The 57,671-nt window shown below is 52.2% G+C and carries 51 protein-coding genes and 1 pseudogene (1 of these 52 running past the window's edge); 30 read left to right on the top strand and 22 right to left on the bottom strand.

Annotated elements, in window-relative coordinates:
- Positions 1–320: 320 nt before the first annotated feature.
- Together EAO80_RS16295 and EAO80_RS16300 are read right to left on the bottom strand one after the other, a co-directional pair.
- Positions 321–563: a hypothetical protein gene (locus EAO80_RS16295; RefSeq protein ID WP_122090998.1), complete on the bottom strand. Its 243-nt coding sequence runs from the start codon at positions 561–563 to the stop codon at positions 321–323.
- Positions 564–653: 90 nt separating this feature from the next.
- Complete coding sequence (locus tag EAO80_RS16300; protein ID WP_162994043.1) at positions 654–929, bottom strand: hypothetical protein; 276 nt, start codon at positions 927–929, stop codon at positions 654–656.
- A gap of 390 nt (positions 930–1,319) precedes the next feature.
- Between EAO80_RS16300 and EAO80_RS20460 the strand changes: the two genes are divergently transcribed.
- The 5 genes from EAO80_RS20460 (at position 1,320) to EAO80_RS16325 (ending at position 11,439) form a co-directional block, all read left to right on the top strand.
- Positions 1,320–1,544 (top strand): hypothetical protein, encoded by a 225-nt coding sequence (locus EAO80_RS20460; RefSeq protein WP_245998670.1) that lies wholly within the window; start codon positions 1,320–1,322, stop codon positions 1,542–1,544.
- 106 nt (positions 1,545–1,650) lie between these two features.
- A complete protein-coding gene (locus EAO80_RS16310; protein WP_245998672.1) occupies positions 1,651–3,189 on the top strand; it encodes a hypothetical protein in 1,539 nt (512 codons plus the stop codon).
- 122 nt (positions 3,190–3,311) lie between these two features.
- Positions 3,312–6,764, top strand: a complete 3,453-nt coding sequence (locus tag EAO80_RS16315; RefSeq protein WP_245998674.1) for a VirB4 family type IV secretion system protein — start codon at positions 3,312–3,314, stop codon at positions 6,762–6,764.
- Positions 6,765–8,141 (top strand): hypothetical protein, encoded by a 1,377-nt coding sequence (locus tag EAO80_RS16320; protein ID WP_122090896.1) that lies wholly within the window; start codon positions 6,765–6,767, stop codon positions 8,139–8,141. It abuts the gene before it with no gap.
- A 265-nt stretch (positions 8,142–8,406) separates the two neighbouring features.
- Positions 8,407–11,439: a type IV secretory system conjugative DNA transfer family protein gene (locus EAO80_RS16325; protein WP_122090897.1), complete on the top strand. Its 3,033-nt coding sequence runs from the start codon at positions 8,407–8,409 to the stop codon at positions 11,437–11,439.
- Positions 11,440–11,452: 13 nt separating this feature from the next.
- Here EAO80_RS16325 and EAO80_RS16330 read toward each other — a convergent pair whose 3' ends face one another.
- The gene (locus tag EAO80_RS16330) at positions 11,453–12,085 is read right to left on the bottom strand and encodes a hypothetical protein (RefSeq protein ID WP_122090898.1); all 633 of its coding nucleotides are present in this window, start codon (positions 12,083–12,085) and stop codon (positions 11,453–11,455) included.
- 1,404 nt (positions 12,086–13,489) lie between these two features.
- Between EAO80_RS16330 and EAO80_RS16335 the strand changes: the two genes are divergently transcribed.
- Both EAO80_RS16335 and EAO80_RS16340 read left to right on the top strand, forming a co-directional pair.
- Positions 13,490–15,079 (top strand): hypothetical protein, encoded by a 1,590-nt coding sequence (locus EAO80_RS16335; RefSeq protein WP_122090899.1) that lies wholly within the window; start codon positions 13,490–13,492, stop codon positions 15,077–15,079.
- A 69-nt stretch (positions 15,080–15,148) separates the two neighbouring features.
- Positions 15,149–15,379 carry a hypothetical protein gene (locus EAO80_RS16340; protein ID WP_122090900.1) on the top strand — a complete coding sequence of 77 codons (231 nt, stop codon included), beginning with the start codon at positions 15,149–15,151 and terminating at the stop codon, positions 15,377–15,379.
- Here the strand turns inward: EAO80_RS16340 and EAO80_RS16345 are convergent.
- Positions 15,323–15,574: a winged helix-turn-helix domain-containing protein gene (locus tag EAO80_RS16345; RefSeq protein ID WP_122090901.1), complete on the bottom strand. Its 252-nt coding sequence runs from the start codon at positions 15,572–15,574 to the stop codon at positions 15,323–15,325. The genes EAO80_RS16340 and EAO80_RS16345 overlap by 57 nt on opposite strands.
- Positions 15,575–15,754: 180 nt before the next feature.
- Between EAO80_RS16345 and EAO80_RS16350 the strand changes: the two genes are divergently transcribed.
- The 3 genes from EAO80_RS16350 to EAO80_RS16360 all read left to right on the top strand — a co-directional run bounded on the left by EAO80_RS16350 (position 15,755) and on the right by EAO80_RS16360 (position 17,447).
- On the top strand, positions 15,755–16,240 hold the full coding sequence (locus tag EAO80_RS16350; protein ID WP_245998676.1) for an SWIM zinc finger family protein: 486 nt from the start codon (positions 15,755–15,757) through the stop codon (positions 16,238–16,240).
- 56 nt (positions 16,241–16,296) lie between these two features.
- Positions 16,297–16,881, top strand: a complete 585-nt coding sequence (locus tag EAO80_RS16355; RefSeq protein WP_122090902.1) for a SprT family zinc-dependent metalloprotease — start codon at positions 16,297–16,299, stop codon at positions 16,879–16,881.
- A gap of 167 nt (positions 16,882–17,048) precedes the next feature.
- Complete coding sequence (locus EAO80_RS16360) at positions 17,049–17,447, top strand: tautomerase (RefSeq protein WP_122090903.1); 399 nt, start codon at positions 17,049–17,051, stop codon at positions 17,445–17,447.
- A 334-nt stretch (positions 17,448–17,781) separates the two neighbouring features.
- Here EAO80_RS16360 and EAO80_RS16365 read toward each other — a convergent pair whose 3' ends face one another.
- The 6 genes from EAO80_RS16365 to EAO80_RS19905 form a co-directional block, all read right to left on the bottom strand.
- Positions 17,782–18,009, bottom strand: coding sequence for a hypothetical protein (locus tag EAO80_RS16365; protein ID WP_122090904.1), 228 nt, complete (start codon positions 18,007–18,009; stop codon positions 17,782–17,784).
- Positions 18,010–18,586: 577 nt separating this feature from the next.
- The gene (locus EAO80_RS16375) at positions 18,587–18,916 is read right to left on the bottom strand and encodes a hypothetical protein (RefSeq protein WP_122090906.1); all 330 of its coding nucleotides are present in this window, start codon (positions 18,914–18,916) and stop codon (positions 18,587–18,589) included.
- Positions 18,917–19,729: 813 nt separating this feature from the next.
- Entirely contained in the window at positions 19,730–20,098 is a 369-nt protein-coding gene (locus tag EAO80_RS16390) for a cupin domain-containing protein (protein ID WP_122090908.1), read from the bottom strand.
- 297 nt (positions 20,099–20,395) lie between these two features.
- Entirely contained in the window at positions 20,396–20,524 is a 129-nt protein-coding gene (locus EAO80_RS20675) for a hypothetical protein (protein WP_281273054.1), read from the bottom strand.
- 546 nt (positions 20,525–21,070) lie between these two features.
- Positions 21,071–21,277, bottom strand: a complete 207-nt coding sequence (locus tag EAO80_RS16405) for a hypothetical protein (protein ID WP_162994057.1) — start codon at positions 21,275–21,277, stop codon at positions 21,071–21,073.
- A gap of 1,034 nt (positions 21,278–22,311) precedes the next feature.
- Complete coding sequence (locus EAO80_RS19905; protein WP_162994050.1) at positions 22,312–22,524, bottom strand: hypothetical protein; 213 nt, start codon at positions 22,522–22,524, stop codon at positions 22,312–22,314.
- 375 nt (positions 22,525–22,899) lie between these two features.
- Between EAO80_RS19905 and EAO80_RS16410 the strand changes: the two genes are divergently transcribed.
- Positions 22,900–24,231 carry a permease gene (locus EAO80_RS16410; protein ID WP_122090910.1) on the top strand — a complete coding sequence of 444 codons (1,332 nt, stop codon included), beginning with the start codon at positions 22,900–22,902 and terminating at the stop codon, positions 24,229–24,231.
- A gap of 199 nt (positions 24,232–24,430) precedes the next feature.
- Complete coding sequence (locus EAO80_RS16415) at positions 24,431–24,718, top strand: helix-turn-helix transcriptional regulator (protein ID WP_122090911.1); 288 nt, start codon at positions 24,431–24,433, stop codon at positions 24,716–24,718.
- Between the two features lie 846 nt (positions 24,719–25,564).
- Here EAO80_RS16415 and EAO80_RS16425 read toward each other — a convergent pair.
- On the bottom strand, positions 25,565–25,801 hold the full coding sequence (locus EAO80_RS16425) for a hypothetical protein (RefSeq protein ID WP_245998678.1): 237 nt from the start codon (positions 25,799–25,801) through the stop codon (positions 25,565–25,567).
- A gap of 1,379 nt (positions 25,802–27,180) precedes the next feature.
- Here EAO80_RS16425 and EAO80_RS16435 point away from each other — a divergent pair.
- From EAO80_RS16435 to EAO80_RS16460, 4 genes are all read left to right on the top strand, one after another.
- The gene (locus tag EAO80_RS16435; RefSeq protein ID WP_122090913.1) at positions 27,181–27,714 is read left to right on the top strand and encodes a DUF7342 family protein; all 534 of its coding nucleotides are present in this window, start codon (positions 27,181–27,183) and stop codon (positions 27,712–27,714) included.
- Between the two features lie 8 nt (positions 27,715–27,722).
- On the top strand, positions 27,723–28,157 hold the full coding sequence (locus tag EAO80_RS20865) for a hypothetical protein (protein ID WP_122090914.1): 435 nt from the start codon (positions 27,723–27,725) through the stop codon (positions 28,155–28,157).
- Positions 28,158–28,755: 598 nt separating this feature from the next.
- On the top strand, positions 28,756–29,523 hold the full coding sequence (locus EAO80_RS16455) for a 2-keto-4-pentenoate hydratase (protein WP_122090915.1): 768 nt from the start codon (positions 28,756–28,758) through the stop codon (positions 29,521–29,523).
- Positions 29,524–30,008: 485 nt separating this feature from the next.
- Complete coding sequence (locus tag EAO80_RS16460) at positions 30,009–31,391, top strand: dihydroorotase (protein ID WP_122090916.1); 1,383 nt, start codon at positions 30,009–30,011, stop codon at positions 31,389–31,391.
- A gap of 166 nt (positions 31,392–31,557) precedes the next feature.
- Here the strand turns inward: EAO80_RS16460 and EAO80_RS16465 are convergent, their stop codons facing one another.
- Positions 31,558–32,919 carry an NCS1 family transporter gene (locus EAO80_RS16465; protein ID WP_122090917.1) on the bottom strand — a complete coding sequence of 454 codons (1,362 nt, stop codon included), beginning with the start codon at positions 32,917–32,919 and terminating at the stop codon, positions 31,558–31,560.
- A gap of 1,250 nt (positions 32,920–34,169) precedes the next feature.
- Here EAO80_RS16465 and EAO80_RS16475 point away from each other — a divergent pair.
- Positions 34,170–35,144 (top strand): ArsR/SmtB family transcription factor, encoded by a 975-nt coding sequence (locus tag EAO80_RS16475; protein ID WP_122090919.1) that lies wholly within the window; start codon positions 34,170–34,172, stop codon positions 35,142–35,144.
- Positions 35,145–35,389: 245 nt separating this feature from the next.
- Here the strand turns inward: EAO80_RS16475 and EAO80_RS16480 are convergent, their stop codons facing one another.
- A complete protein-coding gene (locus EAO80_RS16480) occupies positions 35,390–36,901 on the bottom strand; it encodes an MATE family efflux transporter (RefSeq protein ID WP_122090920.1) in 1,512 nt (503 codons plus the stop codon).
- 987 nt (positions 36,902–37,888) lie between these two features.
- The gene (locus tag EAO80_RS16490) at positions 37,889–38,524 is read right to left on the bottom strand and encodes an NAD(P)-dependent oxidoreductase (protein WP_122090922.1); all 636 of its coding nucleotides are present in this window, start codon (positions 38,522–38,524) and stop codon (positions 37,889–37,891) included.
- A 532-nt stretch (positions 38,525–39,056) separates the two neighbouring features.
- Between EAO80_RS16490 and EAO80_RS16495 the strand changes: the two genes are divergently transcribed.
- From EAO80_RS16495 to EAO80_RS16505, 3 genes are all read left to right on the top strand, one after another.
- Positions 39,057–39,623, top strand: a complete 567-nt coding sequence (locus EAO80_RS16495; RefSeq protein ID WP_162994051.1) for a TetR/AcrR family transcriptional regulator — start codon at positions 39,057–39,059, stop codon at positions 39,621–39,623.
- 311 nt (positions 39,624–39,934) lie between these two features.
- Positions 39,935–40,333 (top strand): (R)-mandelonitrile lyase, encoded by a 399-nt coding sequence (locus tag EAO80_RS16500; RefSeq protein ID WP_122090924.1) that lies wholly within the window; start codon positions 39,935–39,937, stop codon positions 40,331–40,333.
- Between the two features lie 15 nt (positions 40,334–40,348).
- Positions 40,349–40,789, top strand: coding sequence for a DUF2255 family protein (locus tag EAO80_RS16505; RefSeq protein WP_245998679.1), 441 nt, complete (start codon positions 40,349–40,351; stop codon positions 40,787–40,789).
- A 707-nt stretch (positions 40,790–41,496) separates the two neighbouring features.
- Here EAO80_RS16505 and EAO80_RS16510 read toward each other — a convergent pair.
- The 3 genes from EAO80_RS16510 to sod form a co-directional block, all read right to left on the bottom strand.
- The gene (locus EAO80_RS16510; RefSeq protein ID WP_122090925.1) at positions 41,497–42,495 is read right to left on the bottom strand and encodes a WD40/YVTN/BNR-like repeat-containing protein; all 999 of its coding nucleotides are present in this window, start codon (positions 42,493–42,495) and stop codon (positions 41,497–41,499) included.
- Between the two features lie 75 nt (positions 42,496–42,570).
- On the bottom strand, positions 42,571–43,638 hold the full coding sequence (locus EAO80_RS19910) for a WD40/YVTN/BNR-like repeat-containing protein (RefSeq protein ID WP_162994052.1): 1,068 nt from the start codon (positions 43,636–43,638) through the stop codon (positions 42,571–42,573).
- Positions 43,639–43,825: 187 nt separating this feature from the next.
- The gene (sod, locus tag EAO80_RS16520) at positions 43,826–44,428 is read right to left on the bottom strand and encodes a superoxide dismutase (protein WP_122090927.1); all 603 of its coding nucleotides are present in this window, start codon (positions 44,426–44,428) and stop codon (positions 43,826–43,828) included.
- Between the two features lie 280 nt (positions 44,429–44,708).
- Between sod and EAO80_RS16525 the strand changes: the two genes are divergently transcribed.
- Positions 44,709–45,431, top strand: a complete 723-nt coding sequence (locus EAO80_RS16525) for an SDR family NAD(P)-dependent oxidoreductase (RefSeq protein WP_245998680.1) — start codon at positions 44,709–44,711, stop codon at positions 45,429–45,431.
- 736 nt (positions 45,432–46,167) lie between these two features.
- On the opposite strand, the gene EAO80_RS16530 is transcribed toward EAO80_RS16525, so the two are convergent.
- On the bottom strand, positions 46,168–46,473 hold the full coding sequence (locus EAO80_RS16530; RefSeq protein WP_122090929.1) for a hypothetical protein: 306 nt from the start codon (positions 46,471–46,473) through the stop codon (positions 46,168–46,170).
- Between the two features lie 280 nt (positions 46,474–46,753).
- Between EAO80_RS16530 and EAO80_RS16535 the strand changes: the two genes are divergently transcribed.
- Positions 46,754–48,430, top strand: a complete 1,677-nt coding sequence (locus EAO80_RS16535) for a transposase (RefSeq protein WP_122090930.1) — start codon at positions 46,754–46,756, stop codon at positions 48,428–48,430.
- 1,030 nt (positions 48,431–49,460) lie between these two features.
- Here EAO80_RS16535 and EAO80_RS16545 read toward each other — a convergent pair.
- Complete coding sequence (locus EAO80_RS16545; RefSeq protein ID WP_122090931.1) at positions 49,461–50,009, bottom strand: hypothetical protein; 549 nt, start codon at positions 50,007–50,009, stop codon at positions 49,461–49,463.
- Between the two features lie 122 nt (positions 50,010–50,131).
- Here EAO80_RS16545 and EAO80_RS16550 point away from each other — a divergent pair, with 122 nt between their 5' ends.
- The 7 genes from EAO80_RS16550 to EAO80_RS16580 all read left to right on the top strand — a co-directional run bounded on the left by EAO80_RS16550 (position 50,132) and on the right by EAO80_RS16580 (position 56,056).
- Positions 50,132–50,545, top strand: a complete 414-nt coding sequence (locus tag EAO80_RS16550) for a winged helix-turn-helix domain-containing protein (RefSeq protein WP_122091002.1) — start codon at positions 50,132–50,134, stop codon at positions 50,543–50,545.
- A gap of 261 nt (positions 50,546–50,806) precedes the next feature.
- The gene (locus EAO80_RS16555) at positions 50,807–51,736 is read left to right on the top strand and encodes a ParA family protein (protein WP_122090932.1); all 930 of its coding nucleotides are present in this window, start codon (positions 50,807–50,809) and stop codon (positions 51,734–51,736) included.
- Positions 51,729–52,118, top strand: a complete 390-nt coding sequence (locus tag EAO80_RS16560; protein ID WP_122090933.1) for a hypothetical protein — start codon at positions 51,729–51,731, stop codon at positions 52,116–52,118. The genes EAO80_RS16555 and EAO80_RS16560 overlap by 8 nt, the downstream gene beginning before the upstream one ends.
- A gap of 329 nt (positions 52,119–52,447) precedes the next feature.
- Positions 52,448–52,759: a hypothetical protein gene (locus tag EAO80_RS16565; protein WP_122090934.1), complete on the top strand. Its 312-nt coding sequence runs from the start codon at positions 52,448–52,450 to the stop codon at positions 52,757–52,759.
- Between the two features lie 886 nt (positions 52,760–53,645).
- Positions 53,646–55,022, top strand: coding sequence for a Cdc6/Cdc18 family protein (locus EAO80_RS16570; protein ID WP_122090935.1), 1,377 nt, complete (start codon positions 53,646–53,648; stop codon positions 55,020–55,022).
- Positions 55,023–55,240: 218 nt separating this feature from the next.
- Positions 55,241–55,591: a DUF6788 family protein gene (locus EAO80_RS16575; RefSeq protein WP_122090936.1), complete on the top strand. Its 351-nt coding sequence runs from the start codon at positions 55,241–55,243 to the stop codon at positions 55,589–55,591.
- 153 nt (positions 55,592–55,744) lie between these two features.
- Positions 55,745–56,056 carry a hypothetical protein gene (locus tag EAO80_RS16580; RefSeq protein WP_122090937.1) on the top strand — a complete coding sequence of 104 codons (312 nt, stop codon included), beginning with the start codon at positions 55,745–55,747 and terminating at the stop codon, positions 56,054–56,056.
- Positions 56,057–56,110: 54 nt separating this feature from the next.
- Here EAO80_RS16580 and EAO80_RS20870 read toward each other — a convergent pair whose 3' ends face one another.
- Positions 56,111–56,275, bottom strand: a complete 165-nt coding sequence (locus tag EAO80_RS20870; protein ID WP_122090938.1) for a TRAM domain-containing protein — start codon at positions 56,273–56,275, stop codon at positions 56,111–56,113.
- Positions 56,235–56,339, bottom strand: a pseudogene (locus tag EAO80_RS20680) (hypothetical protein); the annotation flags it as partial. The pseudogene EAO80_RS20680 and the gene EAO80_RS20870, both read right to left, overlap by 41 nt.
- Positions 56,340–56,450: 111 nt before the next feature.
- Here EAO80_RS20680 and fer point away from each other — a divergent pair.
- The gene (gene fer / locus EAO80_RS16595; protein ID WP_122091003.1) at positions 56,451–56,912 is read left to right on the top strand and encodes a ferredoxin Fer; all 462 of its coding nucleotides are present in this window, start codon (positions 56,451–56,453) and stop codon (positions 56,910–56,912) included.
- A 176-nt stretch (positions 56,913–57,088) separates the two neighbouring features.
- On the opposite strand, the gene EAO80_RS16600 is transcribed toward fer, so the two are convergent.
- On the bottom strand, positions 57,089–57,671 hold the end of the coding sequence (locus EAO80_RS16600) for a pyrroloquinoline quinone-dependent dehydrogenase (RefSeq protein WP_122090939.1). Its footprint extends 1,136 nt past the window's final position; only the last 583 of its 1,719 coding nucleotides appear in the window; the start codon falls outside the window, past its right edge — the gene reads right to left on this strand; the stop codon is at positions 57,089–57,091.

Genomic DNA, 57,671 nt, shown 5'->3' on the forward strand with positions numbered 1-57,671 from the left:
CGGTGGTATTCTCGTCAAGCTGCTGCGGCGGTCAGTCTGATTTTCGCTATCGCTATCAGTAGTAGTTTGCTCGGTATCACGCTCGCTGGTGTTGTCAGTATTAGTATCCCCCTCAGGAGTCGCGTTCTCCCGCGACCCGGTATCAGTACCGCCAGTGGGACGTTTTTCGTCATCATCGTCTTCCCACCAGCGGGTTCCAATACAGCCAGAGAGGGAGACCAGCGTACTCGTACACCCGAGAAGTTTCGCAAACTGTCGTCGTGAGATCATCGTTTGTCGAGTTATCGGTAGTCTGCTATCGAATTCCGCCCTATCCTCCGCTAGTCGATCCCAACGCCAATTCCTAAGAGGAGGAATAGCCAGTAGAACACGAACAGACCGAAATTACGAATGCTGAATCGAGGCAACTCATCGCCGGTACCCATGAACAGTACCCCGCCAGCGGTGGCCAAAAAGAGGGCTGCAAGGATCCCCCATTGACCGATAAGGAAGATAGCGAGACCGATCGTTCCAAGCCCGATCACTTTCGCGGCACCGGCATTCGTTGAACTCAGAAAGCCCATAACCATTCTAATTCTAATAGTACTCTAATATTAATCTTGGGTCGGACATACCCGAGAAATGAGGCTGCAAGACGAATCGATCTCGAGTTATCAATCAGACTCTTGTTCTCGTCGAAGACAGCGCTGGGCGTGGAGCAACATCCCGCGCCACGTAAACCCGTTTGTGTCTTTCGTTTCCGAGAGTTCTTCATACTGTTCGAGCGGAACTTCAATCAGGATGGATTTCATTTCGTCCTCGTCAGGAGCGTCCGTTTGGCCGCCATCCGGGAGGAGAATCTCTGTCTCGTCGTCGGTGTGTGGTTGATATTTGTATTTCATTGTATCGAGAGCGAATGGTAGTCCGATACTAGAGCCCTGCAGAGCCATTCGCTCGTGTCCCTATTAGTCTTAGCAAAGATTTATCACCGCCGACTATTGTACTAGACTTATAGAAAACTAATACTAGTATAAGCAAGATCGACAACGAATAGCAATCACTGACCAGAGTACTTCCACACGACTCACATCCAATTTCGAAATTCCATGTCATCGACAGACGATACCCCTCCCGAAGGCGAGACGACAGATAGCCACAGACCGCTACAGTCACTCATCACACGCATAGCGAGGTTACTGCAGGGTTCGACGCGAGTTCCAACAGCGTATCTTGCGGCAGGAACCGCTATTGGCCTCCTCGTGATTATTGTCAGCACACCCGCTGCAGCCCAAGAATTCTGTGATGATCCCGCCGGACAGCTGTTGATCTCGATTGAGACAATGCTGATCAACTACGGGACGATGCTGTTGTTCCTCGCCTTCCTGATCGGCGTTGCCATGTGGGCGCTGACACCCATCTTTGCCGGTCAGAGTGCGATCGGGCTCGGGATGATCCTGCTCTCGTTCGGTGCAGCGATTGCCTTTGTCGTCGGCACCCAGTTCTTTGGGATGACCTTCGAGATCGCCGGCGCCGGCGGCCAGAGCTGCTCGACCGTTCTCAACTAACCTCACTCGATCGAACCTCGCGATTCGCTACCGGACCCGATCGCCTATGAATATACCACTGAACCCGCGTCGCCTCGTCATAATCGTACTCGTCATGGGTCTTGCCATGACCTCGATAGTTGGCCCTGTCGCTGCTGCTGCAGAGACTACGGACGCTCTCGATACTGGCGGGGTTGTTCTTCAGACCGACGCAGATGATCTAACCGATACCAACGAGGGTGACAGTGCAGCTTCCAACGGGAATAACGATGAGTCGAATGTCACTGCAGAGGACCTAGAAGAGCTCCCGATCGATATCGACGAAGACGACGTCGATCTCGAGGAGATCAACAACGAATCCGAAGCCAACGCGACCAACATTACCAACGGAACCGACGGTGGCACACCGCAAATTGGCGGCGGTGGTGGGACCGGCAGTATCGGCCCAAGCCTTTCACCCGAAGAGAACGCCGAGGATCTCGCTGAGTGGCTTCGCGGTCAACTCCGCGGAGCGACCGTCTATCTCGTTGATGAAGTGATCAACGAGATGCTCGGCACGCCCACGCCCGAGAATAACGGCTGGCAAGGCATTCTTGGCCAGCCTGTTGGCGAGACGTACAGCGACCTCTACGAGGAGGTCTATATGCAGATGATCCTACCGCCGGCATTTCAGTTCATGATCATCGGCTTCATCTTCTTCACCCTCTTCGTTGTGCCGTTTTCGCCGATGACCGGCCAGCGTGTCTGGTCAGTCCTGCTCGCGATGTTCGGCGCCGGGGCGTTGGTCATGCTCAGTTGGAACGTTGCATCGTTGCTCCATCACGTCTCGGATGCCGTGACGATGTGGTTTCTCCCACAGGGCGAAGAAATTCTCCCGAGTGGCGACCCGAACAATCCGTTCTCCGAGGAGCACATCAAGCTGAACGCCGGACCACTGGCAGTCGGTCTCGGGGTCTATCTCGCAAGCTGGAACGTCGGGCTAATGTTGGCGCTGATCCACGGGATCCGCCATGCGATCTTGTTTCTCATGCCGACGATCCTGCCGATTATTCTTGTCGGGATGTACTTCGGGCCTCGAACGTCGAAATCAGCGTTCTCGGTGCTGTTCTGGCAGTACATCGGTCTGCTCGTGATGAACTGGCCGACAGCACTCCTGCTCTCGATCGGCTATCATGTCGGCTTTGACTTCGGGATGGGCGCTGCAGGATCGCTCGCGAATATGGCGGTGACGATCGGAGTGATCATCCTCGCGGTCGTGCTCCCGTTGACAATCCAGACGTCGTTTCTTGGCGGTTCGTTGGTCGCGATCATCACGAAGGGATCGGTGCTGTCAGCGGGTATGAATACGGCCCGGCGAGTTCTGCCGTCGCGCGGGGATACCTCCCGATTGAAGCGCGGTGGGGGCTACATCAATCCTGTCTCACGATTCACTCACGATCGTGCCACCAATAGCAATCGTCAGCGACGACAGGACGTCGCGGCGACTGACGGCGGCTCATCCACTCAATCGCGACTGACGAGCTACTCACAGTCTCAGTCTCACTCTCGATCAACCTCCTCTCGACGATCGAGGCCGCCTCGCAGTCAACGAGACACTGGTAGTATCGATGCCCGACGGCGCGAACGCTATCGTCGCCTTCGCAGCAATAGTTCTGATTCACCATGAGCACAGGAACTGATCAGCAACGCGCAGCGGACAGACGCAAAGTTCTCCCGAACCGACTGACTGGCCAGCGGATCGCCGGCGTTTCGAAAGTCGCGATTTACGCTGGCGGTGGTACAGCTGCGATGACATGGTTCGCCGCGGATATGTACGTCCCACCGGGCTACCGGAGTCCAATCTACGGACTTGCAGTGTGCATGTTCGTCGGTTCGATCATCGCCTCGTTTCACACGCCGAACCACCTCTCGGTCCACGAACACCTGCGGCGGCGCATTACCCATTATACTCGACAACACACCATGCTGAGTGCACGAAACGGCAGTACGAAAGGACAGCCACAGAACAACACACTTCCCGGTCAGATTGTTCGGCTTCCGATTGTCCGAAACGTCCGGGGGATTGGCGTCGACGAGGAGGAACGCTCGCAGGACGCCGTGCAAGTCTCCCGTCCGTTCCATAATTCGCCGGCCATCGAGACAGCAGACGGCGGTGTGATCGGCGCGATTAAGATCCGCCCGGCGGCAATGGCCGTCGCCGACGAAGGCCACTGGACACGTCGTGTGGAACGGCTCGCGAACGTCATCGATTCGTCGGTCACCGCGAAGACGCAGTTCACCTCGAAGATGCGCGCCGTCGATTACGGTGATCGGATGGGTACCTACGACGATCGCGAGCAGGAACTGTTGGATGAACTCGCCGCGAAACACGGCGATATCGATACAGCCTATCGAAAGGCTCGTAACGGTGGGATCGATCGCGAAGATCTTGGCCTCTTGGTTGGGGCTGATCTCGCTGATGAGCGCCAGGGTGTGATCGATCTGTACGATGTGACGACGCTCAAGCGCAACTACTACGTCACGATCAAGATCGAGCCCGCGGACGTTGTCACCGAAGACAACGTTGAGGAAGGCGGCGGAATGGCGAACGTTCCGCTACTAGGCCGGCTCTGGAAGCACAAGGAACTCCGTGATCTTCGTCAAGAGGGCGACCACACCCAAGTGATGGTCGAACGGCTTGAGAACAAACTGGAGACGCTTGAGTCGGACCTGCGGACGATCGAGGACATCAGCACACGAATTCTCTCTTCGACGGAACTCTCGCAGGTCTTTGCCGATCACTATCAGGCGGCTAACGCCTACGCGAACGCTGACTTTGGGGACGTCGTCCGGCTCTCACCGAAGCCGACCTCAAGCGAGGGAACAGCGATGTACGGTGTCGATCACGATCACCTTCGTGATCTCCCTAATGGGCCGCTTGGCGAGTCCAACAGTAGGGTCGAACCCAAAACGCCCGGCGAGATATCCCGGATAGCCGGTCAGGGGGATGACAGTGATCGCCATACTGTCCCCGATCGTAGTGACCAATCCGACGAGGCCAGCGACGACATCGTTGATACAGCAAAGAACGCTGCCAATTCCTTTGCCCAACGCGTTGCGAAGATCAACGACAACCCGATCGCCGACGTCATCCTCACCAAAGAACAGCTAGTCGACCATTATCAGACGGTCGTTGGCCCCAAGGACGGCATCTACCGGGGCAACGAGAACTGGATCACGATCGACAACGCCGTCTACAGTAAGACGCTCTCAATCCGTGAGTGGCCCGCAGTCCCGAAGATGGGCATTCTTGAGCCGATCCTTCGCGAGCACGAGCCCGGCGTCGCGGTCAACGTTGCAACTCACATCAACCCGATCGACCAGCAGCGCGCCGAGATCGAACTTTCGGACACGGAAGACCAGCTGAAGGACAAAAAAGAGAAAGCCGAGGATTCGCGCCTCCCGATGTTCCTCCAGACCTATCGAAAACAGCACGACGAGGCTCAAGAGATGGTCAAGGCGAACCAAGACTCCGAGTACGATCTCTTCGAGACGAACACCCACATCGAACTACGCAGCGATGACCCCGAAGCGCTCGGCCGCACGATCGACCACATCAACTCGATGATGAACGACGAAGGGGCCGAAGCGCGTCAAGAGACAGCTCATCATTTCGAGGGTTGGCAGTCAGTCGCGCCCGCATGTGATGACAAACTCGAGGAGCCGATCATGATGTTCGCCGATGGTGTGGCTCGTGAGTTCCCGTGGACCTCTCGGAATCTTCACGAACCGAACGGTGTCGAGTTCGGCATCAATATGCACACGAACGAGCCACTGTACCTCGACCTCTGGAATCGCAAGACTGGGTTCGATTTCGGGATCTTCACGAAAAAGGGCGGTGGGAAGACCACGACTGCAACGGAGATCCTCAGCCGACTGAACACGGTCTATCGCGACGATCTCATGACGATCATCATCGACCCACTCCAGGAATACGCCAACCTCGCGACCATCCACGACGGCGAGCGTCTTGTCGTCGGTGGGGATACGGGCATCAACCCGTTCCACATCGAGGCAACACCCGAGGAGAAGTTAGCGACGATCGGGAAGGGCGCACCCTACAAGCACTGGCTTGAGGGCTGCATGGACTTCGTCGAGATGTACTATGCCGACGAGGGGCTGGACTTTGCCGAAAAGAAGGGCATCTGGCGCATGGCGATCCGAGAAGCCGCCGAGCGCTATGGAATCGAAGACGATCCACAGACTCACTCAGCGGAGTTTCGCCGTGAGCATGGCTATTCGGGCGACTGTCCGACGCCGATGGACGCGATCGAGATAATTGATGAGATGACCGACAACCCCGAGGAGTGGGTCCGTTCGAAACCCAGGCAGGAACCCTCCGAGCGGAAAGTCGAGGAACGGGAGGTCACGGCCGTCGATATCATCAACAACGACATCCAGCCGTTCCTCCCTGGTGGTGAATACGAGCACTTCACCAAGCAGACTGATATCGACCTTGAGGATTCGACGTTCTTCTACGTCGATATGCAGCAACAGGAAGCCTCTACCTCAATCGGGCTGACGATGCAGGTCGTCTACGACCTCTTCTACGAGATGGTCAAAACCATCGACATCCCGTCAGTCATTTTCATGGACGAGTTCCACTATATGCTACGGGATTCGCTCGCTCAGAAATCGCTGAATCAGAAGTTCCGCCACGGGCGTCACTGGAACCTCTCACTCGGCGTTGCGACCCAATCGTTCAAGGACTTCTTCGGTGAGGACGCCGACGGTAACACCCATCTCACAGACAACGCCCAAGTCCTCTTCGAGAACATGCCCACGCAGATATTCCACCAGGAGGATATGAGCGATGAGTGGGCCGAAGAGATTGGGCTCACTTCGAACGAAGCTAGATTCATTCGAAATGCGGAGCCGGGTAATCGTGAACTCGGGTACTCGACAGCCCTGCTGCGCGTTTCAGACAAAGGCACCTACCCACTGAAGGTGAAGATGGACTTCGAGGAGAATCCTCGTGAGGCGGTCGTGACGGAGTTCGATCCCTCGGAGCACGGCGAGGACTTCTATTCGTATCTTCTTGAGCACGATGACATCTGCGAGTGGCGGTTCGCTCCGACGACAGACGGCGAGATCGCTACCGATACGGAGATCACAGCAATGCGCACGAACACGGCTGGAGACTCCGACGAACAGAACCAGGGTCCACAACGGCCCGACGCTAGCGCCACGGGGGACGACTAAATGGGTCGGATCGCCTCAGCGCTAGTTCGCGATGAGATCCGCCGGTCGGTTGCTCGGAAAGTCCCGGTCCTTCGCGATGGTGGCTCGGACGCCTACGACACACTAAAACTGACCGACGATGTGATCAACGAGCTTGAAGAGGCCCGCGCCGAACGTCGCGCAGTTCACGTCCTTCCACACAAGGAGGGCGGTGGGATTCCGAAGGCAGTCGATCTACTAACGTCGGTCCATCCGATGCGGACCGGGACTAGCACGGGCTCCCGTCCGGCACATTCCTTCGAGATACGGAACATCAACGAACAGATCGGTTTTCAGTGGGTGATGGGCGGCGAGAAGTATCAGAACCGACTGGCCCGTCAACTAGAGACGTTTTATCCCGACAGTCACATCGAGGTCGACGAACTGCCCGAGCCTGATCTATTACCGTTCCGCGAAGGCTGGCATCTAGCCGCCGCTCGCCTTGAACTGAAGCTGCAAGGCAAGAAGGAGCGCTACTATCCGATCAAACATATCGACGTCGAAGGCTTCGAGAACGACCCCTACGGCTCGATTACCAGCGAAATGGTCGGCGAGCGCGAGGCCGAAACAGTAACGAACGTCGCAACGCAGGTGATCTTTCGCCCAGCACCCAACGACTGGTACAAGGGTGGAGTCTTGGAACCGTCAATTCACGACGTCGCCGACGATCTCGAAGAGAACGTGCAGCCGGCCGATACGAAGGATATCGTCCGGGGTATGTTCACAAAAGAGGGGCTGGATCTCTCAGAGGTTCGCACCCAGAAGCGCGGCAAGAACAAGAAGACGACAGCGGCCGCTGATGCCGTCCGTCGTCAAGCCGGGCAGAAGGGCTATGAAGTCGACATTCGGATCGTCGCAGTCGGCCAGAACCCAGAGACGGCAATCAGCCGGGTCGACGAGACGGCCGACATGTTCGAGGGATACTACGATTCAGACACCCAGCAGGGCTTTGATTGCGTTCCGATGAGCGGTGAGGACCTCTTGAAACTCGTGCAGTTGGCGATGCACCGCGAATACGTTGATCATGGCATGACGATGGGGGTTCGAACCGCGGCAGGCGTAGTTCACGTCCCGAACGAATCGATCAACACCCAGAACGTCAGCTGGACTCGGACTTCAAATGCTGGTGACGTCCCAGCTGATTCGCCTCGCTTTAGCGAGTGGGTGAGTCCAGCACTTGGCTGGGATACACCGAACCGGTCGGTGAAGCAAGATCCCAGTGAGTGGAGCTATGCGATCAATCAGTCTCAACCAACGAAAGAGGCACTCAGAGAGGCCGAGGAGGGTGATCAAGAAGCGCAGGCAGCTGACGAACAGCTCGACCAGACGCAACCAGACAGTACGGAGGCAGTATACTAATGACACACCCCAATACTTCCAACGATGACGAATCGGACGCAGAAATCGACTCGCCTCGCTTCGACGAGTGGATCAAACCCGCGACCAACTGGAATGCGTCGGATCGCTCAGTGAAAACCGATCCGGAAGAGTGGGTATATGTGATCGATCAGCTCCCACCGGATACACAAGAACCCACAGTAGCCATAGTACGCGAACAACACCAGCAGTCAACCGAGCAACCGGATGGAAGCAATCGATCAGCGTCAACGGAGGGAGGCAACTAATGGGACTGTTTAATTCATTCACCAGCGACGACGAAAACGAGACTGAAGAGAACGACAACAACGAGACGACCCAAGTGGCGAGTGATGGGGAGTACGACCCGACTCGACCAAAACGGATCAACGGCAAAGAATGGTGGATCGAACGCATCGACGAGGTCTCCAACGAGGCCGAAACCTATGCTGGCGAATGGCCCCGAGCAATGATCGAAAACGCCGCTAAAAAACCCTACCAGCCAGTCTGGGTCGGCTGCTCCGAACGCACGGGCCGAGAATTCGGCGTCGAATTCTCCCGGGCCTTCCGCCATATCGCCTACCTTGGCTCAACGGGAACGGGGAAGACAACTGCAATCTACAACAGCGTGACCCAGCTGATGATGGGCGGCCACGGTGTCGCAATCGTCGATCCGAAAGGCGACGATATCTATGATCTCCTACGACGAGTCCCGAAATGGCGTTGGAGTGACGTCGTCTACGTTGACCTCGGTGCGGACTACTACTCACTGGAAGATGAAGAGACGGGCGAGGACGTTCCCTACCAGATCGGGTTCAATATCCTCGATACCTACCACGAGCCTGACGAACCTGGTTTCGACGAGGAAATCGAGTGGATCGTTGCCGACTTGATTGAACTCCTCGCGGCTGGCGAATACTGGGGACCGCGCATGGACCGAATCGCGAAAAACATGATTCGAGGGATGGCCCGCCATGAAGAGGAGTTCACCATCATTGAGATCTACTATGCTTTGCTCGAAGAGGAGAATCGCCAGCAGTACGCGGACTTAATCGGCGATTCGATTGACGACGATGACATCATGTTTCTCGAGGGATTCACCCGACGAATTGCCGAAGAACTCAGTGACGATGAACTCGATCCCTTGCTTGGGCGACTCAAAGACTGGGTCGAAAATCCGATCACCAGGAAGATTATCGCGATGCGTGGCGCCGAGGTCACTCTTGGCCAGATCGTTAACGAGCAGAAGATCCTGATCGTCAACAACGACCTGCCGAAGGAAGCGAAGATCATGACCGCCAACGCAGTCGTTAGCGGAATCTGGACGGCCGTCACCTCTCGGAAAGACCCCTCCGAACAGCAGATGATGGAACTGGCGGGCATGGACGACGTCGGCAGCGAGTATGCGCCCTTTTTCCTCGCGATCGACGAGTGTCATTCAGTTCTCACTGATGGCGACGAGATCGAGACGATGCTGATGGAGGCTCGCTCGAAGAAACTTGGATTGATGCTCTCAACCCAAGTCCTCAGGTCACTTCCGGATGATGCCGCTGACGCAATTATCTCCAATTGCAACACGATTCTCTCGCTCACGCCGAATCATCCCGAAGAGGCCCGTGAAATCGCGAATCGATTTGGTGGGATGGACACCGAGGACTTGCAGCGAACACCTGATTATCATGCACAGACCCAACTCAACAGCGAGGATGACCCGTTCTTGGCGAAGCTCATCCCGCCGTACCCACCACGGCACACGATCGAAGAAGCATACGAGCTGATCGTCACCTCGCTCGAGAACTACGGTTCACCGGTCCAGAGTGGCGAGGAGATTCTCGACGAGATGCACTTCGACGCTGGTGGAGCGATTTCGGCTGGAGAAACTGAAGCAGGTGCTAGCGACGGGAGCGAAGAACAGATCGACGTGACGAGTGATCCGGCCGAACAAGCGCTGTATGAAGCGGCCTATACGGTACAAATCAAACAGGATGCGAGCGGTGAGTTCGTTGCGAGCGAAGCAGTAAAAGACGACTGGCGACGTCGAGCTGGCGAACTCGGTTTCTCCTCGGAAGTCTCGAACGTCATCGAGCAAGCGCCCGATGAGTATCTCCAACGCCAGCGGCGGGATGGGAAGTCTGTGATGAAGGTGACACCAGAGGGCCTCGAATATGCAGGGTTAGCCCAAGACACTGGCAGCAGTGCAAGCGGTGGCGGCGACGAACACCGCTGGGTACTCACCGAGGCGTATCGAGCGTTCACGAAGCTCGGGATGTTCGTCGAACTGCCGACTCAAGAAGGAGAGGAGGATCCGGACGGAATTGCGGATCTTCCGATCGACCCGATGAATGCACAGAATCCACGCGAGATGCATCAGCGGGAGGAGCGGCTCCAAGACGAGTATCCCCATCTCTACGAGCTTACCGACGGGTTGAACATCAGCATCGAGGCTGAAACCTCGACATTAGAAAAGCCGATGCAGACGCTGACAAACCTCCGAAAAGCGATCGACGAGCACAAACTGTGCGTCTTTGCGTGTAAGGACGGGACAGCCAAGCACGACCGGTTTGACTACTGGCCGCGGCGTGGTGAGGGAATTATCTACGACACCACAGGTCGGGGTGCGAATCGGACGATCAACTACGATCAGATGACGTTTGCTGCTGACGTTGACCAGAACGACAATCGGACGTTCTACAACAAAGTCGAAACCCTCGCTGTCGCGCCAGACACGTACGCGCTGCGGCCACGAAGTGAGGCTAATCTCGTCTGGCGTGAAGAGGGCAAAGAGGTCGTGATGAGCGATGAAGATGGGACTGAGCACGCTCGTTTCGAGAACCTTGAGACAGCGGCAAATCCATCGAAATCGGACGTCCCCGCTTACTCTGTGTACGATGCTTCTGAGCGTGAGTACACGGTTCGAGCCAGCGGTGAGAAGCTGGTCTATGGGTCACGGGAGGAGTTGGAAGACGACTGGATGGTGGTTCGAGCACCGTTCATTCCGGAAAATGAGTTCGACCGGATGCCGACGCCGGAGGACTTCCTGTTCGTGGTCTTCCCCGACGACGATACGGAGGAATACACCAAGCCGATGATCTGTGAACAGGGCGAGGTCCGACCGCTGCTACCAATGGATACCTCTTGGGACACGAAAGAGAAGGCGGACACGAACGAACCAGCAGACGATTCTACCAATGAGGGACCGGTGTCGAAGGATACTGACGAGCAATCTCGTGTGCCATCACAGGAACCATCCGACGAAGAGGACGAAGACAATGGAGTGAGCTTTGCCAGGTCAGGTCGCTAATATCAGTACTTCATCATGCTTGACTGATCGTCACATCATCGAGATACTCCTCAAGACGCTCTGGGTCGAGGTCTGTTTCATCGAAGAGGTAGTCTCGCAGTGCATACATCCCAAGTCTGAGTCGGTGAAACTCTTCTTGCTGATCTTCACTCCACGCCCCATGTGGTTCCACATCGATAGTGGCGACGGTCTGAGCGAGTTGGGCTAACTGTTCCTGTTGGTCTTCGATCTGTTCACTCAGCTCTTCGAGAGTGGCCTCATCGGTGGATTGGTCTTGTGACTGAAGCCGGTCGATCTCCGCCTGAGTCGTATCGACTCGTTCAGATAGTTGGTGTACTTTTTCTGGGAGATCGGATAATGTTAGTCCGGTCTCGTCTGCTGTATTAAGATCAGTCGTGAGCTCTTGTCCAGACTCTGTGAGCGAGATCTCCTTAGCAGGAACGACCGTCCCAGTGGCCTCGGGTTGATGGGTTGAGACAAGCCCCTGTGGCTCCAAATACTCAGAAATTCGATACAGGATAATCCGATTCTCGCTAAGGTCGGTTGTCTCCCGCACCTCCGTCGTGGTGAGTGCTGTCTCGGCGTCGGCAAGCGCGCGAATGATCTCAATTGATTTCCAGTCAAGCGAGTCAGCGGCAGTGCTCATGTCAAACCTTACTAGAACCGGACAGATATATCTTCTCCAAGAATATTCTCGAAGAAGAGTTCTCTAAGAAGAGTCTCGTAGGGATATTTCTTCGAATATTTCTCGGCGTTTCTCGGATAGGAAGGCGACGCGTTAGCTAAGAGTCGGGAAAGGTACCCAGTAGGTCGAAACAAAGGATACCCCCAAGGGCGGGTGCACAAGCGAGCTAACAAACCCTCAGGAAAAGTGAGTAAATCACCAAATAGGGCTCACTGGAAGTCCACCTCGAGACAGCAAAGCTGGGAGTCAGACTAAGCTCAAACAAGGGGGAGTCCCAAGAGCGAACTCATCGAAACAAGAGCAGACCTCACAGCATTGAACTAAACAACGAAAGAAGACACCTACTCAGTCCGAGAGAAGATAAGTGGCTCTAAAAAGGCGATGAGAGAGGGCCGATTCAGCATCGATGACATGGAAGGCGATATAGCAGCAATGGGGAGTCGATCAGTGCACGACAAAGGGATCTTCATCTCGGGAGAGGCCTGCCTCAAAGATTGTCGGAATAGAGAGCTGTTCATCGGAAGCGCCGTGTCTAAAAGAACAGTAGCAAGCCTCGTTCACTACTCTGGATAGTCGGTATTCCCGCTGGTACAGAAGCTTCTAGAATAGATAACGAGGAGACACACGAGTTTCACACTGGTAGTAGGTGAGCGAGCACTGGTAGGGGGTCCAGGGAGAGCGAAGCAAGTGTGGGGTCCCCACGAGTGAGACAGAAGAACAGTGGAGGTGCCTCGACGCACGATTTCCAAGTCGGTTTCAGCATAGCCTGGGTATCCATCTGTCTTCGAAGAGGGGTTACCTCACCACCGGGACAGGATACAAGCAATCACCGGCAGACAGCAGTGTCAGTGAGACCAGGGACACTACTAACCAGATTGTTGGCTCCGCAGTCAACTAAGCTGCGCAGAAGAAAGGCAGTACTGAGAGATCCGTCGCTTCGACAGTACCAGCACCGCAAGAAGAGCGACATTACTACTAGAAGTAGCAACACCGTCATAGGACAGCTATCCGACTCCCGGGGGAACTAGCGTCATTAACTGAGAAACTCGAGGAGAGTGGTAGTATCATCAGAGTCTGGGAGAGTAGTCTATCAGTGTAAATCGATCTATGACGTAAGACTCCCAGCAAGCGAGAGCTCATTGACTCCCCAGTCGAGCTATGTACTCTGGTATCCTCTTTGACTATCGACAATAGCGAGCCCAGCGAATCGAGAAAAGTGGATCCCATGCGAGTTATAGTAAGGGACCCCTGTCTACTCTGAGTGAGGTGGACCTCCACTGCTATCGAAACACGATCGCTCGTGGTTTGATCTCAAGGTGATCATATTCAGTTATTTGATGAAGAAGCGGATGGTAAGGATCACTTATGCGCGAATCCCGTTTGGAAGAGATATTACTTCGGATGAGAGATGGCCAGGGTTCAGAATCCCATATTCAATTAGAGATGAACCGAATAAAGCAGCAAGTCAGAGACGACAAAGAATCTACTTCTTCGACTCACGAGGTATTTGAGGACCTGAATGATATTGATATCAATCATCCTATTGTACCTGCACTAGAGGGCCTAGTCCGATGGGAAGCCAACCAAGACTATCACAATGGTGCTGTCCCTGCCTTAGATGCATATCGTGATGCAGTTGATGAGGCTGTTAGTGATAGATGGCCTAATGTTGCCGTGCATGCAGCCCAACAGGCCGCATTAGTAGCAGCAGACATCAACGACGACAAAGAACTTGATTTCTGGATACCACGAATTGTAGAGTTGTTTGACCAGCACTGGGAGGAGCTCACTCCAAACACACAAGGGAACCTCATAGACGCATTCCCACGATTACAGTACTTTGCAGACGGGAAAATACTTGATGAATTTGAAAACGTCCTTGAGTCGGCAGCAACAGCTTCACATGAAAAAGAGGAGTATGGCGTTGAACGACGGTTTCTCAATGCCCTCTTAGATATTCGGCGGAAACGGGATCAAGATGTCACTGTACAGGAGCAACTGCTTATTGAATCGTACAATGCTGAGGCAGAGGCTACTGAGAACCGTGGACAGATGCACCGGGCAATAGTGTTTCAACGAGCACTGGATAACTGCACTGAGTTTGCTGACGAAGAGCAAGTAGTCGAGTGGAAACGAGAGCTGCGCTCAGCAAACCGGACGGCGATCGACGAAGAGATGGCGTCCATTGAACACAAGCCCAACAAGGAGGAAATCGAGGAACTAGAACAGTTCATTGATGAGATCGTTGACCAAGCCCGTCAAGCCTCGCAGAATGATTTTGGCGGTGCTGCATTGATGTTTCTGCTCTCACGGAACGATTTCGTGCCACGATTAGAGGAGTTACGCACAATGGACGAAAGAGTATCCATCATGGATTTAGTGGGCCGTCGTAACATGACGAAAGAGGGTGATGCAATCCCCGACCCCGAGGACCGAACGCGGCCCCACGGTTACCAAGCTTCTGTACAGCTACGAGACGCCATTGTAACTAGTATTCTCTTTCGAGTGTTCGATGAGAATATTATAACCGAAGGCGATCTGTATCTGTATCTCTGGGCGATCGATGAACTCACGGTTCATGACGTCGCCTACCTGACTGATTTCATTGTCGCTGTTTTCGATAATCGATATGCTGATGCGCTGCATATTGGTGTCCCACGCCTAGAAGGAGCTATAGCGTCGATACTGAAGGACCGTGGATTTGAAACAGCTAGCCTACAGGATGGATACACTACACCGGTCCCGTTACCTGGACTTCTAAACATGCTTGATGGGAAGGTTGATGAAAATCTCGTAGAGTATTTACGGTTCAGATATTCCGATATTTCGGGCCAGCGCGTCCGAAATCAGGTAGCTCACGGGCGCGCCGAATACAAATTGGCGGCTCCTCAAATGTGCCTAATACTCCTATACGATATCTTCCGCTCGATCAGTTGGATTGAACACAATCTATGAGCATGCTTCCTGTACCCAATAAAGACGTCTTCTGGGTAGCGAAGTCCAATCGAAGATGAAGAGATCGGTATGAACAACACCGAAGTCGATGCGGATTCCATCGAGGACCACTCCTCGACAATGCGGATCACGTTCGACTTCAAAGAGACACACTGCCAAGATACGCTCGATCAGATCGATCGCTGGAAAGCCAGCGAGGAGATCTCGACCGTCCTCAACTTTCAGAACCCGAGAAGCGCACAGTTACGATACCAATCCCTCAGACTCATCGGTATCGGACGGAAGAAACCAGACGAGTGATGCTCCGATCTTTTTGCGATTGACTCGTCCGGCCTCATCGAGCTTTCGCAGTCGTTGATCCGCGTTCTGCCGTGTGACACCAAGTTCATCTGCAACCTCGCTTGTCGCCGCTGGCTCGTGCGTGCGGACCGCAGCCACGAACTCATCGTCGCTGTTGGATGGAGAAAACTGCCCGCCCGGCGTTCGATTACTCATACCGATTGCTATGAGAGTACCCTACTTCAACCTATGGCTACCAAAGCAATCCGGTGGTTTTATACTGGTTGCTACCATAGCAATAGGTAGAGACAGACCCGCTCCTTGGGGCACTTCGACGTTAGAAGGAATGCCCGCCTGTTGGTGCAGGCGAGCTGGTCTGTTTCAGCAACACAGACCATGTGCACGAACACGATCGACGCACTTGAGTTCGACGCATCGACCAGCAAACGCGCTCAGTACGAAGCCTTCGACTTTGAGCTTGAAGCGCCCGGTCTCGTAACGGTTCGCAACGAAAGCCACGAGAACGCCGATATGCACAGCTATCGCGTGAACGTTGAGGACGGGCTTCCGGTCGCCTGTGAATGCCCATCTGATACCTATCATGATGGAGCCTGCAAGCACCGGGTCGCAGTGGCGATTCGTGAGCCTGTTCTTGAGGCTGCAAGCGACTACGAGAGTGGCGAGGAGCGGGAGGTCGCGACCGACGGCGGGACGACTGTCGAACGTTCAGCAGCCAGTGCACCCGATCCGGAACAGCGTTATAATGAACGACCAGCGAACTGCGACTGTCTACCGACGTTTGAGGGTCTTCCGTGCTGGCCCTGTTATCGTGACGGGTTCCGAACACCAAACCCACATGCGGAGGCTGATACTGAGGACTGAAGCGGATCCCAGTGATTGAATCGCTCGTTAGCAAACATGACTACCGGTTTTGATTGATGAAACAAGCGCGATTAACGGATGGCGACTGGACTACCTCGGCGACTGAGAGCCACTCATCGCCCGCTCAGAGTGATGAGAACGAAGCGAGTGGCGAGAGTTATCCAGAGACGAAGGCGGCGCTGTGCAAGCGAGCAGTGGCCCATGCTAGGAAGATTGCAGCCGAACACTTTCCAGAGTTGCCTGTTGAGGTAATCGACTGGGAGACCTCAACGCGGATGCAGCGCTCGGCTGGCATCGCGATCTACGAGCAACAGAGTGAGCAGATCACGATCCGTCTCTCGTGGGATGCCTACGAGGCGTATGGCTGGGAGCAGTTTTCCCGAGTCGTTCGTCACGAGTTGATCCACGCCTGGCAGTATCATGAGTACAGTGAGGCCAGTCATGGACCGACGTTTCGCCAGTGGGTTAAGCCGCTGGAGACAGATCGTCATTGCGAGCAGTACGCTGAGCCGAAGTACTGGGTTATCTGTGAGGAGTGTGAAAGTCGTGATCCGCGGTATCGCCGGTCGAAAGTCGTGAAGCAACCAGAGCAGTATTTGTGTGGGCGATGTGGTGGTGAGATTTCGATTGAAGAAGCATAGTATAGGTTTGTTTAGCCTTGTGCAACACCGTAATCCGCCGTAGCCGGTATGTTGCACAAGGTTCAACTGACCGAAGCTGTTGTTTCACCACCGCGCGGAGAATACACTCGTCTCGTTGAGTATAGAGCACGGAAAGACCTATTCAGCGGTCGGTTGTTTCGGCGGTCGTGCCACATCTTCAGTTCGAAACGACGATCGATCTCGACAGGGCTGCAAAACACGACTTTGCGGACACGGTAACCGAGCTGTATGCCGATCATATGGCGACCGGGACAGGCCACGTTGCAGTCACGATCCACACACTTGCGGATGGATTTTTCTCACTCGGACGGCTTGAGCCCGATGCTGATGCAGTAATGCTCAACGCCGACATCCGGGAGGGACGAGAGTTCGAACAGCAACGGGCATTCGTTCGTGCGGCCTTCGAGACTGCTCACGAGCAGTGGGCCATTCCAACGGCGAATATGTACGCAGTTGTAACCGAACATTCGGGAGAGCAGTTTCACGAGTACGACCGCGTCCTGTCCTCTTGGGACGCCGACGAAACGGAGACTGGCGCTGATTGAACGCTCTTGGGTTCGATCGCTTGAAGCGGATTGATGCGTGATTATACTTGAGTGAGATGAGTGATCCATTTATCGTCCAGTCGAGAGACAACCCACATCAGGACCAGCCCCTCGAGACTGCAGGTGCGCCACCGGAAGCGGCAGATGCAGTTGTCGTAGCGGCGCGATGGGCGGGATCGCGACCCGCCGCAGCGGTCCCCACTACCGAGTTTCCGGTGTAGAGAGGTGCTCGCCGTATTGCAGGCGAGCGACGATGAGCGCCGCGATCGCGAGGGCGACTAGGAGACCCGCGAGGTCGGCGTTGGTGAGCGTGTCGATCATGGAACGGGGGTGGTCAGCGGTCGTAGATTCGAAGCCGGTCGATCGGGTCCTTCTCGATGTTCTCGCCACTGGCGAACGCCGCGTTGTAGACCTCGAGAATCCGGTCGTAGATCTCGATCGAGCGATCTGCCGAGTCGACACCACACTTGACACCGCAGCCGATCTCAGGATAGCCCACTGCGGGCTCGACGCGCACTCGCGAGGAGCAGCGCGGACACCGTCGATCGGCAAAGGCGAACATCCACTCGCTGTCGATGTTCTTGCGGGCGAGGCGCTCGGGGGTGGCGTACCAGATCCACTCATCCCATGCATCCGACGTCGATTTGAGTCGGCGGATCGCGAGCGCTGCCTTTCCATCAATCTCGGTGGGGGCGCCGACCTGCTCGCGGCAGCGTCGGAAGTAGGCGATCAGTGCTGAGCACCCGGAAACGAGCTCACCGCTCGTGAGTGCGCCCTCGCAGGTCCATGAATTGTCGACGCTGTCGTCGATCGGGACGTGGAGTTTGATGCCTGGACCGACCTAGTGGGCCTTTTCGAAGAGAGCAGCGCCGCTGACTGGATCGAACGCGAAGTTGCCTTCATATGTTGTACGGAAAACGGACCGCCCACTGACGACCTCGAGGTCATCCCGCGCGCGTACGGTCCGCCGAGGGGGGCGATTCTGGGGAGGGGGGGGGGGAAGTGGAATCGTGTATCCGAATGACTGGAGGGCTAGACTCGACTCGGTGTTGGCCCACCGGGAACTTATTCAGACTGATACGTGTCCGAAAGAATATATTTCTAATAAGATTTGCTGAAATGAAGTAACCTTCGGGCGATCACGCTTTCCGGACGTACTCCGAGGTGATTGCCCCGTCCTTCCTGGAGTATCGATACAGGTACGAAGCATGCCCATTCCCGTCGTTGCAGGTACAGTCGCTCCCGCATTTGACGCGCTCTTTGGTGAGCATCCCCTTCCCCCCAGAATCCTCATTGACGTTAACGGGCTCGGCGTCGTCGGGATCGACCGGCCGGCGCTGATAGGCGAGCAGCTCGTCAATATACTCGCGGACGTTCGCAAGCGTCTCGCTATCCTGTTTGAGCAGGCCGTCGGCGAGGTAATTCGGGAGCGATCCGGGGGCAATAGGGGCGTCGGTCGAGTCGGTCATAACCTTATGTAACACATAGAGCCATTATTACATAACTGTTTGTGTAAGATTAGGCTCGAACAAGAGCGTACTACCCGGAGTCCGACGGTGAGGACGAACTCTCGCTGAACGTCGGTGAACTCTTTGTTCCATATCTCCCAGAGCCGCGACTGGCTCAGCGCACCGCTCAGGTCGTGGTCGTGCGCGACGGGGAACCCGAAGTCGCGGCAGACGTTAGGGAAGAATTTGAGGAATCGGTGGAGGTGCTTTTCGCGGCAGTCCCACGCAAGCCGGAGTATATGGGCCTTCACCTACGAATAAAAAGACTGACACTACTCGATAGCACGAAAAACTCCATATAAAAAGTATGTATCTTGGTTGAGGCTGAGCGTGAATTGTGAGATGGCGGGTGCGAACTTATCGGAGTTCACCGACCGCAAATGCTATACGGTATAGAAGTTATTGTCCTGATATGTATGGAACAGTTCGGGGTTCGCTTGAAGACTGGTATAATCCGAGTGTTCAGTCTGCGGTGATTCTGTTGATGGGGTCAAGTTTTAGTCTCTTTCTGCTCCTCAACAGTCCCGATTTTACGAACCCGTACTACGTTTTCGGAGTCGGAGTAATGGGCTTCACAATCGTCTTTGCGGCGGTTATGCTCATTTCTGTGCTACTGAAGCGCCGATAGACTACTACTCTGTATTGAACGGCCTGTCCGTGAGAAGTAGTTGCGAAATTAAGTTCGCTGAACGAGAAACCCAAGCGATTATTTTTGACGTGCCTGCCTTCAGGTAGTTTCGTAACGTGTTCCAAAAATAGGATTTATCAATCACTTCAGACTTCGTCAGGTTTGGTGGTCTCGTGTGCGCCAGATGGTCCTTGATCCTCCGGTGAGCGTGCCGGGGCAATCAAACACAACGTCTTCGATGGTTCGCCCCCGACAACCTCGAACTTGTGCTCAGTGTTAGCTGGAGTAACGATAGTATCGCCAGGTGAGGCATGGAACTCTTCCCCGTCGACCTCCCAACGCATCTCCCCAGTACGCATGAAAATGATATGGGTTTCAGTGTGCGAGTGAGGTTCACTGGCTTTGTCCGAATCGTGAGTCCGTGCGTCGATTTCACAGTCCTTGAGGATGATGTGTTCGTCGTCTCCTTCTGTCGCCATAAACGGGTGGTACGGTGTTGTGTTGGGGTCTGTCATTGTGTTCCTCCCATTTTGTGGACCGCCCGGTAACGTTCGTGCTGTATCGCGATATTCCTTGTGACGGACTGGGTTGATGAGGAGCAGCGAAACCACCCCTTCGAAACTACTCTAACGATGGACTGAGTCTTGCGTCGACTATCTACTGCGAGCTCGCCCTTCGAAGTAAAACACGCGTGGGTGTCTAGACTCAATGCCGGGTTTTGAAGCCCCTACGTCACACAGACGGGGTGGTTGGTTCGAACTATGCGTCTTCGTATTGTCCCGTTGTTAGGACATCACGCTCTCTGCGGGGGGTTACTCGAGGTTCCGATCACAACGATGGTGATAGCGGGCGGCTGCCTCAAGCTCGATAACGACGAGCTCCTTCTCGCGACGTTTTGTCTGTTCGACCTCGTCTTTTCCAAGCTTCTCGAGGAAGGCCATGACTCAGGCCACAGTCTGTGTGTGAGGGTTCGTCCCTTCGACGGCGGTATGACCTTCGCAATCGTCCGACTGTTCAACACGAGCCCAGCAGGTGCCTTCTCGGCGTAATCGCGAACGTCGCGTACAATGCTCGTCTCAGTCAATGCCAACTTCGTCTCGTGGAAGGTCGTTTGGTTGGCTTCCTGCTTCGTCGCACCGAACCTACTCACCTCAAAGAGAGAGCCAACACCAACGAAGATTGCCCCGCATCCGCCGAGGAACGCCACCAGAAGCCATCCACTCAGTCCCTCGTGTAGGAGCTGCACACCTGTGGTTCCGGCGATTCAGAGACCGCTCACCAGCGGAGCGACTCCGGTCACATTCCTACTTGACATGAATAGCTCGTCGGAACCCACGGTGAAAAGTCTCTAGGAACACTCTTCTTCTCCATATCGTCCACTAACACATACGCACATCAACCTAACAGCTGCTTCATTTTCCTTAATTGGGAACTGAAGTTAGTACCAACCGCTACATACAGGCAAAGATGATCACATCAGCTACTCGTTATCTGTCACTGAACCATCCTGCATGTTCTGGGTTGCCAAGCACATCTGACCACCAGTAGGAAAGCAAGATCACAACCGCCATCAGAAGCCCTGATAGAACTCCAAATATGACGGTATCGCCGAAGAGATAAGAGACAACCCCGATTGCTGCTGGCATCGTCAATAAAAGAGCAACTGACTGTCGGAGCGCAAGTGACGTATCCATCTCAGCCACAATATGATTATATCATCGGTGTTACATGTATGCTCTTCGACAATGGATAAGTACGAACTACCTACCAGTTGCTTCACTTGCCTGCCTAAGAAATCGAGAGAGGCTGATAGATACAGGCGAAGTAGATAACGGAGCAGCAATCAATCATACGATACCTGTCAAGAACAGTGCGCTGAATACAGAGGGAGAGTTCAGCACGGCGAGTCTATTTACTTTACACTAGTAAAGCGTCCATTAGAAAGGCTGTGCGAACCAAACGCCGACCCCTGGCACAGTTTTTTATTCATCCGATAGCAGACTCCAAGTATGAACGACCAACTCAAGTGGGGAATTGGAACCCTCATTCTTGGCGGAGTCGGGTTTGTTCTTCTCGGAATTACTGGTGCATTTCAGAACCCATTTGGGCCAAATATACAAAATAGACCAGTCAACTTGATTGCGATTGGGGGCAGTCTCCTTCTCGTTGTCTCTGGAGTCGCAACAGTCGTACAATCTCGCCGCCCTGATTAGTGCACAACCTGAATCAAACGGTTCAGTTCTTTATCAATTGCTGAAGTCAGTCTGACCGACTCGCGCTCTGTATTCAGCACGGATCTATCAACACCTCTCTCATTTGATGGAACAGTCACGTTAGATTCGCACGTTCTACGTATCAGTGGCGTCACCGAAGTTTGACGTGAAATCAAGTCAGTCAGATCATTCTATGCTATCTTTCCTTGTGCAACAATCGCCTTTGTGAGGAAGAGAAATGTTGCACAAGGAAAGACGGACGGAGAAATATTAGATATAGAGACATATTTGGTATGCCCACGTTCTTAGACAGGCCAGGTATGCCTACGTCTTGATGGGGTCGGATGATCCCCAAATACTAGAAATAGGACCATTATAGTGTATCCATGCATATAATAGTCAAAACCGCATGACGAGAGTTAATCGACCACTATTCTATAGTACTATACCAACTTGCAACCAGTCTCTCACTCCACACAATTGACAAGATTCTTTGAGCGTTATATATAGGGATTTCACTCTCCACTATGATATAGATTGAAAAGCCAATAGGCGATTACACTTACAACTATGACTCCGAAGATGCCAGCCAGCCAGTTTCCATCAACAACAAACTCACGTATACCTCCTGTAGCGCCTCTAAAGGCAAATAGGACGAGTAAAACAAGTGCTAAGCGGCGAAAAGAAAAGCCGAGTTTCTTTCCGGAGCCCGGCTGATCTGTTTTCATGTTATACAATATTTATCTCTATCTGAATAGTTCTTTTCCTGTTCAGTTTGCACACCTACCGAACGACTGTTCCAGCGGGGACGTTGTCGAGACAATAGGATTTCAACAGAGTCCATGAAAAAGGTGTCAGTCGACCCGCTCTGCAGGACGTGTCGAGTTACTGTCTTTGAGACCCGGGCTGACTAGATCGGGTATCTCATTGGTGAAGCCTGTGAAGTACTTCTCACGGGTTCAGCCTCAACGGCAAACTAGGCTGCTCTGTTTCGATTGTGATACCCTGATCACTACATCCTTACGAACGAAAACTATCGACACCAATCCATCCAGGGTATGTTAGCCAAAATCACGTAAAACACGGATCCACTTGGACCAACCATGGAGAGAAACGAATACGCAATCCTCGTGGTCATCGCCCTTGCGACGATTGTACTCGGTACCCTCACGACATCAAGGCCCTTGTGGCCGTTCTTCGTCGAAAGTACGCGCCAGTTCGTGACGACAACCGCGGCAATGGCGTGGATCACATGGTGGGCGCTCGTCGTCGGGTTCGCTATCGCTGGCGGCGTCGAGGCCTGGACGTCCGATGAAAAAGTCTCGGACCTGCTTGATGGCCACGGGCTCCGTGAGATCGGCTACGGGTCGCTGTTCGGGTTCGTCTCCTCATCGTGCTCCTATAGTGCTATCGCTACAGCGAAAAACCTCTTCAAGAAGGGGGGATCAGCGGCCGCGACCATTGGCGCGTTCATGTTCGCGTCGACGAATCTCGTTATCGAGATCGGCATCGTGATCTATCTCCTGCTGGGTTGGCAGTTCCTAGTGGCGGACCTCCTTGGTGGGTTCATGCTGATCGGACTGATGGCGTTCGGCTTTGTCTATCTCACGCCCAACGAGATCATCGAACAGGCTCGAGAGAACATCCAAGACGAGAACGGCTCGACAGTTCAAGACCCAGTCTGTGGGATGGAAATCGATCCAGAGGAGGCTGACTACTCGATTGAACACGACGGCCAGACCTACTACTTCTGCTCACAATCCTGTAAGGACAGTTTCGATCCTGAGGAAGCCAGCACGACCATCCGGGAGCAGGCAACCTCCCTCTCTGGCTGGAAAGCGCTCGCGGACAAGCAATGGTCCGAGTGGGGGATGCTTTGGGACGAAATCGCCATTGGCTTCATCTTTGCCGGCTTGATCGCCGGCTTCATCCCCGAGAGCGTCTGGACCTCGGTATTCTCAGGACCGACGTTCGGCCTGCCAGTGTACGTCTTCTGGACAGCGATCCTCGGTGCAGTCATCGGCGTCGCGACGTTTGTCTGCTCGGTTGGGAATGTCCCATTTGGCGCGGTCCTCTACGCGAACGGCCTGCCGTTCGGATCCGTGCTCTCGTACATTTATGCGGACCTCATTGTCCCGCCAATCATGGACGCCTATCGCGAGTACTACGGAACGAAGTTCGCGGCCATCCTTTCGGGGATGATCTTTTTCTCGGCTGTGCTCACGGGGTTTGTTATCCACTTCATTTTCCTCGGAGCAGGCGTCATCCCGGATCCCTCTAGTGTTCGGATCGCCGAGGTCGGCATCGAGATGAACTACAAGTTGGTCCTGAATGTACTCGCGACGATCTTCTTCCTCTTTCTCTACTGGCTCCACCGTTCGGAATCAGTCGGCGAGGAAGGCAGCCACGGTGAACACACCCATACTGCGGACTGACTGCCAGTCTCATCTCTGATCGTCTTCTATATCGGCTACTGTATCCTACGAGCGATTAACTAGTGACTGTTTCTCCGGAGCGGATACCAGCGGGAGTCCACGTGAAGACGGCTTGGGAGAATCTAGTATTACAATTATAATATATATCATTATCAGAGTATAGTAGAGAAGTTGCGAATAGATGATCGAAGCAGATCGCATGAACGAGTTAACGAGTTTCCAGCGAGACAGCCTGTGGATAATCGCCGGCCTGAGCGACCCGAATGGAGTGACAATCAGAGACGAACTCGAAGCGTATTATGACACAGCGATTCAGGCTGGGCGACTCTATCCGAATCTCGATACGCTTGTGAACAAAGGGCTAGCCCACAAGGACGAAGTAGACGGACGAACGAACGCATATACTCTGACCGATCACGGTCATCAAGTACTTGACGCCCGTTGTGAGTGGATCGGGACGTATCTCAACGGGATTGCAGACGAATGAACTGACACCGGTTGATTACCTCACGATGAGTGCCTCGGTGGTGTCATCACCGTTCAAGAGATAGTGGCGAGTGAGCACAATCTCCTTGTCGAGCTGATCGCGACGAATTCACAGGATCTGACCGAGATCACGAATGAACTCGAGGATCTGAACCTCGCTATTCACACCTCCCAGATCGTCACGAGTACGTTCAATCAGCCGTTCAATTATTTCGAGCACAGCCGGTCTCGAGCTGCCGTCTCCGACGCCTCCGAAGATGCTACGATTGAGCACGCTCCACCTGCTAATCAGGAGTGAATTTCCTTACAGCCACTGTGATTTTCGCACTAATAGTAGTAATAAGCAGAACACTAATGAAGACTAAGCACGATGCTCTTGTGCGGGAAGGGTTAGCGAGAAACCCGAAGGAAGGGTGCCTCTGACACGCCTCGCTTCCCCTCTCGCTCTGGAGAAGGGGGACGAAGCAATAGCTACTACGGGAGAGTATTACTTAAATGTCACTGGAACGGCTTCAAATTGCACTTTTCCCAGAAGAGACGTGGGAGCGTCAGTAGCGGGATCGACACGAATGTTCGACCTGGAGTACTGCTGACTCTGAAGGCGTTGATAGCGACTGAATGGTAGACAACCTTGTGCAACTCTGGCCGTGTCAAGAGGATTCGTTGCACAAGGCTGTATCTGATCACACCGTGGTGTGATATGCTCGCGAAGCCAGAATCAGAGAACCCGTTTCTACTCCCTCTACTACTACTTATTCAGGAGGAGGCTGCTCGGAGTTGCAACTAGGAACGGAGGGCGTACCCGGGATGGTTGTCGAAAGCTATGCGTCGTCTTCTTGGCTCGTTGTTAGGACATCACGTTTCCTGCAGGGGGTTGCTCGAGATCCCGATCACAACGATCGTGATAGCGGTCGGCCGCATTCTCGTCGACCACAACGAGCTTCTTGCCACGCCGTTTCGTCTGCTCGACGTCGTCTTTGCCCAGTTTCTCGAGGAAGTTCATGACACGGGCCACAGTTTGGGTGTGGGGCTTCGAGCCTTCAGCGGCGGTGATGACCTTCTTGATCGTCTGGCTATCGAGCACGAGTCCAGCCTTTCAGACGAACCCCTTGTGGGGTTGAAGCACGGTGTGTGTTGCACGAGCGTTAACCGACCGCCGGGCTTTCAGACGAACCCCTTGTGGGGTTGAAGCTTTTCCGCCGGGCGTTCATGGGCCACGACGCAACTCTTTCAGACGAACCCCTTGTGGGGTTGAAGCCCCGTGCTCATGGGGGTTCGACACCGACGACCTAGCTTTCAGACGAACCCCTTGTGGGGTTGAAGCACGGACGGAGAGAGCACCAACACCGACGCGCCGACTTTCAGACGAACCCTAGTTGGGTTGAAGCAGGCTCTCCAATTTCCGGGCCGGAAACGTACTCATGCTTTCAGACGAACCCTTTGTGGGGTTGAAGCGATGTCACAGACGGGGGAGAGATACTACGGATCCGATCACGATACGTCGAGCCACGAATCGTATTGACTACAGTATCGACGCCGGCATCACTAATAGCATAGCGACTATAGACCGTGAGCCTCCACAGAGATATCATCAGTACCGGCGTGGCTGCATCGCGGTAATAGGGGCGAGTACGAGTTCATGAGCCATGTACTGATGGGCGAGGAATTCGGCAATTTCCCGCGATGTTGGTCCAGCAGTTAGACTAAGGTCAACCTCTTTGCCATCGATAAGTGCCGGTTTTGCTCTGGTCGTCCATGCATTCTCATACTGCTGAGTGCAGACGACAAGCTGACGAGTCGTATCGTTGCACCACACTGTCTGAGTAGGGGTGCGCTCAACGCGCTGCCACTCGCCTAATTCTTCGTCCTTGGATTCGTCGCGGTGCGGAAGAATCCATCCGAGTACACGACTCATCACATCCTGGCCAGGAATTGGTATAGAGTTGAGTAAGGCCATAGTGGCCATTAGCACGGATTTGAACCCCTTGATAGTATCGGGGCCATTCTACTGAACAGAATTAATCAGAATTGGACGACTATTTGGAGCCGTGAGATCCTCCCCGCGGTAAACGATGGGTCCTCTCGCTATTGGGAGATAGTTGCGCAGCACAAATAGACTCCGTGTACTCTGTACAGAGAGTTTACCTTGTGCAACATTCGGCTTCCTCATCGTAGAAGGCCATCAATGAGGTTTTGGACATTCGTGGTGGGCAGGCGTGTGGGTTTCGTTTAGTAGTATTCGTGCCGCCAGTTGTGTACGCGCTCGCCTGTCGAATATTCGTCTCAAGGACGCGAATATCATACGATCAAGGGCCTTGTGCAACGAGTATTACTTGGACACTATAGCTGTTGCACAAGGTTGCAGAGCATCCTCTTAGAGACAGTCGACACGGTCAATATTCCACGGGAAAGGAAACTATTCCGTAGAGCAAGAACTATATCTCTCACTGTATAAGACTAAGTATGTCCAATACAGAAGCGCCAGATTCTCCACCGTCGTTCGAAGATCCATTTCGCGGTGATGACGTCGAACAACGTATCTACGGGACGATCCTGCAGACACGGAAGCCGACGACAGCAAGTGATATCGCCACACGAGTCGAGTGCGATCCAAAAACTGCCCGGAAATACTTGGGCTGGTTTGCCGATCTCGGAATCGTCACGCAGTATGACGGTCATCCGACCACATACGAGCGCAACAATGCATACTTTGAGTGGCGACGTATCAACCAGCTTGCTGCCGAACACTCCGTCGAATCACTCCAAGAGCACGTCCACCAACTAACGACGCGAATCGCTACATACGAAGAGACATACGACGCCACGACGCCGGCAACCGTCGACGCTCTCAGAGTCGCGGAGGAGAACGACGACAGGACGATCGACGATGTCTACAGCGACCTCAGTGACTGGGCGACCGCTCACGAGGAGCGAAAGCGCTACGAACGTGCTCGCCAGCAACGAGCTAGTACCGAGACCGAGCAGGCATCTGGGTAGCCATATCCATGGTTCCGCCGACAAGTGATGGAGGGAGCCCCGCCCCCATCGATCGCCCGATTCTCGAATTTCTACAGATACGTCTCCAAGCTACAAGTCAAGTTGCCCGAACAACGATTACGAGCACAAGCGGCCATCTTGAACTCCGAGTCGTATTCACACCAACCTACTATCCCGTCACCGTCGACGAAGCACAGCTGACAGTTCGTTGGTATACAAACGGCGACTTCAAACTCCACTATCGAGAGGTGCATTCAGAGCACACCTGGGAGTGCCGATGGGACCGACATCCGAACCCTCACAATACGCGGGACCATTTTCATCCCCCTCCCACTGCCGCAACACCCGGCAACGATGAATCCTGGCCGGCCGATCATCGCGACGTACTGGCGCTCGTCCTTGAGGAGATTGAAGACCGAATCGCGGTCTTGTGGGACACGTGAGGGATTATGAACGGATAACAAAAGGCCGGCAAGCCCCGACATTCGATGTTGAGTGGCAGTTTGTCGAAAATGAATCGTATTACCGCATCCACTACGCCGACTCGAACACCGGATTCAATTGTGGCTGGCATCGCGACGACGACCATCCTGAACTAGGACCAATTCATTTCCAATATCACGACCCACTGAGAGATGGACAACACTACGAATGTACCCGGTTCAAAAAGACGGTCCCAACCGAGATCCTCTGGGCCGCTCTTGACGAACTCTTTGAACGCCGGATTCCGACTCTTACAGAGGAACGCTAACGACAGCACGTGCCGTTCTCTTAGAGTTGCTGTTCAAAGAATTCGGTCGGCTTGTCCGCAGCTTGATCGACGCACTCGTACCGCTTCGACCGTGTTCTGTGTCCTCACTGTAGTGGAGCGTGGCTGTCTCGGTGCCAGCGATCATCAGCAGGAGTCGTGGAGCGATCTTGTCGACGTCGACATAGGAGGCGAACTGCTCGAATAGGCCGGCGCTGTAGACCACTCAACCCAGCGATGACAGAGATTTCCCAGTCCCCAATATAGTAAACCATACTAATCGAACTACACTCATGTCTGGAGATCCCGACGCGTTGGGCACGCAGCTCTATCGAGCCTACCGAGATGCCGAGCCAATCAACTTGACAGCACTTCCATCAAAACTAACGATTGAGGAGGGATACGCGGCCCAAGACGCGTTTCTAGACCACCGAATCTCTGCCGAGGGGGAACCGGTTGGATACAAGATCGGCTTCACGAGCGAGGCTGTTCGGACTGGTCTCGGCGTCGATGCTCCGGCATTCGGGCGTCTCCTTGCCGATACCGTGCGAGACGATCGGCGCTTCGAGACAGAACTACGAATCGAACCGAGAATCGAGCCGGAGATTGCCTTTCTGATAGGAGATGATCTATCGCCGCCGGTGAGTCGCCTCGACGTTCTCAGTGCGACTGAGCTACTCGTGCCAGCTATTGAGATCGTCGACAGCCGAATCCACAACTGGGACCTTACAGGACCAACGGCAATTGCCGACAATGCGCTCGCAGCCCGACTCCTGATTGGCGATCGAATAGCGGCCAGTGATGTCGATCTCGTCCGTGAAGGGGTAGACGTGCTGATCGACGGTGTTCGTCGGGCAACGGGGACCGGCGCAGCAGTGCTCGGCCATCCAGCTGATGCCGTCGCCTGGCTCGCAGAGACGCTCTCCGAACATAATGAGACGCTCAAAGCAGGAGATATCGTCACAACGGGTTCGATTACCGAACCGATCCCTATCGAAGCTGGTCAAACAGCTGTTGTCCGCTTCTCGTCGCTCGGCTCCGTCGTCGCACACGCCGAATAACCCATGATATAGAAATCGAGACGCAGGACTGAACCAGCCGTTGTAACTCCGCATACTCTCCGGTGAGTTGCGTGTCTCGCCTTTCACGAGCCGATGAACTACGTAGTCGGTGATCGATACATGGTTGCAGCCCTCTTCGATGAAGACCGAGCACTACGGTTCTCTAACTACCCGCGAATCTCACTGAACGCCGTAAACGGAACTCAGGCGAGTTCGATCTTTCAACTGTCGAGCCGGCGTCCTACCAGTAGTATCGAGAGACGTACGATGTCGGCCTGTAATAAGGAGCGTATCCGTTGAGTAGAACCAACAAAGGGGAGTCGATCCGCAAAGAGAGTCTACCTTGTTCAACGGTCCATGCTCAGGAAGCAATTTGTTGCACAAGGTAATCTCAGGTGAAAGGTTACATTTGCTAGTGCAGCAACGAAGCTACGAAGAAACACTACATACAATAAGTTTAAGTTGTATTGTGATTCGTCTGTCGTATGGCGATAGATTTGGTCATATCGGGTGGAACATTAGCAACTCCGAGACGATTGATAGATTGTGATATCGCGGTCAACGACAGCAAAATCGCTGCGATTGGTGACAAGCAAACATTTCCTGAAGCCAAGGAAAGGGTAGATGCGTCAGGATTGCTTGTAATGCCCGGTGTCGTTGATCCACACGTCCATATCGATGGATACCTTTCACGCGAAACATACGAAGCTGGGACAAGCGCGGCCGCACTAGGTGGCATTACATCCTGCATTAATTTCGCGTGGGAAGCATGGGTCGGCGATCTCAGTATTTGGGAGGAAGAAGGCACCCTATTAGAGGCAGTCCAGCGACAAAAAAAGAAAGGCAAAGAGTCGGTAATCGACTTTGGGCTCCATGGAGCAATTACCCGCGAGGATCCTGCAGTCTTCGACGAATTAGAGGACGTGATCGATGAAGGCGTCACCTCGGTAAAGATGTTCACAGCCTATGAGATCGGTCTCTCGAATGGGTTTATTAATCGCGTTTTCGAGCATGTAGCTGACCATGATATTGTCGGCGTTCTCCATACGGAAGATGCCTCAGTTCGTGAGCAGCTGACTCAAGAGTTACAGGCTGAAGGGAAACACCAGCCCCAGTACTATCCACAGGCACGACCGGATTATGCCGAAGCGATGGCTGCTGAGAGTGCGGTGCGAATGGCACAAGAAGCCGGCGCGAAATACTATGGTATCCACACGACCAGCCAGAAAGCTGCCGACATACTTGCCTCCTACCAGACTGACGGCAGCGAAGTCCGTGGTGAAACCTGTACCCAGTATACCACACTGGACGAATCAGCATACGAAGAGCAAGGAACGCTTCCAATTATGGCTCCACCACTGCGGACACCGGCCGATCGAGACGCCCTCTTCGAGCATCTCGCTACTGGTGCGTTAAGTGTAGTTTCGACCGACCACAACGCGTTCAAGCGTTCAGAGAAGACCGTTGAGAACTGGTGGGATAGCTCCTTCGGGGCGAACGGATTACAGACGAGTTTACCAGTGTTCCATGACGAAGCAGTGAACAAACGCGGGTACTCATATCCATTCTTGGTGCAGGTAATGTGTACGAACCCAGCTCAAACATTCGGCCTTTCTGAGAAAGGAACACTCGAACCAGGTACAGACGCTGATATCGTCCTATTTGATCCGAACGAATCGTACACGATTTCTGCAGCCGATAACGCCTCCATTGCCGATTACTCAATTTATGAAGGCAAGGAAGTCACTGGCAGGGTGAAGAAAACCTATCTTAGGGGAGAACTGATCGCTGACGAAGGCACAGTCGTTGGCGAGCCTGGCTATGGCGAATTCATCGACCGAGACCGACCGGACTGGCAGGCCAACTAACCACGTATCTCGGTGAGATGGTTAGTTCATCTATCTTCATTAACTCAACCCAGTGCTACTAGTGAATCAGTTCGATAAGCTGGGCGTGCAAATTCTTTGTGGATTTGGTCTACGGAAGCACCGAAAATCGGCTCACAATCGTATAGAGTTCTCAATTCCGGTGCATTCAATTACTCTTCAGTGGTTCTGTACCGTCCTCTAATACAGATTCGGTAACGTAGCTGTTGAGTTCTGCTTTTGAGAGGATAGCATAGGTGACGAAAGCAGTTGGTAGGCCAATAACCCATGAGAGATCCAAAACCGGGAGGCTCACTGCCACACCAGCAAGCAGGCTAACGATACCAGTTACGGAAAATCCCCGAACGAACCAGAACTTCGAGGAGGCGGTTCTATCGTACAACGACTCGATATCGGTGTCACGATTTCTGGTAATCCAGTAATCAGCGAGGAGAATACCAACGATCGGACCGAGGAAGGCCGAGTAGAACTGGATAAAGGTAGAGAAGAGAGCACTACTGAAAAGCAACCATGGGAATGAAATAAAGGACAATACAGTGGTGATTACGAGTCCTTGCTTCCACGTTACACCGAGCGAATCCTGGAATACGTGTGTGGGCGGGAGGAGGTTATTTACGAGATTTGTCGATATTTGAGCTAAGATCGCGAATAGCAGCATTGCAGCCCCCAGAGCAGCATTGAGAGCAACCGCCATTATCGCTTCAACAGGATTCGTAATCCCTGTTGTGACGCTGAACAAGAGCCCAACAAGCAGCATAAACAGGTACGCAGGAACGAGACCAAGTATGTTGCCGACTGCGAGATTCACTGTGCCCCGGCTCGTATCCAAATGTCGAGTGATATCGGAGATATTCAGAGCAGCAGTGATAAGCTGACCGCCAACTGCTGCAATGAATCCAACAAATGGCAACCCCCACGAGCCTTCGTAGGCAACTGGTTCTGTCGGAATCGATTGTGTGGTTAGGACGACGTAGGCGGTGTAGGCTAGCAAAACAACGATAACGAGCGCAGATAAGGTGTCGAACCAAGCAATCGAATCAATGCCAGACCACGCAAGTGCGACGTTCAGCAGTGCAAACAGGACGAAATAAACGCGCACATCACCGAAATTCCAGAGAGTCGTAGTGATTGTATTGATGGCTAACGCTCCGATCCAGTTACCAATGCCAAGATAGACAATGGCAGGTACTGCTCTGAGATAATTCGGAATTATCGAACCTCGGACTCCGAATGCAGAGCGTGTTTGAACAGCAAATGGAATCCCCTCTTCGAATCCAGGGAAGCCGTTTAGACAGAACAGAATTCCTAGTATGACCGATCCAATCAATGACGCAACAATCACCTGTAAGAGGTTGAGTTGTCCCTGTGGATATATAGCAAAGAATGCAACGGCCATTGATTGGACAACAATGACAGCCGCCCACCAAAGTGGAATATATTGGAAGAGATTCATCGTCCGGTTATCGGGTGAAACCGGAGTCAGATCCTCTGCTGCCGATTCTTGACTCATGGTATCCCTACGATTGACGTTAGTATCATATCTTCATCCGAGTGGGAATACAGATAGTTTTAAAATTCTTTGTTTGAGGAGTCTATAGGATGATGAAGATCTGCTAATTGTGGTATATTTCTTACAAACAATCGGTAGAAATCGGCTAGAAACTCAGACGTTAGGTTCTGCTTAGATAGTATCTCACTAATTCTCTGACTGTCATAACTACGTCGTACTCACTTTTATCCCTAACTTCATAGTCGTCTTTTTTCTCGAATATCTATGCTATCACAAGACTTTCTACTATATTCTTCCTCATCACACGTGTATATCCGATAGAAGTGAATGTATAGTCTTTTTTCTAAATCGGAAGGTGATTATCATATTCACACCCATGAATATTACCCACTAGAAGATTGCAGCTCTCTATAGTGGCAGCTGAGTACTGCAACCTTTTGACTACCCGCGACTCCTCACTGAGCTCCATGACCGGAATCCGGGTGCATTTGATCTCCAGACTGTCGAGAAAGCCTACTACCAGCAGTATCGGGATACAAATGATGTCGGCCGCTGGTGAGGAGTGTATCCATTGACTAGAACCAGTAAAAGATAGTCACTGCTCAAAGAGAGTCTGACTTGTGCAATATCTCGCATCTAAAGGACGTTTTGTTGCACAAGGAAGAGCCGGCGCAAGCCGCGCGTCTGACCATCATCGTTACCGATGAACAGGCCGCCCTTCTTGAGGGAAAAAGAGGGAGACGATAGTGAGTATGAATCAAAGAGTGAAGCGGTGAGGATATAGAACCAGACAAACACGAAGTGGGAATCCGATCGTCGTGCTCCGAAATCGTAGATTGCTGATTCTCGCATGGAGCCACGTGGCGTCAACAATGGCCGTGTTCTTCGAGCGATCGAACGGTCAGCAGTAGACAAAACTCGAGACAGAGTCCGTCCACGCATTCAAGGTGACTGGCCTTGAGCGACTCTGCAAGACTAATGAGTGGAAGAGAGGGCGAACTAATGGGGAACTCGGTCATGACCGTCATGAGAAAGGAGTACACGCCGTGTACAGTTAACGTTCTAAATTCTTAAGGGAGATAACAACCGTAATAACCGGAATAGGGACGGTTCTGTGGTTATTTCTCGGCAGTCTGTCAGTTCATCTCGGATTCAGTCAGAAGTGGAAGTTCCACTACCCGTTTTCACTACAAACATCCCTTGAGAAGACTCATCAATAGGTTTACCACGGCATGGAAGCTATGTGTTGTATGACCCAGTTCGGTCATAATGTGGACTCTGAACCAGTAGCAGACTTGAAAGCTGGGATAGATCCTCAGTCCCCACCAGAGCAGGAGTCTGTGAAAAAAAACACCAAAGAGCGAATGCTTCCCGCAGACGCATTCGCACTCCTAGGGAATGATACTCGTATCGATATTTTGCAGGCATTGCTGGACGCAAACGCCGATAAAACCCCTGTTGGATTTACAGAATTATTTGAGCGAGTCGACATAGCAGATAGTGCTAATTTCAACTATCATCTGCAAAAGCTTACAGACCATTTTATTAAACGAACTGAGGACGGCTACGAGTTCCGTCACCCCGGTCGAAAAGTCGTTAGCTCAATATTTGCGGGAACGCTTACGGACCGTGCCGAGCTTGGGTTCTTCTCAGTTAATGGCTCTTGCCATACATGTGAGGGAAACCTACATGGTTGGTATGTCGATGAAGTTCTCACGGTCGCTTGCGTTGATTGCTCAACAGTTCTCGTAAGCTATCCATTTCCTCCAGGGGGACTTGAGGAGCGAACATCTGAGGAGCTACTTCAAGCGTTCCACCACTATGTCCGTCATCATTACTGTATGGCCGCTGATGGCGTTTGTCCTGAATGCACAGGAACTGTAGAAACAGAACTTGTCAACGAATCAGATGAGAACAGTAACTTTGACCTAATAGTCGAACACTCATGTCAAAGGTGTGGATATAGCCTTCAATCAAGTGTGGGTGTCAATCTTCTTGATAATGCTGAAGTACTCCTATTTCATTCTCAACGTGGGATCGATCTGAGCACAGAACCATTCTGGCATTTTGAGTGGTGCGTGAGTAATACCCGAACGACGATTCTGTCCGACGATCCGCTACAAATACGTGTTGACATTCCGTGCGCGGGAGACGAACTACGGGTTGTGCTCGATGAAACTCTTTCAGTAACTGAAACAGCAATACAAGAACAACTGTCGTCTTGAAACAAAGAGTTCTTTATTTGGAATTGACTGTCTCCCTACATTGTGGAGATCCAATATGTATTTCTACTATAATTACTTTTACTCGTGGATGGGCGTTAACTAACACGATACAACTTAAAAGGGGTCCAGATCACCGAGCCGGTGAGACAGCCTACTCACCACAGCGAGGACATTGGTCTGAGTGCGGATTAGTGCCGTTCTTGTTTTCGTAATCACGATTGTAACAGGGGATTGAACTCTTTGATCTATATGTTTGTAGTTTCACTTTCCTCACTGGTCATATTACTGTGAGGAACGTTATCAGATGCATTATTGACAACGCCTTCCTTCCAAGTACCTCGTAAGAAGTAGAGGCTTGTAGCGAGTAACATAAGCACGTTCGCTGCTGCTTCCCCATACCAGACACCTGTCGCCCCGAGCGCGAGTGGTTCTACGAAGATATATGACAACGAACCACGGAGTACAATGAACCCAAGGATAGCGAACATCATTGCGATTCGAGTACTACCACTCCCTCGAAATCCACCTTGAATAACGTAGAATGCGCCTAGAAACGCGTAGGTGACGCCGACTATCTGGAGGTATTCAGCGCCGAATTCGATTACAGTTGCAGAGCTTGCTCCAGTAATGAACACACCGACGATCGAGTCTGCAGAAACGAAGATGATCGCGCTCAAGACGATCAGACAGACGATAATTATACCTACAGCAGCAAACACGCCTCGTTCTGCCCGGTCTGCTTGATTCGCACCCAAATTCTGCCCGACAGCAGCCTCAACTCCTCGCTGTAACCCAATTGCAGGGAGCACGACCAGCGATGTGATCCGGGTTCCGATCCCGTATGCAGCGACGGCTTCTGCCCCAGCGATAGCAATTAATGCAGTCAGAATCGTCGTACTAAGGGCGATAGTACTCTGTTCAATGCTCGCGGGTGTTCCAATCTTGATTATCTTCCGAACAGTCTTAGAGCGGAGTTTGAAATCAGCGAGTGAGAGAGAGATTCCTACGCGTCCAGATAACAAGAGCCAAACACCGAGAACAGCTCCAATCCCCCGTGAACTGATTGTCGCCAGCGCAGCCCCCTGAACTCCCCAGCCAGCGAAACCAGTCGCTGCATACAGCGATGCTTCCAGCGATTCCAGGCCGAGTACGGTGAAGAGCATGTTATTTTGGAAACCGAGAATGAAGAATGGGTCGGCGAGTACGTTGAGGATGACACCGAACAACATGAGATACAGGGGCGTCTGCGAATCTCCCCACCCCTGCAGCAACGACTGAAATATGAAGAACACGAAGACGAACGGAATACCGAGGAACATCGTCCGAGTGTACTCTAGTGACAGGACGAACTCTTCCGTTCTTGGAAGAGCGCCGACTAACTGAAGCATATTTGGGGCGAAGAGGTACCCACCGGCCGACAGAATCACGGATAGCAAGACGATAAACGAGATCGTCTGACCTGCAACGTGACCGACCCTATCTTCGTTCCCGGCTCCTTTGTACTGTGCAACCAGTACGGTCCCCGCAACGGTGAAGCCAGCGGCGAGGCTGATGATGAGAAAGACGATCGCCCACGAGAACGAAATCGCAGATACCGCCGCCTGGCCGAGCCGCCCGACCCAAAAGGTGTCTGCGAGATTGTAGCCAACTTGCAGGAGATTCGTAAGGACGATCGGGACCGAGAGGATGATGAGCGGTTTGACCAATGCACCGTCGACAAGGTTGACTGATCGATCACCGCCTGGTCCTCGACTCATCGTTTCCCCCCGGAACGTCGTCTCAATTCGAGTAACTGCTGAATACTAACTGTCATGTATACCAGAGATTTATGATCAGAATCCGATCTCTTTGAGTGTGTTCGAATTACTTGTCAGTGCAGACGCGTTGGCGATGATTCGTGATCGGATCGATTCGAATGTCTCGCTAGCGGAGTCAGTGACAAGAACTGTGAACCCGTGTTCCTCGAGGGTTTTCACAGTCTCATTACTTGCAGTACTAGATGGAATTTCGTCCAGCGACTTGCTATATGATGTAGCGTCTTTGTGGTCAGTGTTCGAATTGGGCATTCGTAGTGTGCTTTCCATATGGAAAATCTACTTAAATAGATGTCGAGACGACATCGCACTAACCAGGGATAAATACTATACGTGCTTTTATCACGATTTAATATTATTTTTCCTAAAGTACGCCCGATTCGGTAGAATCTCACAGCAATATACTTCTTCAATCACCCTGCCCCCAAAATCGTCTTTTGCGACGAACTGGATAGAACTCAAGTGGTGACGTATGTGCGAATTCCAAGCGCTGGAACCTGAAGATCGTCCACAACCTGTTCGTCCTTGTCGTCTCGCTCGTTCAGCCAATCATCCCTCTACTGTTGTTCGCGGACGTATTCGAATGAATTATTGGCGGGACAATTAACCGCGGTGGCGGCGTCGGCATCAACTACAACATATTTCGTTTCTCTGCTACCGTAACTAGGGTATTGTTCGTGGCGGCTATTACGTCCAATATCGGTCTTATCAATAACATCGACAACGGAATGTTTGGGAAGATTCTGGCGACGCCAATGAACCGGACCACAGTGTTCGTCGCCAAGCTGCTGCCGATGTGCTTCGCATCGTGATCTAGGTCGGAGACATTCTCAGCCTCAAGACTGCTCGGTGCGGAAGTTACGGGCATTCGGGAAAATCACTTCTTTCCACACGTGGAACATCGCACTTCCTGCTGTTCATACCTCTCGATTATACGTTCACGACTGCAACACCCTCTCGCACGAACTGATTGGACTCAAGTTCATCAACAATAAATTCAGCCAGGTCGTCCCGTGTCGTGGTATTACTCTCTAGAATACTATAGCCGACTTTTGTCCGGTACTCTCCGGTCCCTTCCTCGTCACTCAGTCCAGACGGCCGAACGATTGTCCAGTCCAAGTCAGTCTCCATGATAAGATTCTCCATGCGCCTCATGTCAGCGTACTCTCCTCTCAGAAGAATTCGTTTGATGCAAAGCTCGTAGAAAATCGAATTCTTTCTGTCCCAGCCAGGGTACGTGCCTCCACTCGTAATGGCAACAAGGCGTGAGAGGCCGTACTCCTCCATCGCGCTGATAACATTCTTGATGCCTTCCGAATATAGTTCTACACTGCCGAACCGCTCTCCCTTGCCTACGGTGGAGACAACCGCATCCTGCCCTTGTAGTACGTTGGCGAACGAATCGTAGTCCAATATATCGCCCTGTACCAGAGTAAGTCGTTTGTGGGTCATCTCCATTTTTGATGGCGTTCGAGCGATTCCTGTTACCTCATGGCCCTGATTGAGTGCTCGCTCAACTACCCTCCATCCTGATCGTCCCGTAGCTCCGAAGACTACTACTTTCATTATTCAATTTATTTCGCTCGTAGTTACGGACTTGCTTTCAACATCCCTATCTTTTCGGTGGTGTCTCTGCTGGTGGAACCGCTGTCTGGTCATAGTGTGTTTTCCATTCGGAAAACGCGCTTATGTACCTTGTATATGTTGCCACGGATATCCACTTCGATGCGCTAACTTCTGGGTGAAAACTACGTAGACTCCGTTGCCTACGGTAATGGCATGGCACAACAAATCTATGCTACAGTTTCTGATCAAGTCGTAATGGCTAGGTGGGAGATGACCAGTGGGCGATAGAGACAGCCCTACATGGCAAATTTCCACGTACTGTAACAGTTAACCTCGAAGATTCAGATTTCGCCTTCTGTGCGACTATGGGACGCAATATCAGGTAAAGTGTAAGCGGCCGCTGCATAGATCCATTTAATGATGGTACTGAATATCCCATATCGTTATCAGGGGCAACCTCCTCACGCTAAAGTAATTGTATATGACGAAGAGTAGTAGACCACAGATACCCGAAGACACCTACGAAGACTTGATGCAAGCGACCGCTCGTGCTCTTTGTGAACTCGGATATAGTCGCCTCCGGGTACGAGATATTGATGAATATTTCGGGAAGAGTCGTCAGCTCATCAACCACTACTACGACGGAAAAGACGACCTCATCGAAGCCGTCCTCACATATCTATTGGCAGAATATGAACGTGGTATTGCGGTCGGAGACGATGTTAGCCCCGAACAGCAACTCCATAGCTACATTCAGCAATTTTTCTATGGGCCAGACATCGAAGATTTCGACCATTGGGCATTTGTCACGGCACTCATTGAACTTCGCTCACAGGCACAACACTACCCACGTCATCAAAAGCTACTTTCGGAGAACTACTTCCATCTCAGAGGAATTCTCATCGCCATCATCGAGACTGGCATTGAACAAGGGGATTTTCAAGATGTTGATGCAGACATCTTTGCAACTGCGATCATCCATATTATTTCTACTTCTCGAATGAGAAAAGTATGTCTTGGAGATGGCGAAGCAATCGAAGATGGACGTAAAATCCTCGACACTATCATTTTCCCTCAACTCATCAATGTTTCAGACTAGAACTAACTTATTACCGGTCGGTAGCCCCAAGGATGATTGGAATCTCCATTAGGAGTAGACGGGCGATATCTTCGGGATGATCGCCGCGCGATTTCCACTCTGACCGGTCGTTGCGGTGGCCGGTGTCGGCCTCACTACCGTTACTATCATGTCCGGTCCATTAGCTCGTGTACCGGTGTCGTCACTATCGTTGGAGTCGCACTCTTCCATTGGGGAACCGTCCCATGAGTCACTGCAGCTATTTAAAGATGCTTATCAGATAGCACTAACCCTAAGACGAATAGCACCTTACTCAAGATTGGCTATCATATATGGAGATCACGACTGACCCCTCGCGACCGTCCGTTGAAGGGCCCGATGACTACTTCAGCGGTGATGTTCGCATCGACCCGCTGTTCAACCCGGAAGGCGACGCGCGCGCTGCCGCGGCGAGCGTGACATTCGAACCTGGCTCACGCACTGCGTGGCACACGCACCCACTGGGCCAGCGGCTCATCATCACGAGCGGGTGTGGATTCGTCCAGCGTGAAGACGGCCCGATCGAGGAGGTCCGTGCGGGTGACATCGTCTGGTTCCCGGCGGGCGAGAAACACTGGCACGGTGCACGACCAGAAAAGGCCATGACGCACATCGCCATTCAAGAGGAACTCGATGGAGAGGCCGTCACTTGGTTAGAACATGTCACCGACGAGGAGTACGATCAGGAGTAAGAGAACTGATCCACCATGACAACAGTTGAGCTGACACTCCAAACGAATGCCACTAACTTCGAGAGATTATTAATGACAGTGTGGACAGGAAACGAATTGAGCGCGATTGCAGAATCAGACGACCTGCACATCGCACCATTCCGTGAGGACGGCGAAACGTACGGCACGCCAACATGGATCTGGTCTGTCCAAGTTGACGACGCCCTCTACGTGCGTGCCTATAACGGCCAAGATTCTAGCTGGTACCAGGCCGCGGTCCGAGAAAATGCAGGGCGAATCGAGGCCGCCGGCATGACGAAGGAAGTCATCTTCGAGCCAGTCGACGGACCGATCAATAATCGCATCGACGATGCCTACCGAGAGAAATACGTGGGGAGTTCATATCTGAGTGCGATGATTAGTGACCGCGCACGCTCGGCAACGGTCAAAGTCATACCCCGCAACACTCGTACCTAATTCTCTAATGGAACAAGTCAACGGAGCTTCTGGGAGATCTCACTTAGCCCTTTTGTTCGCGTTCATTACCGATCAGGCACTCATCGCTTAGATCATAATATCGTGACGAAATTTGTTCTATCAATCGATTCAATAGAAACCATTTTGTGATTTGAATGTCGATGAACTTATAGTCCCGTTTGCCATATGGTAAACTGCATCCTAGTAGTGGGATGTGCGGCCACCGAACCTCGGTGGTTGGAGTATTTCGTAGTTGAGGGCAACCGTGGCTGGCATCACCACTGGATGCCTCTTCGAATCTTTTGTAGGATCCAATTGCTCTCTGCGTGTAACTGCTGGAAATCTCATCAGAGAGACCATACAATAAATCGGAAAATGCAGACAGCGTTCGTCTGCTCGCCGATCGAAATCTCTCGTTCGAAATTGCTGCAATGGGCCACGGCACACCAATTCTCGAGAACGGGGCTGAAGCTCTTGATGAACTCGCACGACAGTTCAATTGACCGCAGAGTGAACGATATTCGCAGCCGGTCTGTCGTACCGTAATTTGACTTCGGGAGTCAATCTACTGTCACAGGCCACGATTCCCAACCTCGCTGGGACCAACTATCTCCTCGACTTGCGTGTAGACGAGTATCAACCCGATAGTTGCGAGAGCCGTCCCGAACGCGAACGGCACGACGACCGCTTATTGGGGGGTCTTCTGTTCATTGTGCGAAAGTGAGTGAGTGGATACCGGCGGGAACACTCCCCACTTGCTGCCACTCGCCGTCTGTAGTTCGTTGCAAGACACTCCCGCTTGATCCAGCAGCTGTACTCATATTGATTGACCGATCAGCTTTTTCCGAACTGAACACCGTGCCTGCGACCACCTGTCCATCAATAATGGCCCATGCGTCGATTACTTCCTCCGGCCCACCGGGGTATGTCATCTCTGTAAGTGATTCCTTGTCGGCCGATTCGTACAGCGCTGCATCCGCACCACCACCCCAGGAAGGTGGTGCATCACGTGCTGCAGAAGCGTATAGGTAGCCGTTGTGAGTGATCGTTTTCCGGAAATACGGTCGGTCACCCGTATCGAGACGTGACCATTCCTCACCCCAACTTTCTGTATGATAGAGGCCACCTGATTGCATTCCGTCTAGACCCAAATACCCAGTAGAGACGACGAACTCCTCCGGAGATATCATGTGCACATGATGGACGTCATCTGGAACTGGGTCATCCTTCTCAGCCCAACTGTCACCACCATCTTTAGATAGATGAAGTTTGCCAGCCTCGATGCCGACCACGAGCCTCTCGGGGGCAGTCGGGTGAATGCCGAGCGCACGGAGTCGCGGGGGGATATCGCCGGGGGCAGTCCACTTCGACCGTGACGGTTGTTCTTGGAGCGATTTCACTTCGAACCACGTTTGTCCACGGTCGGAGGATCGATATAGGTGAGCCGGTGCTGTCCCTGCATACACTTCTGTTTCCGTTTCGTACACAGACCAGACGGAATCAGTCGGCACTTCGAGATCAGTCCAAGATTCACCGTTGTCTGGAGAGTGGTACAGCCCCGACATCGTCGCCGCAAATACACCGTCAGCGGTATCGGAGGTCCGTAGATCGGTCACAAAGCCCGCGTCAAGAACCTGCTCTGCATTCTTGAACGGCAAAGTATTAGCCCGATAGACACCATCTGATGTGCCGATTAATACTGTCATGCTACTAGTGAGTGGTCGCAATTTATTGGGTATTCGACAATACCGTTCTCCTTGAAACGATGTTTTTCGAATTGCTCACTCATCTCGAATACTGGTTGCTGCAACGGACCGTGGCTGTTGTTCACGGTACTTGTCGTTCCAAGTTAGGTGGACTTCGTTCCATGTTTCCCCAGAATCCGTCGATCGATAGAGCCCACGGTTCGTCAGGGCGTAGAACGTCCCTGGTTCATCGGCTACTGTCCCAAGAACTGGCACGAAGAGCCCAGCAGGATCTGGAAGACCATCTGTACATTGTTGCCAGGGTTCCTCACCCTGTCGTCGATAGATCACTGAATATGGGTCGTTAGGTTCATCGTGCGTTCGAATCGCTTGGTCTTCAACGTCATGTGCTCGGCCCGCGTGCGGTGAAGTTGTCAGAACGCGGGTGTCTGGGTCGCTAGGATCGACAGCAACGGCCCATCCATAGTGGTGTTCGATGCCTTCCGAGGAATAGATCCATGACTCACTCCCATCGGTACTCTCCCCGTATTCATGACTCTCCAACTTCTCCACCAAACCATCTCCCGCAGCGGCATAGACTCGACCCGGTGCATCCGGGTGAGTTGCGAGCGTGTGTGCATCAAATGGACCATTAGGTACACGATCAACCCACGTCTCACCCCGGTCGCTAGTCGTTACGACCGCGCCGGCTTCGATACTGACATAGAGTCGCTCTGGGTCGTTTGGGTCTGGTTCGATCCACCGAACATGGTGGGTATCAGGACGACCGGGGAATGACCATTCAGTCGCTGAATCGAGGTCGGTAAGACCGTGACACTTACTCCACGTGTCGCCACCGTCATCTGATCGGTATACCGCACTCGGTTCCGTTCCTGCATAGACCGTCCCGTACTCCTGTGGGCGGTCCTCTGCAGCGACGGCGACCGCCATAACTCGTGATGACATGAAATCGGAGCCGATCCGTGACCAGGAATTTCCACCATCGACTGTTCGCCACAATCCATCGTTGAATGTCCCAAGGTACGCACGCTCGGGAGCAGATGGATCGACTGCAACAGCGTACGGGCGCTCGTTGTCATCGAAGTATTGGCTGACGTCCCAATTCTCATTTCGTTTTTCGATTACGAGTAATGCGTAGTCCAATGCGGCGTAAATTCGGGTCATGTGATTATAGGTGTCTTATTTACAGGGCTTGGTTTACTTTAGTCTACCTCGCCGAATTCACTGGTACCTTCTGTGGCTACAGTGGGGCGAAGTCAAGGAAGTGAACTCGTCGTCATTGAGTGGATAGTGTACGAGCGATACTCAACTGAGATGGCTCGTGGACCCGCTATTCGAATAGTTCGACAGCTTGTTCGTATCGCTCCGTAGGTTCCTCCCAGTCAACGACTTCGAAGAACGCATCAATAAAGTCGCCTCGTGCGGGTCCATAGTCGTAGTAGTAGGAATGTTCCCACACGTCAAGTGCAAGGATCGGATGGCTACCCCATAGCGCTCCTTGGTCGTGTTTGTCGACGACAACGTTGTGGAGCTCTTCAGAGAAGCTGTCGTAGACCAAGAGCGCCCACCCGCTCGCATTGGATGCGGCAGCCTCGAATTCGCCCTTCCAGGCCTCATAGGAGCCGAAGCCTTCCTCAATACGGTCAGCGAGCGTTCCAGTTGGTTCGCTGCCTCCCTCTGGACTCATATTCTTCCAGAAGAGGTCGTGGAGCATGTGGCCCGACCCATTGTGTGTGACGTTCCGCAGTGCTGATCCAGAGGAACTGAAGTCACCACTTTCACGATTCGCCTCAAGCGTCTCTTCAGCACTGTTCCAGCCATTGACGTAGCCCTGGTGATGGGTATCGTGGTGCCACGTCAGTACTTGTTCACTGATGTGCGGTTCGAGTGCATCGTAGTCGTATGGTAGCGATGGAAGTTCGTAATTTGCCATTTGTATCGACGGGAGTGACTACAAGCGGGAGTAGTATGAACGTTCTCTGTAATCTATTTTGGTAGCATAGTCATCACAATGCCGTATACAAAGCCAGTAGAGATAAGATAAAAACAAGAATTCTGACGAAGGAGATTCAGGTCGCTTTTTCAAGTCTTAAGTGGCTGTAACTGGCTCTAATTGTAGAATTTTCGAAAACAAGTTGCAGGAAGCGACAAGTACATAGTCAAAAACACCAAGACCACTAAATGTGAATGAGTTTAGTGGCCACATTGCTCTAGTGACTGGTAGCAGTCGCGGAATTGGCGCCGCAACTGCCAAACGTCTCGCTGCTGCCGGGGCAAAGGTGGTTGTGAACTTCCGTTCGAGTAGTGATGAGGCGGAGTCGGTTGCCGAATCAATCCGTGAAAACGGAGGAGAAGCGCTTATCCAGCAAGCCGATGTGACCGACCCACAAGCCGTCGATCGGATGGTCGCTACCGTTGAGGATGAGTGGGGTAGTGTCGATATTCTCGTGAACAATGCGAATATGCCATTCGAGCAGGCACCGTTTGCCGAGATGTCATGGGAAAGTTTCAGATCAAAATTGGACGCTGAATTGAAGTCAGCGTTCATCGTCTCGAAGGCCGTTCTTCCAGGAATGACCGAACAGGGATATGGCCGCGCTGTCTACGTATCAAGTAGCCTCGGTAAGCAGCCTCAACCTGGATTCATTGCACATGGTACTGCCAAGAGTGGCCTCAACTCATTTGTGAAGTATCTGGCGCAGGAGTACGGTGAGGAGGGCATCACGGCAAATGTGGTTGCCCCGGGTCTGGTCGAGACCGAGGGTACTAAAGAGCGTGTTGAGCACACTCGTGAGTACGTTGTTGAGTCAACACCACTCAACCGAATTACCCAACCAGAGGACGTAGCAGGTACCATCACTGCCCTTGTGAACGCTAATACTGAATTCGTCACAGGTACCTACACGCCTGTGAACGGTGGTAGTACAATGGAATAGACGGAGTGTTCTCTGGACACTGTTTATCTGAGCGTGTTTGAGAACAGGGTACTGCCCGGAAGCTTGCTCAGCCCAGAAATAAGGAAAGAGTGCGCCGGCTCTATTGAGGACACTCCGGTCGTTCTCGGGTGCAGCAGCGACGATCGTATGTCGCCGCCGCCCGTATTCGCGAGACAGCACGCGTGTTCGAACAACTCGATGCAAATGTGGCCTGACGAGCGTGCTGGTGCTCGTGAACTGTGCCGCGTCGTAAAGACCGATGGGACGATCGCGATTGCGTTCACAAAGCAAGCCCGAGCAGAGCAACTCGTGGCTGACCTCCCTGATGTACTCGGAGAATTAGGCGTTAGTCGAGTTCGTAGCGAAACCCGAAATTCGGATACCTGTGTAATTGCCACAGTGTAGTCTCAACTTCCAAGACTGGGAGTAGTTGAGGCCGGTCGTCTCAATGCATAGAGTTCCGCCACAGTCTCGGCGGATGGTTTTGTTGTGTGCCTTGATTACACTCTATCCTATCTTACAACGTCAGTTAGGTAGGTGTGCTTATTCATCGAAACCAGCTCGCTGCCCGGCCCAAAACCCAGACAAAATCATAGCAACTCCGGCAATCACCGCAATTTAGAACCCAGCATCAGAAACCATCGACCCTAAAAATGCCTCCGGCGAAAAAATCGCGATCCAAAGAGGAATTCCGACAACTAAACACGCCAACGCAACCAAAATCATCTTCGTGTATTCAACCATGCGTGAAGAATCCCATTAGAAGGAAAATAACGATCATAACAAGCGCACTCCCTCCAAGCACTTGACCGATCCGCTGATATCGTTGAGTATTCTGATATAGTTTCCCAGTGATAACACCAAAAGAGATGATGAGAACACCTAAACAAACTGCAGTCACTAAACTAACCCACATCATGATCTGTATATCTTGGAAATTAGTTCCCAAGAACCAATGAATATACAATGTATAAATAGCCCAGACTGCAGCAAAGATTCCCGCTGCCATTTCCCATCCTGAACGAGGATTGATCCAATTCATACGCAGACATATATTGTACTGGTAAAAATATATTTCGTACAAAACAGTAGTGTGTCTCTTTCAAGAGTCTAGAACCGGAGAGCCAGCGAAAACACCAACGTGACTAGTAGTCTCCCCCATTTTTGTTACGATCCGCAGTATATCTAGTTATTTCGATCGTTATCTAGAGCGGTGTATCAGTTACATCGCTCACCAGTACCTACCGAATTACCGAATCGTCGGTGGGTGAATCACTCGAAGTCAAACAAAATCATGAGTGTGTCGTGTCCAAGTTCTCGTAGTGACTACGACTCGTGAGTCTCGCCAAGCAGTCTTCCGACATATCGTATGCCGGTCACGTACTGACTGGCCAACATACGATTCAACAGGCCTGTACGACCGGACCTCCCTTGGCGGGCTAGCATCGGACGTTCGCACCGTCTCGACACACTGGTTCACACACGACGCTCACAACTCAGTTGAGCAATTCGTTTGCTCGCTCCCGCTGGCGTACTTCAGGTTCGAGGCCCACAACCAGTACACGAGGTTGACCCGCTATGAGATGGACACCCTCTTTCGGCTCTTCGTATTGAAGGAACTGCACGGCTGGGAACACGAGACAGCACTCGTAGAGTATCTCGATACCTCTCCAAATCTTCGAGAGTGCCTCGGACTCGAGTCAGTTCCTGACCAGTCAACACTGTGGCGGAGCTGGCACAACCGCTTTACTACGGATCTCCGCGAGACGGTTGCGACAGCCGCTCGGACGATCCTCATCAAAGCACAGAACGCAGGTGTTTCAGTTCCGCGTAATCCAGATCGGAAGCTTCCTCAGCGAGACACCGATACTGAAGAGCTAGTCCCAGATGAGCAGACCGTACTGGAACAGGCAGAACCGGTCACAGACCACATTAATCGGATCGTTTTCCCTGCGTTCTCGTTAGACCGTGGCGACGGCTGTGAGATTCATGAGAACGCCTACTGGGACTTGCAGACGTATCTCGGGCTTCGTGAGCGACTGGCTGCGAACGAAGGTGCTCGCAGTTTCGTCTACGAGTCGACGCGAGACCGGACACCGCTGGGGCACGCCCATCGTGACCATATTCGTGATCTGTCGATTGAACAAATTCGCGAGATGTACCGGCAGGCAGTGAATCGACTGTTGGATGAAGTCGCAGAGACAGAGCAGTTCGTCCGAGCCGGGATCGTCGCGATTGACATCACCGAAAATGATCCCTTCACTGGCAACAGAACGGGCCACGAGAACGAAATCATCGGTACGAAGGAGAATACCGACGAGTACGCCTATCAGTGGGCAACTATCCAGTTAGTCGGCAATGCGGTTCCAATTGTGCTGGACGCACGACCAGTCCGAAAGGGTGAGACTCGAAAAGAAATCGTTGAGGATCTCTTGGACACTGCAGAGGAGTTAGTTCACGTCAATAACGTGCTGATGGACCGGGAATTCGATAGTCAGTATATCCTGGAGATGATCAGCCAGCGCGGACTCTCGTACGTCGTGCCCAAGCGGATGCAGACCAGCGAGAAAGCTCAGGCCAAGCGATTGCTTCGACGAAATCAAGATCGATATGAGACCGACCGAGAACTGCATCTCGGGAACAACGAGTGGCACCAAACGACGCTCATTTACCGCCGAAAAGGGAACACCGATCACGACGACCACCGGCAGTATTCGGTGTTTATGTCGAATCGCGGCGGTGGCTTTCTCAGCGAATATGGGTACCGATGGGAGATTGAAAGCGGCTATAAATCGATCAAGCGGTTCATGGCCGCGACGACATCGAAAGACTTCGTACTGCGGTTTTTCTACTTCGCGTTCGCGTGTTTGTTGTACTCAATCTGGCGTGCGATCGATTTGCTCGTGCAGGTCGAACTGACCGGAGAGTACGAGCATGCACCGATCGTGACGGCGGACAACACGCTGACGCTGTTGAAAAAGGAGACAGGAATCGGGTAGCACGTCGCTCAGTCCAAGCGAACGCCGCGGTCTGGAGTGGCGACACTCTCCTGAGTACTGGAAGATTACCGAATTAGTTGTTCGTGCGACAAGGATTCGCCTTCGGGACGTGCTATGAGCCAGATCGAAGATGCCGAGTCGGCCGAAAGCACGCACTACAGCCCCACTATAGGCGCTGTAGTCTCATCTTCCAAAGACTGGATTTCTATGTACCATTATGGAGTTTATGAGATGCTATTACTGGGATAGCAGCCTCGTATCTACGGATTACAGCCGATTTGGTGATGCGACAATCCACTTTTGATTAAGTGAATAATCACAAGTAGATAGATGCACCATCGAGCCCTCCACTCATCCAACTCTATGCCAGACCCCAATCCCAGGGTTCAACCACTACATCGGGTCCTCCAACACTCCAAGAAGGGCTGACGCAGTTTCTTGAGGCGAATCTTTCCTACCAGACACGCGCCATCGCTGTATGAGTGTGCTCGTACGCATCTTCGCGAAGTTAAACACGAGGATGAAGAGCCGATAGAAGCGATTCTCGACGAGAACCCAATCGAAGAGGTGCTACGGGAGTATCAGATCGCCCCACCCGCAATCACGATAACGGGCGTTCGAAGCGTAATGAAATAGTTGTGTGAGGCCGCAGACCTCGAGATCTCGACTCCACCGGAAGATCCCGGCTATCTTCAACTACATGGGGCTCGCCGTGGGATTAGCGATACGTTCTATCGAATGGATAGTGGGACTGCGCGGGATTTGATGCGCCACCAGAGTCTCGAAACGACAAAAGACCACTATTCGCATATCGATGCGACTGAGGGGGCTAAACGCGCGAGTGAAATGCTCCACCAGTCTGAAGACGGTTAGGCGGGTTCAGTCCAAAAACGAGTGAGCGAGATGCCGTGGCTTCGTCGTAACCCTTGTCAGTGCCAACGAGAAGTAGTCCCTCGCCATACATCGCGGCTTCCAATATTTGGAATAGTATGCTATTTGGAAATAGAATACTATTTATCAATAGAGAGTGTTAAGGAAGTTTCTCGGCGGCTTCGACAAGTTCTGCATCAGTTTGCCAGTAGTAGAGCCGCCCTTCCTGCTTGAATAGTTCAAAGACTCCATCCTGCATCCACCCAAACGGGTGCTCTTCATCTTCGTACGCCCGCTGGAGGACATAGCTCTTTGAAAAGTATTCTACTGTACCAACAAGGAGGCCTTGCTCAACGAGAAAGTCGCTAGGATCTTTCTCAGCAACACCAACGATGTACGTGACGAGATCGGCAATGAGACAGAACTTTTGGATGCTGTTGTCCCACTCACCACGGATATCCACCATTCGAAACGCATAGCTGTTTTCGCGTCGATTGAGGCGATCAACAACGAGATTGAGCCGTCGAATCGGCTCTCGATCATAATTTCCGAGAACGAAATACGACTGTTCATTCTCGTAGACGGGCGTAAGCTCACTTAATGCTTGAATGATTTCTTCGTTATCCGCGAGAGAAATCTCTGCCTCGTCAAGTTGCTCTTTCGCCCTCGTAGTGATTTCGTCTGGAAGGGATGACTCCGTATCCGGCATTAGTACGTGTCCTCTATTCAGGAGTATCTCACTTGGTGATTTACGTCGTTATCTCGGATATCTACTCCAGAGTGTATTACTCCAGAGTAAACTACAAGAGTAAGTGGGTTCTAGAGGGGAGTATGAGTACTGGTTTAGAAGACAAAGCAGACATCGAGACCCCAGAACTCGTCCATTTTGTTACCCAGCAGACGCGATTTAAGCTTCTCACCAATATACTCCAGCATCCAAAGCAGCTACCCTCAATGTACGAGCTTGAGCAGCTCAATCCAAGTCTAAGCGAAGCCACGGTCTATAAGCACGTTCAGAAATTGATCGAAGCAGGAATCGTTGAGGAGGCCTCGCTTGCTGACGGAAAGCGTCGCCAGGGCTATCCATGGAAGTTTTACGGGCTAACTGAGGATGGACGAGCGTTCCTCGAAGATCACAATCTCTTGGCTGCTGAAGAGACGCTACAGCAGATCTACGAGACTATCTCTGACAAGCCAGAAAAGATGGTGAAATATGAGAATGCGCCACGACCAAACGATACATGACCATCTCAAATAGCATACTATTCTAGCTATTCACTAGATGCAATCGACTCTAAGGTAGATTCTCCGTGTGCCAGAGGAAATGACGGGGTAGTCTATTCAGCTGTGAGCATTTCATCTGGCACACGGGGTGGTGGATGAGATGAGGATCGTATGGATTGCGGCTATTGTACTTCTAGAATAGCTAGCTATTCGATCTATTCATACTATCTGTGCTTTGTATACTATATCTATAAGTATCCCCTTCTACAAAACCTGAATACTATGGCTAGCAAGAATAGCCAAAATATCGTGAATAGCCCAAATAGCCCATATCAATCAGCGGACGTAGATAGTGCTCCGCGTGCTGTTTCAGTTAGCATGCTAAAGGGTGGTGTCGGGAAGTCGACTATCGCAGTTAATGTTGCTCGTCAATTGGCTGCACACGGTCATAGAACTCTTCTAATTGATCTCGATCCGAACGGACATGCGTCAGTCGGGCTTGGATTCAGTGTTCAGTATCACGACACCAGTGAGGATATTGGTGATGTTTTCTTTGGTGAGGCGAACCCATCCTCCGTAATCTATAATACTGACTATGAGTTCGATCTTCTCCCCTCTAGTGAGGAACTTGAGCAAATTGAGAGAGAAATCGTCATTGGAGATGTGTTCCAGCCGTCTGCACTCTTGAAACGGGAAGTGGTCACACCGTTGCTCGGGGATGGGTATGACTATATCGTCACTGACTCTCCGGCATATCGGTCTCGACTTACTGATAATGCGCTTGTAGCGACGACGAACCTTCTCCTTCCTCTTGCGCCAGGCAATGAAGCGATATCCGGGCTCGAACGCACGATCGAACGCCAAATTGCGCCACTACGTAAGCATCTCGATGTTGATGTACTCGCTCTTGTTCCGAATATTCTGAGTGGCCGGATCGACCAACAAACCCAAGACAGACAGCTCCTTGAGCGATTGAACTCCCACGATAACTTGCAGGACCGTATCCCAAACTTCGCTCGAATCACTGACTGGGAGGCTGTTGACTCAGGTGAGCAAAAGCCCGTCCCGGGTATTCGAGATCGAACAAGCATTACGAAAGCATACGGTGAGAACAAACCACTCTTGGATTATGATCCGGAGTGTGATCAGCTTGCCTGCTTCGAGGAGCTTGCTCATATCGTCGAAACTGGGAGAGTGATTCGCCATGACTGACAACGATCCGTTCGCTGATCTGGGAGAGACGCTAGAAGACCCAGATGAAGAGTCTCCATCAGCGGACTCAACTACTGGCGAATCTCAAACCTCCACATCGGAGACTGACCAACCAACGGATCCGATGACGGATACTGCCTTCTCGTATGAAGCTGCTCAGCAGCGTCCGTTCTATGCACGAGCTTCAACGATCGATGACTTCGATTCCTGGCTAAATTACGAGCTGGAGCGAGAGCTCAACGAGAGAGGCTATCAGAATATCGTTGTTCGTGAAATGACGGATGCACTCCTCCGTACGATCGTCGAAGAAGATCTCGTAGAGGACGTCGCCCAGCGCTTTGAATCTGCCCGAAGCGATACTAGTGAGACGGGTTCTGAATAACCTGAATAGCTAGAATAGTTTGAATAGTATAAATAATATCCTACAAACCACGATAACGGCACTTTCTGAGTGATGGCGGACAATTCCACTGTCAGAGGGGTGACTACAACGTGGTCGCCATTATATCAGTGTCTGTTCTTTCAATGTACAAGTACTGAAACCGGATCGTATTAGATAGAGATAGTGTAGAATCGAATGGACCAGTGGTGTCTCTCTGGTATTACTTTGGAATTGATTATTTTTCTGTGACGATCTACCGGTGATAGAATGCGTGACTACTCCTATTTGTCACAACGCTCTATACCCGTGACTTCTGATTACTCAGTATAATGGGGAGCGGCAAGTGGCCAGCAATCACGTATCAGTTTGACGGATCTACTGATCTATTCACAGCGTTCGAACAGGCGAGAATTGAACATTTCGAGATCTTAGACGAGCGGACAATTGTGATCTATAGTCGCACTATTTTCGATCTCGAAGTCAATGACGGGAGCTTAGCGGACGCACAGATTGTTACTGTCGAAATCTTTGATGCCGCACCGGATCGCACTGCTACTGGTGACCCCGATCCAGTAGCTCTCACTGAATCACTGATCGACGAACTCGCGGTCACTGTAGATGGAGACTGGGAGCGCCGCTGAGCGCTCACAGGATAATCTTGTATTCTTGGACCAGGGTAGCCTTGTGCAACAGTATTGATAGGATGAACTAATTATTGTTGCACAAGGTGAGTAAAAGTACTCCTAGCAACAGAGATAACATTTGACGACACTCCCTCCCCGGATTTCAAATGAATTCCGTTCCAGACGAAGGAGACGGTCGCAGAGCATCTTTGAGGTAAAGATACAACAGAAGTGCTATTCCACAGGGAGAAGACTCAAATTGCTTGTTTTGCCGAACTATGGCTTCAAGTAGAACTCGCCTCTTTTTGATTTCTATTATATATATTACTATACCGGTAAGCTAGTAGTAGTAGTAGTAGTACGAATCCTTCTCTTTGAGCCCCTAGACCCAGTTTCAGCGTATCACGCCTCCGATTTTTTCTTTGTTTTATAACTGATCTTGTGCTTGGTCTTGGTCTATGACGTCACGGTTCTATGCTATCGGAACAGTTACAGCGCACCTCTTGGAAGACCGAATTTCAGATGATATCTGCTGTATAGGCTCTTTACTCTATGGTTTGGACCATTTCACAGGTCTTTGCCCTGCTCTTGAACACTCAGCAGTACGTCTATCTTTGTAGGAATTCATTTGAAATCCGGGGTGGGTGTCTATCTATTCCTGACCACTGTGATCTTGTAGCACTATTTCATTTGAAATCCGGTGTGAGATAGACACTACGAAGCTGACTGCTCGTCAGATCATCTGAAATTCGGTGTTGTCACAAGTATCTACTTTGACCGTTCTGATCTCTTTGTCGTAGCAGTAAATATTCGTAGTAGGTCTGTAGCGCTGTTTCTCGGCTTTTGTCAGATGCGTATCGATGGCGGGGAAAGAACTAAGTCGATTTCATTTGAAATCCGGTGTATGGCTTCGAGTACGGAAACAGTTCAAACACTTGGTGAGTACGCAGCCAGTAAAGGGGCTGTTGCCTACTCTCGGTCTGTTTCTCGTGATGACCCTCTCTCTGTTCTTGATGAAGAAGATCCGATCTTCGCTAACGAGGATCTCCTTCGTATCGATCATATTCCGAATCACGACAAGATTGTCGGCCGCAATGATCAGATTGAGACCGTTGCGCGACGACTCAAACCAACGATTACTGGCGGTTCCGGAAAAGGAACGCTCCTCCTAGGGAAATCCGGATCCGGAAAGACACTTGTTACTCGATATGTCAGTCGGGAGGTTGAGCAGCGCGGAGCCAATAACAACAGTCGTGTCGGACGGGCAATTATCGACTGTGCTCAGCGCCGCTCAGAGGTTCAGACAGTCATACACCTCGCGAAAAGCTTGAACGATCCACAAGAGACAGGGGTTACGATTCCCCATTCGGGAATCGCGACAGGCGCCTACTATGATCGACTCTGGACGGTCATCGACGAGCTCTATGACGCTGTGATCGTCGTTCTCGACGAGATTGACCGTCTTGCCCCACCTGATGACGCTCAAAACGTTCCACCGGAGGAGGCAGACGACAGTAAACTCCTCATGCAGCTCTCTCGAGCGGGCGAAGAGAATGACGTTGATGCCAGCATTACAGTCATTGGTATCAGCAATGATCTCAAATACGGTGACCGTCTCGACACCCGTGTCGAGAGCTCATTTGCACCGGACGAAATCGTCTTCCCGGCATACGATGCAAACCAGCTCGGCGATATTCTCGAACGTCGCCGTGATGCTTACAACGAAGGTGTTCTCACTGATGACGTCATTCCTCTGTGCTCGGCGTTTTCCGCTCAGGAACATGGTGATGCACGCCGTGCGATCGATCTCTTTCGACTCGCCGGAGAAGTCGCTCGTGATAGTGATGCTGACCAAGTTTATGAAGAACATGTTCGTGCTGCGAATGACGATGCTGAGGTTACTCGAATTCAGGACTTAATTCGTGGCTGTCCGACACAGGCGAAGATTGCGATTGCTGCCCTTGCCGCAATGGATGAATTCACCGGCCATTCCCATTTCAAGGCAACTGAAATGTACCGTGTCTACCGGGGATTTGCGGAAGCGATCAATGTCAACGTACTCGGTCAAAAGCGAATTACAGATCAGCTTCGTGAGTACGAGACATTGAAAATCATCGATATGAAGCGAACTAGTGACGGCTACAGAGAAGGGACGTATCTTGAGGTATCATTGTTGGATGAGGCAGGGCTCCTTCTTCAATCGATTGGGTTAGACGAGCGCTGCTCGGACATCCCGATTGATGCGGGTACACGCCAGCGCCTGATTAAAATCGTCGAATAATAGCCCGATCTGGGAGCAACGCGTTCCCCGAAGCCTACGACTGACGCCATCAAGAGTCGATGAGGGAATTTCTTGAAAAGAGTTTTGTCACAAGGTTCAACCCCTTTTGGGGTCGCTGGCTGCTGGTCCGTTTACGATCGACTCTAAGTCTCTCGTTGCTTGAGCCTACCTTGTGCAACAATCTTAATTGACCGGGGCACGAATGTTGCACAAGGAAAATGCCACCGACTGCACCTCCCTCGCTTCCGAATTACCTTGCTAAAGGGCTCCCCAAACAAGACGACGAGGCCCTTGAGGATACACGTAAGTATATCGATGAGTTGCTTGCCGCTCGTGAACAGCGTCGAAGCGAGCCAGTCACCGAAAGCGAACTGCCCGAGGATGTCAATGTTCTCGAGAGTGAATCAAGTGGCGCGGTGTATCTCGAGTACCGAACCTGCGGTGATGAGAGTTGCTCGTGTATGAGCGGCGGCGAGAAACATGGTCCATACAAGTATCGGGCTTATCGTGACGGCGATACCGTCCGACGCGAGTACCTCGGCAAAGCAACCGAGACAAGTACCGAGTAATCCCACCCAGTTTTCACAGTACTGGAGAACAAGCCGCAAGTAGACTACTAGTGATTCTTTGACTGAGAGAGTTCCCGTTCGTACTTCTCTAGGTGGTGGGGGATATCGAAGTCATAATACTTGATATTCGTGGGGTGCTGATCTTTCAGTAGTATGAACGATGAGGAGTGGTCAGCAGTCCAGTATCAGTTTGATGAATCAGTTGATCTTCTTGATGCATTCGAGCAGGCAGCGATCGAACACTTGGAAGTATCGAACGAACGCACCATCGTCATCTACAGTCACACGATCTTCGATCTCGAAGTTGATACCGGGAGCTTAGCCGACGCTCAATCCGTTTCTGTTGAGGTCTTTGATGTCTCCTCAGACCACTCTGCTCCCAATGATCCCGATCCAGTAGCGCTCACCGAATCGGTGATCGATGAACTCACAGCCACAGTTCGTGTCGGCTGGGTGCGCTGCTGAACACTCTCCAGATCAGTTGTCTCCTCTTGGAGAGTAGTGCTTGACGCTCTGGCTCTACTCTCGTCGCTCTCGAATGCTGGCAAAGGCGACGTTCGACTGGACAGTATCGATCTCGATTGTTACCTCTTCATCGGGTTTAGCATTCGCGACGATCACAACGAATCCTCGTTCGACAACTGGGAACGCCAGCAGTGCCGATACTGATGAGGACGACGACAACCAAGACGAGAATCTGTTCGGAGAGTGCGAGAGGCTGTCCAACCACGTTTGCGGCAAACACGACGGCCCGTCTTCATGTCCATAGAGAGCAGATATCTAAGAGTCGCTATAATCACCTGTCTGTAACTACACAGTCGATAATGATACATTCCTGTAGGTAGTGATTGTCTCTATCATGGATATCGAATTGCCCGCGGTTCGGTCGAATGCCGAGACAGTTGTCGAGGAGGATCTGCCACCGTCAACGGTAGAGTATCTAAACTACCGTGCTATCGAGCACAATGACTGGGATCTCGACGATGCGGATCTTTTCGAGAAAGCCGCTGCTGCAGACTTAGACGAGCGTGATTACGGCATCATCGAAGTCGAACGCGATGAGCCCCTGTTGCGTGCCGCCCAACGAGCGGGGCTCAAATGGCCGTTTCAATGCCGGTCTGCAACATGTGCAATGTGCGTTGGAATTCTGAAAAGCGGAGAGGCCGATATGGATATGAATCTATTTCTTGAAGACGAGGAAATCGAGGAGCGGAATATGCGTTTGACTTGTGTTTGTGCGCCCGTCAGTGATGATCTCCAAATCGTAGTTAATGCTATTCAGATGCCGTATGCTCGAGAAATCGCACAGAATAGAGGTTAACCAGACTCTTAGTTCGGTTCGGGGGAGTCAGTATTGATACAGTTGCGAGCGCGTACCCCCGTTTTCAGGCGGGGGAGGAGCTCAAGTAAGTCGTGAACTCGCTTGGCTCGTCTTTCATAATTGCTTCGAGCGAGTCGTGGTTGGACATCAATTAGAAAGAACAGTACGTTGTTTGACTACGCTGACAGCGAGAACACGACGAGTTGATCTCCTCGTGGTCCGCGCCCAACGAACCCGCTGCCGCCGACCTGAATCGCGATGTACTGCTTTTCGGTGCCCGGGTCATACCAGCTAACTGGGTCGCCACTGACTGCCTTATCGCTGACGTCGTACTCCCAGAGTCGTTCGCCGTTTTCCGCGTCGTAGGCGATCATATCGCCGTTCTGTGTGCCGGCAAAGAGCAGGCCCGTCGCGGTCGACATCGTCCCACCCCACAGATATCGATCGCTGTCGATCCAGTCACGCCACTCGACTTTACCAGTCGCCGGATCAACGGCAACGATCGCGCTGATATGCCCGTTATAGTCGTCGGGAATCAGTTCCTCGTCGGGTTCGACTTCGACGATTCCACCCCAGAACTTCTCGCCCGGGTTGTACTCCTCATTGCGCCAGTAGATCTCGTGAGGGGTGTTCAGAACTTTGTGATAGCATAGACCTGTCTCGTGAGAGTACGTTGGGGGCTGCCAGTCATGGCCGCCGAGCAGGCCCGGTAGCATCACGTAGTCACGTTCTTCCTCAACGTGGGGCACCATCGTCATC

It is taken from the genome of Halalkalicoccus subterraneus, assembly GCF_003697815.1.
Classification (GTDB): domain Archaea; phylum Halobacteriota; class Halobacteria; order Halobacteriales; family Halalkalicoccaceae; genus Halalkalicoccus; species Halalkalicoccus subterraneus.

Bases quoted from the DNA above. Each gene is read 5' to 3' on its own strand.
- EAO80_RS16550 (WP_122091002.1), top strand. From the start codon at position 50,132: ATGAGTACTGGTTTAGAAGACAAAGCAGACATCGAGACCCCAGAACTC.
- EAO80_RS16340 (WP_122090900.1), top strand. From the start codon at position 15,149: ATGAACAACACCGAAGTCGATGCGGATTCCATCGAGGACCACTCCTCG.
- EAO80_RS16480 (WP_122090920.1), bottom strand. From the start codon at position 36,901: ATGAGTCGAGGACCAGGCGGTGATCGATCAGTCAACCTTGTCGACGGT.
- EAO80_RS16475 (WP_122090919.1), top strand. From the start codon at position 34,170: ATGACCCAGTTCGGTCATAATGTGGACTCTGAACCAGTAGCAGACTTG.
- EAO80_RS16560 (WP_122090933.1), top strand. From the start codon at position 51,729: ATGACTGACAACGATCCGTTCGCTGATCTGGGAGAGACGCTAGAAGAC.
- EAO80_RS16490 (WP_122090922.1), bottom strand. From the start codon at position 38,524: ATGAAAGTAGTAGTCTTCGGAGCTACGGGACGATCAGGATGGAGGGTA.
- EAO80_RS16505 (WP_245998679.1), top strand. From the start codon at position 40,349: ATGACAACAGTTGAGCTGACACTCCAAACGAATGCCACTAACTTCGAG.
- EAO80_RS20865 (WP_122090914.1), top strand. From the start codon at position 27,723: ATGGTTCCGCCGACAAGTGATGGAGGGAGCCCCGCCCCCATCGATCGC.
- EAO80_RS16335 (WP_122090899.1), top strand. From the start codon at position 13,490: ATGCGCGAATCCCGTTTGGAAGAGATATTACTTCGGATGAGAGATGGC.
- EAO80_RS19905 (WP_162994050.1), bottom strand. From the start codon at position 22,524: ATGAAAACAGATCAGCCGGGCTCCGGAAAGAAACTCGGCTTTTCTTTT.
- EAO80_RS16545 (WP_122090931.1), bottom strand. From the start codon at position 50,009: ATGCCGGATACGGAGTCATCCCTTCCAGACGAAATCACTACGAGGGCG.
- EAO80_RS16310 (WP_245998672.1), top strand. From the start codon at position 1,651: ATGACCTCGATAGTTGGCCCTGTCGCTGCTGCTGCAGAGACTACGGAC.
- EAO80_RS16410 (WP_122090910.1), top strand. From the start codon at position 22,900: ATGGAGAGAAACGAATACGCAATCCTCGTGGTCATCGCCCTTGCGACG.
- EAO80_RS16415 (WP_122090911.1), top strand. From the start codon at position 24,431: ATGAACGAGTTAACGAGTTTCCAGCGAGACAGCCTGTGGATAATCGCC.
- EAO80_RS16435 (WP_122090913.1), top strand. From the start codon at position 27,181: ATGTCCAATACAGAAGCGCCAGATTCTCCACCGTCGTTCGAAGATCCA.
- EAO80_RS20675 (WP_281273054.1), bottom strand. From the start codon at position 20,524: ATGGCCTTCCTCGAGAAGCTTGGAAAAGACGAGGTCGAACAGACAAAA.
- EAO80_RS16565 (WP_122090934.1), top strand. From the start codon at position 52,448: ATGGGGAGCGGCAAGTGGCCAGCAATCACGTATCAGTTTGACGGATCT.
- EAO80_RS16495 (WP_162994051.1), top strand. From the start codon at position 39,057: ATGCAAGCGACCGCTCGTGCTCTTTGTGAACTCGGATATAGTCGCCTC.
- EAO80_RS16510 (WP_122090925.1), bottom strand. From the start codon at position 42,495: ATGACAGTATTAATCGGCACATCAGATGGTGTCTATCGGGCTAATACT.
- EAO80_RS16295 (WP_122090998.1), bottom strand. From the start codon at position 563: ATGGGCTTTCTGAGTTCAACGAATGCCGGTGCCGCGAAAGTGATCGGG.
- EAO80_RS16570 (WP_122090935.1), top strand. From the start codon at position 53,646: ATGGCTTCGAGTACGGAAACAGTTCAAACACTTGGTGAGTACGCAGCC.
- EAO80_RS16455 (WP_122090915.1), top strand. From the start codon at position 28,756: ATGTCTGGAGATCCCGACGCGTTGGGCACGCAGCTCTATCGAGCCTAC.
- sod (WP_122090927.1), bottom strand. From the start codon at position 44,428: ATGGCAAATTACGAACTTCCATCGCTACCATACGACTACGATGCACTC.
- EAO80_RS16500 (WP_122090924.1), top strand. From the start codon at position 39,935: ATGGAGATCACGACTGACCCCTCGCGACCGTCCGTTGAAGGGCCCGAT.
- EAO80_RS16390 (WP_122090908.1), bottom strand. From the start codon at position 20,098: ATGACAGACCCCAACACAACACCGTACCACCCGTTTATGGCGACAGAA.
- EAO80_RS20460 (WP_245998670.1), top strand. From the start codon at position 1,320: ATGCTGATCAACTACGGGACGATGCTGTTGTTCCTCGCCTTCCTGATC.
- EAO80_RS16325 (WP_122090897.1), top strand. From the start codon at position 8,407: ATGGGACTGTTTAATTCATTCACCAGCGACGACGAAAACGAGACTGAA.
- EAO80_RS16405 (WP_162994057.1), bottom strand. From the start codon at position 21,277: ATGGATACGTCACTTGCGCTCCGACAGTCAGTTGCTCTTTTATTGACG.
- EAO80_RS16555 (WP_122090932.1), top strand. From the start codon at position 50,807: ATGGCTAGCAAGAATAGCCAAAATATCGTGAATAGCCCAAATAGCCCA.
- EAO80_RS16530 (WP_122090929.1), bottom strand. From the start codon at position 46,473: ATGAATTGGATCAATCCTCGTTCAGGATGGGAAATGGCAGCGGGAATC.
- EAO80_RS16375 (WP_122090906.1), bottom strand. From the start codon at position 18,916: ATGACCGACTCGACCGACGCCCCTATTGCCCCCGGATCGCTCCCGAAT.
- EAO80_RS16315 (WP_245998674.1), top strand. From the start codon at position 3,312: ATGACATGGTTCGCCGCGGATATGTACGTCCCACCGGGCTACCGGAGT.
- fer (WP_122091003.1), top strand. From the start codon at position 56,451: ATGGATATCGAATTGCCCGCGGTTCGGTCGAATGCCGAGACAGTTGTC.
- EAO80_RS16330 (WP_122090898.1), bottom strand. From the start codon at position 12,085: ATGAGCACTGCCGCTGACTCGCTTGACTGGAAATCAATTGAGATCATT.
- EAO80_RS16350 (WP_245998676.1), top strand. From the start codon at position 15,755: ATGTGCACGAACACGATCGACGCACTTGAGTTCGACGCATCGACCAGC.
- EAO80_RS16575 (WP_122090936.1), top strand. From the start codon at position 55,241: ATGCCACCGACTGCACCTCCCTCGCTTCCGAATTACCTTGCTAAAGGG.
- EAO80_RS16355 (WP_122090902.1), top strand. From the start codon at position 16,297: ATGAAACAAGCGCGATTAACGGATGGCGACTGGACTACCTCGGCGACT.
- EAO80_RS16465 (WP_122090917.1), bottom strand. From the start codon at position 32,919: ATGAGTCAAGAATCGGCAGCAGAGGATCTGACTCCGGTTTCACCCGAT.
- EAO80_RS16580 (WP_122090937.1), top strand. From the start codon at position 55,745: ATGAACGATGAGGAGTGGTCAGCAGTCCAGTATCAGTTTGATGAATCA.
- EAO80_RS16300 (WP_162994043.1), bottom strand. From the start codon at position 929: ATGGCTCTGCAGGGCTCTAGTATCGGACTACCATTCGCTCTCGATACA.
- EAO80_RS16345 (WP_122090901.1), bottom strand. From the start codon at position 15,574: ATGAGTAATCGAACGCCGGGCGGGCAGTTTTCTCCATCCAACAGCGAC.
- EAO80_RS16365 (WP_122090904.1), bottom strand. From the start codon at position 18,009: ATGTTCGCCTTTGCCGATCGACGGTGTCCGCGCTGCTCCTCGCGAGTG.
- EAO80_RS16320 (WP_122090896.1), top strand. From the start codon at position 6,765: ATGGGTCGGATCGCCTCAGCGCTAGTTCGCGATGAGATCCGCCGGTCG.
- EAO80_RS16460 (WP_122090916.1), top strand. From the start codon at position 30,009: ATGGCGATAGATTTGGTCATATCGGGTGGAACATTAGCAACTCCGAGA.